At 70.7% G+C, this 49,463-nt stretch carries 41 protein-coding genes and 2 pseudogenes; 15 read left to right on the top strand and 28 right to left on the bottom strand.

The window, feature by feature from the left end:
• Positions 1 to 152: 152 nt before the first annotated feature.
• The 3 genes from ACZ6ZQ_RS30785 to ACZ6ZQ_RS30775 are packed head-to-tail and all read right to left on the bottom strand — an operon-like array spanning position 153 to position 3,011.
• A complete protein-coding gene (locus tag ACZ6ZQ_RS30785) occupies positions 153 to 1,331 on the bottom strand; it encodes a dipeptidase (RefSeq protein WP_469771795.1) in 1,179 nt (392 codons plus the stop codon).
• Between the two features lie 10 nt (positions 1,332 to 1,341).
• Complete coding sequence (purE, locus tag ACZ6ZQ_RS30780) at positions 1,342 to 1,866, bottom strand: 5-(carboxyamino)imidazole ribonucleotide mutase (RefSeq protein ID WP_469771794.1); 525 nt, start codon at positions 1,864 to 1,866, stop codon at positions 1,342 to 1,344.
• A gap of 5 nt (positions 1,867 to 1,871) precedes the next feature.
• The gene (locus ACZ6ZQ_RS30775) at positions 1,872 to 3,011 is read right to left on the bottom strand and encodes a 5-(carboxyamino)imidazole ribonucleotide synthase (protein ID WP_469771793.1); all 1,140 of its coding nucleotides are present in this window, start codon (positions 3,009 to 3,011) and stop codon (positions 1,872 to 1,874) included.
• 210 nt (positions 3,012 to 3,221) lie between these two features.
• Between ACZ6ZQ_RS30775 and ACZ6ZQ_RS30770 the strand changes: the two genes are divergently transcribed.
• Positions 3,222 to 3,737, top strand: coding sequence for a GtrA family protein (locus ACZ6ZQ_RS30770; RefSeq protein WP_469771792.1), 516 nt, complete (start codon positions 3,222 to 3,224; stop codon positions 3,735 to 3,737).
• A 151-nt stretch (positions 3,738 to 3,888) separates the two neighbouring features.
• Here the strand turns inward: ACZ6ZQ_RS30770 and ACZ6ZQ_RS30765 are convergent, their stop codons facing one another.
• Both ACZ6ZQ_RS30765 and ACZ6ZQ_RS30760 read right to left on the bottom strand, forming a co-directional pair.
• Positions 3,889 to 5,154: an ATP-binding protein gene (locus ACZ6ZQ_RS30765; RefSeq protein ID WP_469771791.1), complete on the bottom strand. Its 1,266-nt coding sequence runs from the start codon at positions 5,152 to 5,154 to the stop codon at positions 3,889 to 3,891.
• A 60-nt stretch (positions 5,155 to 5,214) separates the two neighbouring features.
• Positions 5,215 to 5,892, bottom strand: a complete 678-nt coding sequence (locus ACZ6ZQ_RS30760) for a response regulator transcription factor (RefSeq protein ID WP_453661258.1) — start codon at positions 5,890 to 5,892, stop codon at positions 5,215 to 5,217.
• 470 nt (positions 5,893 to 6,362) lie between these two features.
• On the opposite strand from ACZ6ZQ_RS30760, the gene ACZ6ZQ_RS30755 reads away from it, so the two are divergent.
• Positions 6,363 to 7,886 carry a peptide MFS transporter gene (locus tag ACZ6ZQ_RS30755; protein ID WP_469771790.1) on the top strand — a complete coding sequence of 508 codons (1,524 nt, stop codon included), beginning with the start codon at positions 6,363 to 6,365 and terminating at the stop codon, positions 7,884 to 7,886.
• A gap of 153 nt (positions 7,887 to 8,039) precedes the next feature.
• Here the strand turns inward: ACZ6ZQ_RS30755 and ACZ6ZQ_RS30750 are convergent, their stop codons facing one another.
• From ACZ6ZQ_RS30750 to ACZ6ZQ_RS30725, 6 genes are all read right to left on the bottom strand, one after another.
• Positions 8,040 to 9,401, bottom strand: a complete 1,362-nt coding sequence (locus tag ACZ6ZQ_RS30750; RefSeq protein WP_469771789.1) for a hypothetical protein — start codon at positions 9,399 to 9,401, stop codon at positions 8,040 to 8,042.
• Positions 9,402 to 9,415: 14 nt separating this feature from the next.
• Positions 9,416 to 10,477, bottom strand: a complete 1,062-nt coding sequence (locus ACZ6ZQ_RS30745; protein ID WP_469771788.1) for a hypothetical protein — start codon at positions 10,475 to 10,477, stop codon at positions 9,416 to 9,418.
• A 101-nt stretch (positions 10,478 to 10,578) separates the two neighbouring features.
• On the bottom strand, positions 10,579 to 11,415 hold the full coding sequence (locus ACZ6ZQ_RS30740; RefSeq protein WP_469771787.1) for a COG1470 family protein: 837 nt from the start codon (positions 11,413 to 11,415) through the stop codon (positions 10,579 to 10,581).
• An 18-nt stretch (positions 11,416 to 11,433) separates the two neighbouring features.
• Positions 11,434 to 12,108 (bottom strand): peptidase, encoded by a 675-nt coding sequence (locus tag ACZ6ZQ_RS30735; protein WP_469771827.1) that lies wholly within the window; start codon positions 12,106 to 12,108, stop codon positions 11,434 to 11,436.
• Between the two features lie 191 nt (positions 12,109 to 12,299).
• Entirely contained in the window at positions 12,300 to 12,803 is a 504-nt protein-coding gene (locus ACZ6ZQ_RS30730; protein ID WP_469771786.1) for an ATP-binding protein, read from the bottom strand.
• A 134-nt stretch (positions 12,804 to 12,937) separates the two neighbouring features.
• A complete protein-coding gene (locus ACZ6ZQ_RS30725; RefSeq protein ID WP_453667077.1) occupies positions 12,938 to 13,306 on the bottom strand; it encodes an STAS domain-containing protein in 369 nt (122 codons plus the stop codon).
• A 242-nt stretch (positions 13,307 to 13,548) separates the two neighbouring features.
• On the opposite strand from ACZ6ZQ_RS30725, the gene ACZ6ZQ_RS30720 reads away from it, so the two are divergent.
• From ACZ6ZQ_RS30720 to ACZ6ZQ_RS30710, 3 genes are all read left to right on the top strand, one after another.
• Complete coding sequence (locus tag ACZ6ZQ_RS30720) at positions 13,549 to 14,496, top strand: RNA polymerase sigma factor SigF (protein ID WP_469771785.1); 948 nt, start codon at positions 13,549 to 13,551, stop codon at positions 14,494 to 14,496.
• A gap of 116 nt (positions 14,497 to 14,612) precedes the next feature.
• On the top strand, positions 14,613 to 15,812 hold the full coding sequence (locus tag ACZ6ZQ_RS30715; protein ID WP_469771784.1) for a DegT/DnrJ/EryC1/StrS family aminotransferase: 1,200 nt from the start codon (positions 14,613 to 14,615) through the stop codon (positions 15,810 to 15,812).
• Complete coding sequence (locus tag ACZ6ZQ_RS30710; RefSeq protein ID WP_469771783.1) at positions 15,805 to 18,009, top strand: lipopolysaccharide biosynthesis protein; 2,205 nt, start codon at positions 15,805 to 15,807, stop codon at positions 18,007 to 18,009. The genes ACZ6ZQ_RS30715 and ACZ6ZQ_RS30710 overlap by 8 nt, the downstream gene beginning before the upstream one ends.
• A gap of 120 nt (positions 18,010 to 18,129) precedes the next feature.
• Here the strand turns inward: ACZ6ZQ_RS30710 and ACZ6ZQ_RS30705 are convergent, their stop codons facing one another.
• The 8 genes from ACZ6ZQ_RS30705 to ACZ6ZQ_RS30670 all read right to left on the bottom strand — a co-directional run bounded on the left by ACZ6ZQ_RS30705 (position 18,130) and on the right by ACZ6ZQ_RS30670 (position 26,866).
• The gene (locus ACZ6ZQ_RS30705; protein WP_469771782.1) at positions 18,130 to 19,239 is read right to left on the bottom strand and encodes a glycoside hydrolase family 26 protein; all 1,110 of its coding nucleotides are present in this window, start codon (positions 19,237 to 19,239) and stop codon (positions 18,130 to 18,132) included.
• The gene (locus tag ACZ6ZQ_RS30700) at positions 19,239 to 19,694 is read right to left on the bottom strand and encodes a hypothetical protein (protein ID WP_469771781.1); all 456 of its coding nucleotides are present in this window, start codon (positions 19,692 to 19,694) and stop codon (positions 19,239 to 19,241) included. Before ACZ6ZQ_RS30700 ends, ACZ6ZQ_RS30705 begins: the two co-directional genes overlap by 1 nt.
• Positions 19,691 to 21,598 carry a hypothetical protein gene (locus ACZ6ZQ_RS30695; RefSeq protein ID WP_469771780.1) on the bottom strand — a complete coding sequence of 636 codons (1,908 nt, stop codon included), beginning with the start codon at positions 21,596 to 21,598 and terminating at the stop codon, positions 19,691 to 19,693. Before ACZ6ZQ_RS30695 ends, ACZ6ZQ_RS30700 begins: the two co-directional genes overlap by 4 nt.
• A gap of 101 nt (positions 21,599 to 21,699) precedes the next feature.
• Positions 21,700 to 22,506 (bottom strand): polysaccharide deacetylase family protein, encoded by an 807-nt coding sequence (locus tag ACZ6ZQ_RS30690; protein ID WP_469771779.1) that lies wholly within the window; start codon positions 22,504 to 22,506, stop codon positions 21,700 to 21,702.
• A gap of 14 nt (positions 22,507 to 22,520) precedes the next feature.
• Positions 22,521 to 23,795, bottom strand: a complete 1,275-nt coding sequence (locus tag ACZ6ZQ_RS30685) for a glycosyltransferase family 2 protein (RefSeq protein WP_469771778.1) — start codon at positions 23,793 to 23,795, stop codon at positions 22,521 to 22,523.
• Between the two features lie 127 nt (positions 23,796 to 23,922).
• Positions 23,923 to 24,999 carry a GNAT family N-acetyltransferase gene (locus ACZ6ZQ_RS30680; RefSeq protein ID WP_469771777.1) on the bottom strand — a complete coding sequence of 359 codons (1,077 nt, stop codon included), beginning with the start codon at positions 24,997 to 24,999 and terminating at the stop codon, positions 23,923 to 23,925.
• 354 nt (positions 25,000 to 25,353) lie between these two features.
• Entirely contained in the window at positions 25,354 to 26,118 is a 765-nt protein-coding gene (locus tag ACZ6ZQ_RS30675; RefSeq protein ID WP_469771776.1) for a class I SAM-dependent methyltransferase, read from the bottom strand.
• Positions 26,119 to 26,173: 55 nt separating this feature from the next.
• Complete coding sequence (locus ACZ6ZQ_RS30670) at positions 26,174 to 26,866, bottom strand: aspartate/glutamate racemase family protein (RefSeq protein ID WP_469771775.1); 693 nt, start codon at positions 26,864 to 26,866, stop codon at positions 26,174 to 26,176.
• Positions 26,867 to 27,095: 229 nt separating this feature from the next.
• Here ACZ6ZQ_RS30670 and ACZ6ZQ_RS30665 point away from each other — a divergent pair, with 229 nt between their 5' ends.
• Entirely contained in the window at positions 27,096 to 30,455 is a 3,360-nt protein-coding gene (locus tag ACZ6ZQ_RS30665) for an Ig-like domain-containing protein (protein ID WP_469771774.1), read from the top strand.
• Positions 30,456 to 30,554: 99 nt separating this feature from the next.
• Here ACZ6ZQ_RS30665 and hutI read toward each other — a convergent pair whose 3' ends face one another.
• Positions 30,555 to 31,724 carry an imidazolonepropionase gene (hutI, locus tag ACZ6ZQ_RS30660; protein ID WP_469771773.1) on the bottom strand — a complete coding sequence of 390 codons (1,170 nt, stop codon included), beginning with the start codon at positions 31,722 to 31,724 and terminating at the stop codon, positions 30,555 to 30,557.
• 227 nt (positions 31,725 to 31,951) lie between these two features.
• On the bottom strand, positions 31,952 to 32,944 hold the full coding sequence (locus tag ACZ6ZQ_RS30655) for a hypothetical protein (RefSeq protein WP_469771772.1): 993 nt from the start codon (positions 32,942 to 32,944) through the stop codon (positions 31,952 to 31,954).
• A 403-nt stretch (positions 32,945 to 33,347) separates the two neighbouring features.
• On the opposite strand from ACZ6ZQ_RS30655, the gene ACZ6ZQ_RS30650 reads away from it, so the two are divergent.
• The 4 genes from ACZ6ZQ_RS30650 to ACZ6ZQ_RS30635 all read left to right on the top strand — a co-directional run bounded on the left by ACZ6ZQ_RS30650 (position 33,348) and on the right by ACZ6ZQ_RS30635 (position 38,787).
• On the top strand, positions 33,348 to 35,018 hold the full coding sequence (locus tag ACZ6ZQ_RS30650; RefSeq protein WP_469771771.1) for an arylsulfotransferase family protein: 1,671 nt from the start codon (positions 33,348 to 33,350) through the stop codon (positions 35,016 to 35,018).
• 22 nt (positions 35,019 to 35,040) lie between these two features.
• Entirely contained in the window at positions 35,041 to 35,892 is an 852-nt protein-coding gene (locus ACZ6ZQ_RS30645) for a DAPG hydrolase family protein (protein ID WP_469771770.1), read from the top strand.
• Positions 35,893 to 35,992: 100 nt separating this feature from the next.
• Positions 35,993 to 37,369 (top strand): FAD-binding oxidoreductase, encoded by a 1,377-nt coding sequence (locus ACZ6ZQ_RS30640; protein WP_469771769.1) that lies wholly within the window; start codon positions 35,993 to 35,995, stop codon positions 37,367 to 37,369.
• Positions 37,370 to 37,428: 59 nt separating this feature from the next.
• On the top strand, positions 37,429 to 38,787 hold the full coding sequence (locus tag ACZ6ZQ_RS30635) for a hypothetical protein (RefSeq protein ID WP_469771768.1): 1,359 nt from the start codon (positions 37,429 to 37,431) through the stop codon (positions 38,785 to 38,787).
• On the opposite strand, the gene ACZ6ZQ_RS30630 is transcribed toward ACZ6ZQ_RS30635, so the two are convergent.
• Together ACZ6ZQ_RS30630 and ACZ6ZQ_RS30625 are read right to left on the bottom strand one after the other, a co-directional pair.
• Complete coding sequence (locus ACZ6ZQ_RS30630) at positions 38,688 to 38,999, bottom strand: DUF397 domain-containing protein (protein ID WP_469771767.1); 312 nt, start codon at positions 38,997 to 38,999, stop codon at positions 38,688 to 38,690. The two genes, ACZ6ZQ_RS30635 and ACZ6ZQ_RS30630, sit on opposite strands and share 100 nt — an antisense overlap.
• Positions 38,996 to 39,862 carry a helix-turn-helix domain-containing protein gene (locus ACZ6ZQ_RS30625; RefSeq protein WP_469771766.1) on the bottom strand — a complete coding sequence of 289 codons (867 nt, stop codon included), beginning with the start codon at positions 39,860 to 39,862 and terminating at the stop codon, positions 38,996 to 38,998. The genes ACZ6ZQ_RS30630 and ACZ6ZQ_RS30625 overlap by 4 nt, the downstream gene beginning before the upstream one ends.
• Positions 39,863 to 40,025: 163 nt before the next feature.
• On the opposite strand from ACZ6ZQ_RS30625, the gene ACZ6ZQ_RS30620 reads away from it, so the two are divergent.
• Positions 40,026 to 40,559, top strand: a complete 534-nt coding sequence (locus ACZ6ZQ_RS30620) for an ATP-binding protein (RefSeq protein ID WP_469771765.1) — start codon at positions 40,026 to 40,028, stop codon at positions 40,557 to 40,559.
• Between the two features lie 53 nt (positions 40,560 to 40,612).
• Here the strand turns inward: ACZ6ZQ_RS30620 and ACZ6ZQ_RS30615 are convergent, their stop codons facing one another.
• Complete coding sequence (locus tag ACZ6ZQ_RS30615; RefSeq protein ID WP_469771764.1) at positions 40,613 to 40,951, bottom strand: DUF6247 family protein; 339 nt, start codon at positions 40,949 to 40,951, stop codon at positions 40,613 to 40,615.
• 471 nt (positions 40,952 to 41,422) lie between these two features.
• Between ACZ6ZQ_RS30615 and ACZ6ZQ_RS30610 the strand changes: the two are divergent.
• Both ACZ6ZQ_RS30610 and ACZ6ZQ_RS30605 read left to right on the top strand, forming a co-directional pair.
• Positions 41,423 to 42,337, top strand: a pseudogene (locus tag ACZ6ZQ_RS30610) (hypothetical protein).
• Positions 42,253 to 42,456, top strand: a pseudogene (locus ACZ6ZQ_RS30605) (hypothetical protein); the annotation flags it as partial. The pseudogenes ACZ6ZQ_RS30610 and ACZ6ZQ_RS30605, both read left to right, overlap by 85 nt.
• A 53-nt stretch (positions 42,457 to 42,509) precedes the next feature.
• Here ACZ6ZQ_RS30605 and ACZ6ZQ_RS30600 read toward each other — a convergent pair.
• The 4 genes from ACZ6ZQ_RS30600 to hutU all read right to left on the bottom strand — a co-directional run bounded on the left by ACZ6ZQ_RS30600 (position 42,510) and on the right by hutU (position 47,411).
• Positions 42,510 to 42,995 carry a hypothetical protein gene (locus ACZ6ZQ_RS30600; protein WP_469771763.1) on the bottom strand — a complete coding sequence of 162 codons (486 nt, stop codon included), beginning with the start codon at positions 42,993 to 42,995 and terminating at the stop codon, positions 42,510 to 42,512.
• 182 nt (positions 42,996 to 43,177) lie between these two features.
• Positions 43,178 to 44,530 carry a formimidoylglutamate deiminase gene (locus ACZ6ZQ_RS30595; protein ID WP_469771762.1) on the bottom strand — a complete coding sequence of 451 codons (1,353 nt, stop codon included), beginning with the start codon at positions 44,528 to 44,530 and terminating at the stop codon, positions 43,178 to 43,180.
• Entirely contained in the window at positions 44,521 to 45,732 is a 1,212-nt protein-coding gene (locus ACZ6ZQ_RS30590) for an allantoate amidohydrolase (protein ID WP_469771761.1), read from the bottom strand. The genes ACZ6ZQ_RS30595 and ACZ6ZQ_RS30590 overlap by 10 nt, the downstream gene beginning before the upstream one ends.
• On the bottom strand, positions 45,729 to 47,411 hold the full coding sequence (gene hutU / locus ACZ6ZQ_RS30585; RefSeq protein WP_469771760.1) for a urocanate hydratase: 1,683 nt from the start codon (positions 47,409 to 47,411) through the stop codon (positions 45,729 to 45,731). Before hutU ends, ACZ6ZQ_RS30590 begins: the two co-directional genes overlap by 4 nt.
• Positions 47,412 to 47,516: 105 nt before the next feature.
• Between hutU and ACZ6ZQ_RS30580 the strand changes: the two genes are divergently transcribed.
• Positions 47,517 to 48,827, top strand: coding sequence for a type III PLP-dependent enzyme domain-containing protein (locus ACZ6ZQ_RS30580; RefSeq protein WP_469771759.1), 1,311 nt, complete (start codon positions 47,517 to 47,519; stop codon positions 48,825 to 48,827).
• A 36-nt stretch (positions 48,828 to 48,863) separates the two neighbouring features.
• Positions 48,864 to 49,325 carry an SRPBCC family protein gene (locus ACZ6ZQ_RS30575; protein WP_469771758.1) on the top strand — a complete coding sequence of 154 codons (462 nt, stop codon included), beginning with the start codon at positions 48,864 to 48,866 and terminating at the stop codon, positions 49,323 to 49,325.
• Positions 49,326 to 49,463 lie beyond the last annotated feature (138 nt).

The raw sequence follows: 49,463 nt of genomic DNA, 5'->3' as shown, positions 1-49,463 counted from the left end.
GGACAGGCCGAGAAGGTGCCCGGCGTCCACACGCACCGGACAGGCCGAGAAGGTGCCCGGCACCCACACGCACCGGACAGGCCGAGAAGGTGCCCGGCACCCACACGCACCGGACAGGCCGAGAAGGTGCCCGGTGCCGCCGCGGTCGGGGGTCAGGCGGACTGGAGCGTCGCGTTCGACGGGGCGCGTGTCGACCGGAGGTCCGCGGCCACCGATTCCGCGTCGCGCAGCACCCGTACCGCGTTCTGCCACGTCAGCTTCGCCAGGTCGGCCGACGACCAGCCGCGGCGCAGCAGCTCCGCGATCAGGTTGGGGTAGCCCGCGACGTCCTCCAGGCCGTCGGGGACGAAGGCCGTGCCGTCGTAGTCGCCGCCGATGCCGATGTGGTCGATGCCGGCGGCCTCGCGCATGTGGTCGAGGTGGTCGGCGACCGTCGAGGCCGTGGCGACCGGGCGCGGATGCGCCGCCTCGAAGGCGCGGTGGATCTCCATCGCCCCTGGGGTGGTGTCCAGGTGGTGCAGCCCGTGCGCCCGCATGTTCTCGTCCGCCGACCGGGTCCAGGCCACCGCCTCCGGCAGGATGAACTTGGGGACGAACGTGGCCATCGCCACGCCCCCGTTCGCCGGAAGACGCTCCAGCACTTCGTCCGGAATGTTGCGCGGGTGGTCGCAGATCGCCCGCGCCGACGAGTGGGAGAAGATCACCGGCGCCACCGACGTGTCCAGCGCGTCCTGCATCGTCGTCGCGGCGACGTGCGAGAGGTCCACGAGCATGCCGGTGCGGTTCATCTCCCGGACGACCTCGTGGCCGAACGGCGACAGTCCGCCCACGCCGGGCTCGTCGGTCGCCGAGTCCGCCCAGTCGTTGTTGTCGTTGTGCGTCAGCGTCATGTAGCGGACGCCCAGCGCGTGCAGCGCGCGCAGCGTGGCGAGCGAGTTGTTGATGGAGTGGCCGCCCTCCGCTCCCATCAGGGAGGCGATACGGCCCTCCTTGCGCGCCGCCTCCATGTCGTCCGCGGTCCTGGCCCGCGCCAGGTCCGCCGGGTAGCGGGCGAGCAGCTGGCCGACGACGTCGATCTGCTCCAGCGTGGCGCTGACCGCCTCGTCGCCGGTCATGTCGCTGCGTACGTACACGGACCAGAACTGCGCCCCGACCCCGCCGGCCCGCAGCCGGGGGATGTCGGTGTGCAGGCTGCCGGTCAGGTCGCTCGCGATGTCGAGCCGGTCCAGGTCGTAGCGGACCCGCTCGCGCAGCGCCCACGGAAGGTCGTTGTGGCCGTCGGCCACCGGGAAGGACTCGAGAAGGGAACGGGCCTCGGCGAGGAAGTCCACAGCCGCCGCCCTACTTGCCGAAGCCGAAGGCCGGGGAGCCCTCGACCTTGGCGCGCAGCCGCCTGCCCTTCTCGGTCGCCTGGTCGTTGAGCTCCTGCTGGAACTCCCGCATCCGGGCCAGCAGGTCGGGGTCCTGGGTCGCGAGGATCCGGGCCGCCAGCAGACCCGCGTTGCGCGCGCCGCCCACCGACACCGTCGCCACCGGCACGCCCGCCGGCATCTGCACGATCGACAGCAGCGAGTCCATGCCGTCGAGGTACTTCAGCGGCACCGGAACGCCGATCACCGGCAGCGGGGTGACCGAGGCGAGCATGCCCGGCAGATGCGCCGCGCCGCCCGCGCCCGCGATGATCGCCTTCAGACCGCGCGCGGCGGCGTCCTCGCCGTACGCGATCATCTCGCGCGGCATGCGGTGCGCGGAGACGACGTCGACCTCGTACTCGATCTCGAACTCGTCGAGGGCCTGTGCCGCGGCCTCCATGACCGGCCAGTCGGAGTCGGACCCCATGACAATGCCTACGGCAGGACGGCTCATGCTGTTCACTCGACGATTGTTCCTCTCAGGTAGCCGGCGGCGTGACGGGCGCGCTCCAGCACGTCGTCGAGGTCGTCGCCGTATGTGTTGACATGCCCCACCTTGCGGCCGGGCTTCACGTCCTTGCCATACATATGAATCTTGAGCTGCGGATCCCGTGCCATGCAGTGCAGATAGGCCGAGTACATGTCGGGATAGTCGCCGCCCAGCACATTGCACATGACGGTCCACTTGGCGCGCGGGCGCGGATCGCCGAGCGGCAGATCGAGTACGGCCCGGACGTGGTTGGCGAACTGCGAGGTCACGGCCCCGTCCTGGGTCCAGTGGCCGGAGTTGTGCGGGCGCATCGCGAGTTCGTTGACGAGGATTCGCCCGTCGGTGGTCTCGAACAGCTCGACCGCCAGATGGCCGACGACATCGAGCTCCTTCGCGATGCGCAGGGCGAGCTGCTGGGCCTGGCCGGCCAGCTCCCCGTCCAGATCGGGCGCAGGGGCGATCACCGTGTCGCAGACTCCGTCGACCTGCCGGGACTCCACGACGGGGTAGGCGACGGCCTGGCCGTGCGGGGAGCGGACGATGTTCGCCGCCAGCTCACGGCGGAAGTCGACCTTCTCCTCGGCGAGCACGGGCACACCCGCCCTGAAGGGGGCCTCGGCATCGTCTTCCGTGCGGACGAACCAGACGCCCTTGCCGTCGTAGCCGCCCTGCACCGTCTTGAGGATCACGGGGAAGCCCCCCACCTCCTGGGCGAACGCCGTCACATCGGCGGGGTCCGCCACGATGCGATGCCGGGGGCAGGGCACCCCGATCTCCATGAGCTTCGCGCGCATCACGCCCTTGTTCTGGGCGTGCACCAAGGCGTCGGGCCCCGGCCGGACGGCGATTCCGGCCGCCTCCAGGGCCCGGAGGTGCTCGAACGGGACATGCTCATGATCAAAGGTGATCACATCACAGCCGCGCGCGAACTCACGCAGCGTGTCCAGGTCGCGGTAGTCGCCGATGACGACATCGCTCACCACCTGGGCCGCGGAATCCTGAGGGGTGTCACTGAGGAGCTTGAACTTGAGGCCGAGGGGGATGCCCGCCTCGTGGGTCATACGGGCGAGCTGACCGCCGCCGACCATGCCGACTACCGGGAACGTCACCCTCTCAGGGTATCCGGAGCTCCGTACGGCCCTGTCCGGTGTGCTTCTTCGTACGATGCCACAGCTCCGCGACACCTTCGCGGTTGTCCACAGGCAACTCAGAGGGGTGCTGGTTAGCATGGTCGGGTTGGTGTTTCCAACGCGATGTTCTCCGACGCGATGCTCTCCGCATCGTCGAATCGGCCGACCGGACGGGGCTGAACGATCACCATGAGCGAACGGGGCGCCCTGCGTGGGCGACTGAACCGGCTCGCGCGCGAGGTCGCCAAGTTCGGCGCTGTCGGCGCCATGGGGCTGCTCGTCAATATGGCAGTCTTCAATCTGGTGCGGCAGACCACCGACATTCCGGTGGTGCGGGCCAGCCTTCTGGCGACGTTCATAGCGATCCTCTTCAACTACGTGGGCTTCCGCTACTTCACGTACCGGGATCGCGACAAGAGCGGCCGCACCAAGGAGCTGACGCTGTTCCTGCTGTTCAGCGCGGCCGGAGCGGTGATCGAGAACGGTGTGCTGTACACGGCGACGTACGGCTTCGACTGGGACAGCCCGCTGCAGAGCAACTTCTTCAAGTGCTTCGGGATCGGCGTCGCGACGTTGTTCCGCTTCTGGTCGTACCGCACGTGGGTGTTCCGGGCACTGCCCGCCCGCGAGGCCGTGCAGACGGCGGAATCGTTCCTGGAGCAGCGCGCGGCGGAGCAGGAGCAGCCCCACCGGGTCCGTAGCTGACGCGCCCCGTGGCCGGGCACTGGTCCCGGGCGGCGGGCTTTCGCGTCAGCTGATCGCGCGTTCCGGCTCGCGCCGGCGGATCGCGCTTTACGGCTCGCGTCGGCGGATCGTGCGTTCCGGCTCGCGTCGGCGGATCGTGCGTTCCCCGTCGTCAGCGGATCGTTCGTTCGGGCTCCCTGAGCCGCCGCGCCTCCCGGCTCAGGAACAGGGCGAACACCGGAGGCTGCTGCTGCAGCAGCTCCAGCCGCCCGCCGTCCGCCTCCGCCAGATCACGGGCGACGGCCAGCCCGATCCCCGTCGAGTTGCGTCCGCTGATGGTCCGCTCGAAGATCCGGGCTCCGAGATCGGCCGGTACGCCGGGGCCCTCGTCGGTCACCTCGACGACGGCCTGGTTGCCGGTGACCCGGGTGCGCAGGGCGACGGTGCCGCCGCCGTGCATCAGCGAGTTCTCGATCAGCGCCGCCAGCACCTGGGCGACGGCGCCCGGTGTGCCCACGGCCCGCAGGCCCTGCTTGCCAGAGCAGACGATCGCCCGGCCCGCGCTGCGGTACGCGGGGCGCCACTCCTCGATCTGCTGCTTGACGACCTCGCCGAGGTCGAAGGCGACGGCCGAGCCGGTGCGCGGGTCGCGGGAATTCGTGAGCAGCCGCTGTACGACGTCGGTGAGCCGCTCCACCTGGGTCAGCGCGATGATCGCCTCCTCCTTGACCGTGTCCGGGTCGTCGGTCGCGGAGATCTCCTCGAGCCGCATGGAGAGCGCGGTCAGCGGCGTACGGAGCTGGTGGGAGGCGTCCGCGGCGAGCCGGCGCTCGGCGGTGAGCATGCGCGCGATCCGTTCGGCGCTGGAGTCGAGGACGTCGGCGACCCGGTCGAGTTCGGGGACGCCGTACCGCTTGTGCCGGGGGCGGGGGTCACCGGAGCCGAGCCGTTCCGCGGTCTCCGCGAGGTCGGTCAGCGGTGACGCGAGTTTGTTGGCCTGTCGCACGGCCAGAAGTACGGCGGCGACGACGGCGAGCAGTGCGACGGCGCCGATGATCATCAATGTGCGGCCGACTTCACGGGTGACGATGGAGCGGGACTCCTCGACGGTGACCGACTCTCCCTGCTCACCGGTGGCGGTGCCCCGGATCACGCTCCCGGAGGGCTGCTGCCCGATCTCGACCGGCGACCTTCCCGGAATACGGATCACCGCGTACCGGTCGGGCCCGATCTGTTCGGCGAGCACCCCGTCGTCGACCTTCTCGTGCTCCAGCACCTTGGCCTCGATGACGCTGACCAGCCGCAGCGCCTCCGAGTCCACGCTCTCCTGGGCGCTGCTGCTGATGGTGCGTGTCTCGACGATGACGAGGGAGACGCCGAAGACGGCGATGACGACGAGCACCACGGCCAGGGTGGAGTTGATGAGTCGGCGGCGCACGGTGCCCTCCGGGCGGGTTTTGCGGGGATGTGGGGGCGGGGCCCCCGCAGTCCTTGCTGCTCAGCTCTTCTCGAAGCGGAAGCCGACGCCCCGGACGGTCGCGATGTAGCGCGGGTTCGCCGCGTCGTCGCCCAGCTTCTTGCGGAGCCAGGAGATGTGCATGTCCAGTGTCTTGGTGGACGACCACCACGTGGTGTCCCACACCTCGCGCATCAGCTGGTCACGGGTGACGACCCGGCCGGCGTCCCGGACCAGGACGCGCAGCAGGTCGAACTCCTTCGCCGTGAGCTGCAGCTCCTCGTCGCCCATCCAGGCGCGGTGCGATTCGACGTCGATCCGCACGCCGTGGGTGGCGGGCGCCGCGGCCGGCTCCGTGGCGCCGCGCCGGAGCAGCGCCCGGACCCGGGCCAGCAGCTCGGCGAGCCGGAACGGCTTGGTCACGTAGTCGTCGGCGCCGGCGTCCAGGCCGACCACCGTGTCCACCTCGTCGGCCCGGGCCGTCAGCACCAGGATCGGCACGCTGTGCCCGTCGGCACGGAGCCGCCGCGCCACTTCGAGGCCGTCCATCCCGGGCAGCCCGAGGTCCAGCACCACCAGGTCGATGCCGCCCTGGAGCCCGGCGTCGAGCGCGGTCGGACCGTCCTCGCGGACCTCGACCTCGTACCCCTCCCGGCGCAGGGCGCGCGCCAGCGGCTCGGAGATGGATGCGTCGTCCTCGGCGAGCAGTACACGGGTCATGGGGTGATGGTAGTCCGCGGCGCGGACACGCCGAGGCGTGATCCACAAGGCCTGCCGGTCTGGGATGAGATCCTGTTCATCACCTTCGAAACTGGGCAGACGGTTCCACGTGGGCCTGTGATCCTCATCTCAAGCCCTTTCATATGCCCCACTGTCGTGTCGTATGGTGGCGAGACGCCTTTAGCACTACTCGGGGACCTTTGGCTGCTTTGTGCACCAAGGGTCTCTTTTCTGTGCGGAGCCGGCCATCAGCCGGTGCCGACAGTGAATGACCTGTGGGCCGGGCCTCTCGCGCGTCGCCGCGCGCGGGGCGTGGATCCCGGTGCGGACGTGTCCCTCGTCTTCGTTCACCAACGAATGACGGGCCCCTCGGGCGTGGGGCGGGACCTTCCCCGCCGGTGCCGGCCGCCCCCCACCGGGCGCGAGCACCCGCTCACCAAGCGGACGCGTCCCGAGCAGCAAGGATCGACATGGCGTCCAGCCTGACGAAGGACTCGGCGACCAGCCCCGCTGGCTCCGACAGGACCTTCTTCGGCCACCCCCGCGGCCTGGCCACCCTCTTCATGACCGAGATGTGGGAGCGCTTCTCCTACTACGGCATGCGTGCCCTTCTGGTTCTGTACCTGGTCTCCGGCGGCGCGGACGCCGCGACGGGCAGCCAGGGCGGCGGCCTTGCGATGACCGCGGTCACTGCCACGGCCATCTACTCCGTCTATGTGTCGATGGTCTACCTCATGGCCATGCCGGGCGGCTGGTTCGGCGACCGCGTCTGGGGCGCCCGCAAGACCGTCACCATCGCGGGCTTCGTCATCATGGCGGGCCACCTCTCGCTCGCCGTCCCCGGTCAGGCGATGTTCTTCGTCGGTCTCGCGCTCGTCGCGGCCGGCTCCGGTCTGCTGAAGGCCAACATCTCCACGATGGTGGGCCACCTCTACGACGGTCCCGACGACCCGCGCCGTGACGGTGGCTTCACGATCTTCTACATCGGCATCAACCTCGGTGCCTTCGCCGCGCCGCTGGTCATCGGCACCGTCGGTGAGAAGCAGAACTGGCACCTCGGCTTCCTGCTCGCCGCGGTCGGCATGGCGCTGGGTCTGGCCCAGTTCCTGATCGGCACCCGCAACCTGAGCCCGAAGAGCAGCGTCGTCCCCAACCCGCTCACCGCTCAGGAGCGCAAGGCCGTCCTCACCAAGGTCGTCCTCGGCACCGCGCTCGTCGCCGCCTTCTACGGCATCGTCGTCGCCGCCGGCATGTACACCCTGAACTGGGCGCTGGTCCCGATCACCCTCGCCGGTCTGCTCATCCCGGTCGCCGTGCTGGTCCGCATCAAGCGCGACAAGGATCTGGACAAGGTCGAGCAGTCCAAGGTCTCCGGCTACATCTGGTTCTTCGTCGCCGCGGCCGTCTTCTGGATGATCTACGACCAGGGTGGTTCGACCCTCTCGCTCTTCGCCGACAGCAAGACCGCCGACAGCCTGCTCGGCATGGCCTTCCCGGCCACCTGGTTCCAGTCGCTGAACCCGCTGTTCATCATGGCGCTGGCCCCGGTCTTCGCCTGGATGTGGCTGGCGCTGGCACGCCGCAACAAGGAGCCCAACACCATCGTGAAGTTCGCGATGGCCCTGGTGCTGGTCGGCGGCTCGTTCTTCGTCTTCATCGTGCCGATGGGCCTCGCGGGCGACGGCTCCAAGGTCAGCCCGATGTGGCTCGTCTCGATCTACATGATCCAGACGATCGCCGAGCTGTGCCTGTCCCCGGTGGGTCTGTCGGTGACCACGAAGATGGCTCCGCAGAAGTACTCGAGCCGGATGCTGGGTGTGTGGTTCCTGGCCGTCACCGCGGGCGACTGCACGACGGGGCTTCTCTCGCTCGCCGGTGTCGACCTGAACGGTACGGGCATCATCGGCCTGCAGGCCCTGCTCGCCGTTGTCGCGGGTGTGGCGATCTGGATGTACCGCAAGAAGGTCCAGGCGCTCATGGGCAACGTCCACTGACCTGGTCCGTACGCGCTCCGTGTACGAAGGGCCGCCGCACCGGTGTGGTGCGGCGGCCCTTCGCCGTTCTCGGAGAGACGTGACGAGCAGGTCGTGACCAGCGGATCGTGACCAGCGGATCGTGACCAGCGGATCGTGACCAGCAGGTCGCGATCAGCGGGTCGTGCCGCGCAGTCGCCGCCACGGTGTGAACGTGAACACCGCGCCGCCCAGCAGGATCACCGTGCCCGCGACGAGGGCGAGGGCGTGCAGGGCCCCGCCGTCCTCGGCGCCGGTTTCGGCGAGGCCGCCGCCCGAGGCGTCGCCGCCGCCCGCGGACCCGGAGGCCGATCCGCCGGAGCCACCGGAGCCGCCGCTCGCGCCGCCCGGCTGGGCGGAGGTGTCGAGCTCCAGGGAGACCCCGACATTCGCGGGCGGGGTGCAGGTCGTCGTCGTACCGAGGGCCTTGACCGTGAGGACGCCCGGGCTGAGCGTGGACTTTCCGCTGGCGCCCGGCTTGTACGTACCGGTCAGATCCGGGATCTCGATCGGGTCGCCGGCCTTGATGGGCTCCTTGTTCGTGGGGCCCTCGACATGGACGAAGCCCTTGTCGGCGCCGCCGAGCTTCACCTCCATGGACGGCTTGACGGAGTCGGCCGGGATATCGGCGGGGCTGTCCATGACGGACTTGGAGAACTTCACGGTGAGGTCGTAGTTCCCGCCGTTCTTCTTGGCGTTGATCTTCACCGGGGAGACGGCCTCCTTGTCGCCGATGGGCGTCTTGCAGGAGTAGGCGACCTGGACCTCCTTGCCCTCGAAGTCGGTCTGGCCGCCACCGCCGCCTGTCGTACCGCCGGAGCTGCTCGTGCCGCCGGCGGTCGATCCGCCGGAGTCGCTGCCACCGCTCGTGGAACCGCCGGAGCTGCTCGTGCCGCCGGCGGTCGAACCGCCGGAGTCACTGCCGCCGCTCGTGGAGCCACCCGTCGTCGTACCGCCCGAAGTCCCTCCGCCGTCCGTCACCTTGACGGTCGCGCCCGGCTGCACCGTCTCCTTCGGCGAGCACTTGGTGTCCGTCGAGATCGGCTTGGAGACATTGATGTTGTACGCGCCCGGGGTCAGCGTGATCTCGCCGGGAGCCGTCAGCTTCAGCTTGCCCTTCATGTCGGGCAGCACCATCGGGCTGTTCTTGGGGATCGGCGGGTTCTGCCGCGGTCCCTCCATCGCCAGATCGGCCGCCTGCGCCCCGGCGACCTTGAGGGTGCCCGTCGGTTTGACCGTGTCCTTCTCCAGGTCCAGGACGTCGGGGTTCTTGGACGCGGCCTGGACGGTCTTCCAGACCACCTCGATCTCGTCGCCGACCTTGGCCTCCGCGGGCGCGGTGATCTGCACCTTGGTGGTGCCCTGGACGGGCGGCAGACCGGAGATCGGCGGGGGGATGCACTCCGTCCTGTACGACACCTCGGCGGCGTGGGCCGGTCCCGCGGTCAGCAGGATCCCCGCGCCGCAGAGCATCAGCGCGACCCCTGCCGCGCTCATCCTCCGTTGCGTGCTCACGTGTGTCCCTTCGTCGTGGGTCGGTTCTCTGACGGTGCGGAGTCCGGGGTGAACCACGGCAGGGCCGTGGCGGTGGGTGGCACCGGTTCGGTGCGCGGTGCATTGCGGTGACGGCCGGGAGGGGAGGCGCCGCGCCGTGGTCGCATGCGGTCGACGACCGCCATCCCGATCCGGAACAGCGCGGCCGGGACGACCACGGCCAGCAGCACCCAGAAGAGCGTCACACCCCAGGGCCTGCCCACGCCCCACGGCTGCTCGACCAGCACCTTCGAGCCGTACCTCACCGAGACCTGGTAGTCGCCGTGCGCCCCCGCCGACAGCTGGACGGGCAGCTTGATCTGCGCTTTCTTCCCCGGCTGGATGGTGCCGCGCCACTGCCGCTCCTCCCACTGCGGGGCGAAGACGCCATGGGCGGTGCCGACCTCGAAGACGGGGTTCTGGACCGGGGCGGAGCCGAGATTGCCGACGGTGAAGACCAGCTCGCGGCTCGGCGGGGCGCCGAACCACACGAGCAGGCCGCTCGATCCCCGCAGATCGACGGCCGCGAGCACGGCGAGCTTCCCGCCTCCGGTGGATTGGGGAAGCGGGGCGGCGGGGTGACCCGCGACGGTGAACGGGGCGTCCACGAGGGCCTGTTCGCCGGTGACGGTCGCCACGTGCACGACGCACGGGCAGGGCTTCGGGGGCTCCGCGACCGGCATCTTCTTGCTGAACGCGCCCTTGGCGTCGGTGGTGACGGCGCGGCCGTCCGCGTTGGCGCAGGAGTTGGTGCCGCCGATCACGCCACGGTCGGGTGTGGCCTGTCCGCAGATGAGCATCATCAGCAGCGCGCCCGGTCGCCATCCGGCGCCGCTGACGGTGAGGTCGCCGCCTTTGCCCGCCTGCGGGGCGGAGAGGCTGACCGTGGGCTTGGTGTCCGTGGCGAGGGCGGGCGGGGCGATGGCCGCGAGGCTGAAGGCCGCGGCGAGGAGTGCGGCGAGGGCCACCGCGACGCGCACGCCGCAGGCTTCTTCCCTCCCCGCCCCTTCCCGCTGTGTCGATGTGCGGCTCCGCCGCATGGGGGCTCCGCCCCAGCCACCGCCGGGGCGCCGCCCCGGACCCCGCGCCTCAACCGCCGGCGGGGCTGATTCTGCGGGGCGGAGGGGAAACTTGCCGCCGTTCACCTTTGAGCTCCTGCCTTCGCCAATTGCCGTTGGGTAGCGGTCGGTTCGGCCATCGGCTGCCGACGGCGCGTGCGCCACAGCAGCGCTGCCCCGGCCGCCGCTCCGAGCGCAAGCGCCCCGCCCGTCACCCCGGCCCACGGCACGTAGACCGCGGAGGCCGTCGCCTCGGCCTGGGCGGCCCCCGGGGCCGTTGCACGGAGGGTGACGTCGACGGAGTCGAGGGCGGGCGGATCGGCCCAGAGTTCGGTCAGTTCGACGCGCTGTCCGGGGCGGAGTTCCACGGGCAGCGGGCGGGCAGGGCGCCGCAGCAGTTCGCCGGTGAGGCCCTCCGCGCGGACGGCCAGGCGCGGCGCGAGGACCGTGTTGCCGCGGTTGACCAGGGCGTAGTGGATGCGGCCTCCTTCCACCCGGACGTCCTCCACGGTGAGCGCGGCGAGGGTCGGGCCGCTGACCCGCACATGGACGCGTACGACCGCCTCGCGGCCGCCGGCCGACGCGACGACGCGGGCGGGGTGGTCGCCGGGCACCGCGGACGTCGGCACGGTGACGGCGAACGGCACATCGGCGCGGGTGCGGGGCGGAACGGTCACCGGGTCCCCGGCGAGGGCGATCCAGCTGGTCCCGGCCGCACGCAGCCGTACGGTCAGCGGCTCGGTACCGCGGTTGGTCACGGACAGCCGGTCCTCCAGCACCGTGCCCGGCGGGCCCTCCACGTAGACGTACGGTCTGCCGCCTGTCGCGGGCTCCGCCGTCCAGCCCGGCTCGGCGGCCGTCGCGGCGGGCGCGGCTGTGGAGAGCACGTACAGCAGTGCGGCGGCGGCAGCGGTGATCACGGCGCTCCCCCGGTTGTGTCAGCTCGTGGACCGCGCGTCGCTGCGGCGGGTCAGCCACAGGACGCCCGCCGCTCCCGTGAGCAGCACGGTGCCGCCGAGCGTGCCGAGCGCGAGGGCCGAGTCGAGCGGGCCGGTCCTGGGCAGTTCGCCCGAGCCCGAGGCCGTCTGCGAACCGCCCCCGCCGCCCGAGCCCTGGACGTCGAGTTCCAGCGACGGCTTCGGATTGTTCTTGGGGGTGCAGGTCGTGGTCGTACCGAGTGCCTTGATGGTGAGCACCCCGGCGGTGAAGGTGACCTTGCCGCTCTTCTTCGGGGTGTACGTACCCGTCAAGTCGTTGATTTTGATGGGGGTGTTGGCGGGAATCGCCGCCGCGTTCGGCGGTCCGGACACCGGGACCGTGCCGTCCTCCACGCCGCCCAGCTCGATGAGCGCGCTCGGGTTCATCGCGCCCTTGCCCAGCTCGACCGGGCTGGACGACACCCCTTTCTGGAAGGACATCGTGAGTTTGTAGCCGCTGCCGCTCTTGACGCCCTTGATGTCGATCGGCGACACGGCGCCCTTGGGCCCGATCGGCGTCTGGCACTGGTAGTTCACGTCCACGACTTCGGCATGGGCGGCGGGTGCGGCCATCAGCACCACCGAGCCCGCCACCGCCGCTGCCAGGGTGAGAGCTGTCCGCTTCTGGTACGACACCTCGAATCCCCTCATGCCGGAAGGTCGCCGAATGTTACTGACGACACATCAGATTGGGCGCTCAAGGTACGCCTGGGCCCTGATGGAGGGAAGACAAAGAGCACGGCGGATCACCGTGCTCCACAACAGCTTCAAAACCGCGGGGTCGCGCCGCCGCCGGACAGGACGCCAAGAGGCCGCCGGACAGGACGCTAAGAGGGCGCGGCCAGCTCCGCCCACACCGTCTTGCCGGGCATCCCCGGCGTCCGCACCACTCCCCAGTCCAGGCAGAGCCGCTGCACGATGAACATCCCGTGCCCGCCGGGCCGGCCGGCCCGGTGCGGGGTGCGCGGCGCCGGCTGGCCCGTGCCGCGGTCGGAGACCTCCAGGCGCAGCACCTTCGCGTCGCTGGAGACCCGCAGCCGCTCGGGGCCCTCCGCGTGCAGACAGGCGTTGGTGACCAGCTCGGAGACGACGAGCAGGACGTCCTCGGCGGCCGCCCTGCGGTCGGCGGAGGCGGCGGGCAGCCAGCCCCAGTCGTAGAGGGCCTGCCGGGTGAAGTCGCGGGCGAGCGGGACGATGCCGCTGGCGCTTTCCAGCGCGAGGGTGCGCATCCGGCCGTCGGGGACGACGGATCCACCGTCGGCGTCGTCGGCGCGGGCACCGGTCGGCTCGGGGCCGTGGTCGCCCGGCGGATGCTGCCGGGTGGTGCTCATCAGCGCTTCACCTCACCGATTCACCAGTTCGCAGTTGAGTCAATACAGAGAGTGCGGGGTTCCGTGCAGTCCGCGGGGGTCTCCTGCCCGGACGTGTCGCGGCAACACCCACGCGGCCGGACGGACGGCGGCGGTCAGTCGGTCAGTGCCGCTCCGAGCGAGTCATGAACGGTGAAGACCGCCTCCGCACCGGTGATCTCGAAGACCCGGGCCACGACGGGCAGCATCCCGGCCAAATGAACCCCTCCCCCGACAGCCTCGGCCTTGAGCCGGGCACCGAGCAGCACATTGAGGCCGGTGGAATCACAGAACTCAAGGTGTGAGCAGTCGACGACCAAGCGTGTACGCCCTTGATCCAGCGCGTCGTCGAGTGGCGCACGCAACAGATCGGCCGTGTGGTGATCGAGCTCACCCGCCGGCGTCACGACTTCACTCCGGCCCTCGGTTCGCACCTCGACCCGAAGTCGGCCCCGATTCGCGCTGCCGACCGTCCCACGGTCCATGCCCGTCCCTCTTCGCCGATGCCGTCTGACGTCCGTAGAACATTACGCCTTTCGTACGCCGGCTGGCACTCGAACTCCCCCATAAAACAGACATGTATGACATTTGACACTTGCAAGGTTCGGCAAAGACCGGGTAGGGCTAGTAGGGACACCAATCAACACGGCCGGCTTCGGAGGCGCCGCACACCGCAGCGACAGAAATTGGCATCGGCAGCCATATGCCGAGAACGATGGAGGAGACCATGTCACCCCGGCTCGACGAATCGCGAACCCCCTACGCGCCGTCGACACGTCTGCACGATCACCTCGAATCCCCCGAGCACAACGAGATCCACGAGCACCACGCGAACGACCACAAACAGCTCGAACACTCCGAGCAGCTCGGACAGCTCGGTCTCCCGGCGATCCCGCCGTTCGACGAAGTCGGACCGGTGGACGCCCGGGCGCTGTCGAAGACGCTCTTCGCCCGCCTCGAAGTCCTTGAGGAAGGCACTCACGAGTACGCGTACGTCCGCAACACGCTGGTCGAACTCAACCTCGCCCTGGTCAAGTTCGCCGCCTCCCGGTTCCGCTCCCGCAGCGAGCCGATGGAGGACATCATCCAGGTGGGCACGATCGGCCTCATCAAGGCCATCGACCGCTTCGAGCTCAGCAGGGGCGTCGAGTTCCCGACCTTCGCGATGCCGACCATCGTCGGCGAGATCAAGCGCTTCTTCCGCGACACGTCCTGGTCCGTGCGCGTGCCGCGGCGGTTGCAGGAGCTCCGCCTCGATCTCGCCAAGGCCGGCGACGAACTCGCCCAGCAGCTCGACCGCTCACCCACCGTCGGCGAGCTCGCCGAGCGGCTCGGCCTCAGCAACGACGAGGTCGTCGAGGGCATGGCGGCGAGCAACGCGTACACCGCGAGCTCGCTGGACGCCCAGCCGGAGGAGGACGAGACCGAGGGCGCCCTCGCGGACCGCATCGGGTACGAGGACCATGGCCTCGAAGGCATCGAGTACATCGAGTCGCTGAAGCCCCTCATCGCCTCGCTGCCGCCGCGCGACCGCCAGATCCTCTCCCTCCGTTTCGTCGCCGGCATGACCCAGTCGGAGATCGGCGACGAGCTCGGCATCTCGCAGATGCATGTGTCGCGCCTGCTCTCCCGCACCCTGAACAGGCTCAGGAAGGGACTCACGGTCGAGGAGTGACCGTCGTGACCGTCCCCGCCCGAAGGGTCCGTTCCGTCAAGGGACGGGCCCTTCCGCCTTATTGACGGTGCGGTCCGGTATGGGCCACATTGAGCCCGGGGCTCAGGGGGGACGATATGGCTGTTGGGGAGCCGCTGGGGACATGGGAAGCGCGGATGCGCGACCGCCTCGGCAGGGAATGTCTCTACGTACCGTCGTGCCGTCTCGGGCTGTACGTGGCACTGCGCCACTGGTGCCGGCCCGGTGGGCGGGTGCTGATGTCGCCCGTCAACGACGACGTCATCTTCTTCGTGGTGCTCGCCGCCGGACTCCGGCCCGTCCAGGCGCCGCTGGACCCGCGCGACGGCTCCATCGACGTCGCGGCCGTCCCCGACCCGGTGTGGGGCGGGCTGGCCGCGGTCATCACCACCAATCTGTACGGAAATCCCGACCCGGCGCCCGAACTGCGGGCCCGCTGCGACGCGTCGGGCATACCGCTGCTGGAGGACGCGGCGCACGCGATCGGGTCGCGGGTGGGCGGGCGCCCGGTCGGTTCGTACGGTGACGCGTCGGTCTTCAGCCTCTCCAAGCACACGGCGGCGAAGACCGGGGGCTTTCTGGCCCTCGCCGACCCGTCGTTGCGCGGCGCTCTGGAGGAGGCCCGCGACGACCTCCTCGTACCGTCCCGGCTGCTCTCCGAACTCGCCTACGCCGTACGGCCGTACGCGGAGGCGGGCGTGCGCGGACTGCGGCTCGTGCGGGCGGCACGGGCGGTGATGCGGCTGCTCGGCATGGAGGAGCGCGAGGAGATCCGGATGCCGTTGCGGGCGGGCGAACTGAAGCAGGCGGTGTCGGCGGCGCCCGCGCTCGCCCCCTTCCACTCCTGGGTACGGGTCGACATGCACGACTACCGCGTCACCGCGGGACGGCTGCGGCACAGACGCACGGCCCGGCTGCTGGACCGGCTCGACGAGCGTCTCGACGCACATCTCGTCGGCACGCGGCGGCTGTTGGCGACCCCGTGGGGCGCACCCGGACCCGGACCCGGCGGAGTACAACCGCTGTTCCGCGTCCCGCTGCTGGTCGCCGACCGCGACGCCGCGATCGCCGCGCTCGCCCGGCACCGCATCACCACGGGCTACCTCTACGATCCGCCGCTCGACGACTATGCCGGCGAGCTCTTCACGGACCTGTCCCCGTCCCCCGAACCGGCCCGCTGGTTCGCCCGCCACGCCCTCCCGGCGGATCCGCTGAAGGCGGAGCGCATCATCGCCGTACTGCGGGAGTCGGGCGTACGCCCGGCCGACGTCCCGCCCCGGGGCGGGACCGGTGGCTGATACGACCCGACTGCGCGGACCTGACGCGGCCGGGGAGGCCCCGGCCGCACCGGCCGCGGTCGCCGCCGAAGCGGCCGGCGGGGACTCGATGTTCCGCAACGCCTATGCGCTGATGCTGTCCACGGGGGTCTCGGCCGCGCTGGGGCTGGGGTTCTGGCTGGTGGCCGCGCGGTACTACACGGAGGAGGCCGTCGGACAGGGCTCGGCGGCGATCGCGGCGATGCGGCTGCTCGCGTCGGTCACCGCGACCACGATGATCGGCGCGGTGGTGCGGTACGTACCGCGGGCCGGGCGGGCCACCGGACCGCTGGTGTGGCGGGCGTACGCGGTGAGTTCGCTCGTGGTGTGCGTCGCCTGTGCCGCGTTCCTGGTCACGCTGGACCTCTGGGGGCCCTCGTACGCCCCGCTGCGCGGCTTCACCGCCGGGCTCGTGTTCACCGCATCGTGCGTCGCGTGGGCGCTGCTGACGCTGCAGGACGGGGTGCTGACCGGGCTGCGCAAGGCGGTGTGGGTGCCGGTGGGCAACGCCGTGTTCTCCATCGGCAAGCTGCTGCTGCTCGCCGCGTTCGCCACCGCCATGCCGGTGCTCGGCGTCTTCGTGTCGTGGGCGGCGGCGATCGGCCTGTCCGTGCTGCCCCTCGGCTGGCTGGTCTTCCGCCGGCTCATTCCCCGGCAGGCCGCTGCCGACCGCGACCGCGAGCCGCCGCGGATGCGGGACATCGGACGGTTCCTCGCCGGGGACTCCGTCGGGGCGCTGTTCTCCCTGGCGATGATCAATCTGTTGCCGGTGATGGTCGCCGTCCGCTTCGACGCCGCGCACAACGGCTTCTTCTACATCGCCTACACCGTCGGCGGCACGATGGAGTTCATGGCCATCAACATGGCCTCCTCCCTCACCGCACACGCCTCGCACAGCCCGGACAGCCTCGCCGACGGGGTGCGCGGGGCGCTGCGGCGGATGACGGTGCTGCTCGTTCCGGTCGTCGTCGTCCTCGTCGTCCTCGCCCCGCAGATCCTCGCCCCGTTCGGCCCGGACTACGCCGAGCACGGCACGACGGTGCTGCGGCTGCTGGCCGCCGCAGCGCTGCCCCGCGTCGTGGTCGAGCTGTACATCGGAGTGCTGCGCGTCCAGGGGCGTACGGGCGTGCTCGCCGTGCTCCAGGGCGCGATGTGCACGCTGGTGCTGGGCAGCGCGGCGGTGCTGCTCGGCCCGGCCGGGATCTCCGGTGCGGGTCTCGCCATGCTGCTCTCCATGTCGCTGACGGCCGTCGCCTCGGCACCGGGCGTACGGGCGGCGCTGATGGGGCGCGAACCGAGGCCGTCCCGGGCCGCCCGGCTGCTGCGACGGCGCCGGACCGGCGCCGAGAAGTACGGCACGACCTGGGCCCGCAAGGCGGCCGAGCGGCGGGCGGCGGACGCACGGCAAGACTCCGACTGGACGCGCGAGACCGTGTATCTGCGGGGTGTGCACGAGACGGCGACCCCCGCCTTCGGGATCCCCGTGTACGTCCCCCAGCAGGCGTCCGGACGCGAGGACGAGTCCTGGCTGACCACCTGGCTGTGGCTGCTGCTCGGCCTCGCCGCCGGACTGTTCTGGATCCCGCTGTCCCGGGCCGAGGACGTCACCGCCGGGCGGCTGTCCGGCACCGAGCTGCTTCGCGCCCTGCCCCCGGTCACGGTCACCGCCGGCGTGCTGCTGATCGTCTTGTGCAGCGCGGCGGTGTCGCTGCACCGGCTGCGCCCCGTACTGCTCGCCGCCGGGTTGCTGACCACCGTCGCCGCGCTGCACACCGCGCCGCTGCTGCTGGGGATCAGGCCGCACCCCGCCGCCGGGCCCGGACACACGGCGCTCGCGGACCTTCTCGCCGGCGCGGCGGGGCTGGACAGCACCGCCGGCATCCTCGCGGTCCTGCCGATCGTGCTGCAGCTGCTCTGCCTGGGCCTGGCCGCCACCGCGCTGCACGCCCTCGGCGCGCCCGGCCGGGTCACGGCGGGCGCGGTGTGGGTGCTGGCGGTGGCGGGCTGGGCGGCCCAGGCCGCGTTCGCCGCGGCCGCGCTGCCCGTGCTCACCGGCTTCTTCGCGGCGGCGGTCGCGGCGGTGGCCTACGCCCGGGCGAGTGAGCCGAAGGGGCGCGCGGCCCGCAGCCGGAGGCTGCTCAGCGAACACAGTGAAAGGGAGAACGCGCAGAGGTCCTGAGGGCTGTATTGAACATGCGGCTACCGCCGCGCGAAGGACCGAGCACGATCGACCGTCGACGCACGCTAGAGCGCCCCGGTGGGGGTCCCCCCGGCCGAAGGCCAGGGGGAGAACCGAGCCTCAAAAGGAGGGTACGCGCTGGTTGAAGTAGGCGTCCTGGCCTGCCCGGCGGTAACCCTCCAGGCCTGGACCGTCGTTGACCGTCAGATCGCAGCCCGCGCCCGGCACCGCACGGTTCCAGTGCACCATCGCCTTCACCTTCGGCAGGGTCCTGGCGACCTGAGGGATGGCGGTGTACCAGTCGCGCTGGCGGTCCGGGTCGGCCGGATCGGGAACGGTCGCGAACTCGGCCAGCATCAGCGGCTTCTTGTCGGAGATGTTCGCGATGAGCCAGTCGTAGGTGGGCCGCTGGCTGCGGTCGAAGTCCTTCCAGTCCGTGGTGTTGTGGCAGGTGAAGTAGTTGTACTGGTCCATGGCGAGCCAGTCGACGTAGTCGTCGCCGGGATACAGCTGCTTCATCAGATCGGCGCTGCCCAGGTATCCGGAGACCGTCCACACCCATACGACGTTGTGGGCGCCGAGCTTCTCGAAGCGGTCCCGGAGATGGCGGTAGGCGGCGACGTACTCCTCGGGGCTTCCCGCGCCCTCCTTGATCCGGGCGTCGACCTCCTGGTCGAAGGAGAGGAAGACCCGCTTCCCGTACGCCTTGATGCGACGGATCTGCGGGTCGATGATCTCGGAGTCGTACGTGCCGGACGCGATGTTCTTCCAGCCGAGCTGGGTCTCGGTGTAGTTCTCGTGGTGCGGTTCCTTCCACACCGTCGACTCCCAGGCGAGCATGAGCATCCGGTCCCTGCCCAGCTCCTGCTCGTCGGGGGTGAGCAGCTGTCCGTCGAGCTCGTTCCCCGACATGTCGTGGTACGTGTACACGAGGTCGAGCCTGCGCCCGATCTTCTTCTCGAACGCGCGTACCGGTGCGGTGAGCGATCCGGTCCTGTCGTACGGGATGTACGCACCCCACCAGGCGCCGCAGCGTGGGGCCAGCTTGGCGTCGGGAGCGCACGGACCGGTGATCGCCTCCCCCGAGACGGCGTTCCTGGGTAAGCCCTCGTCCGCCGTTCCGTCGTCGGCGGTGGCCCAGATCCCGAGTCCGGCGAGAACGGCGGCGACCGCGACGAGGACGATGGCGGCGTAGCCGCGGCGGTAGGGCTCTGAGTGGCGTCCACCCATCAGCCACCGCCGCCGGGTTCAGGGCCTGTCCGGGCACGTTCTGCGCCGGAGGAAGCACGCGTGCCCTGTGCGGCGCCGCGGGTGGCGGCGGGCAGCGGCAGTCCCGGCAGTGCGGAGACGACCGTGGCGAACGCGGCGAGCGGCACCAGGAACGCGATCGCCGAGAAGGCCTCGACGAGGAACAGCGAGGTGGCGGTGAGTACCCCGAGGGAGAGGCTGATGGGCGCGGCCAGTGCGAACGCCTCCAGGCGCGCGGCGGGCCGCAGTCCGCCCGGCTGTGGATAGAGCAGAGCGAGGCCCGGGCCGAAGGAGACGAAGAGGAGTACCGGTATCCAGCGCAGGGGTGAGCCGCCGGGCAGCAGGGTCGCCGCGAGCGCCACCCATCCGGAGGCCGCGACACCCACTCTGAGCTGTGTCCGGTTCATGGTCACGGTCATGTTCACGGGCATGTTCATGTGGTGACGCCTCGCGATCGGTACTCGAGTACAACGCCGTAAGGATGCTCCTCGACGACGGTGAAGAGCGGTGATGCGGACAGTTTGGTGCGCAGCGTGTCGAAGCCGCCGGACGGCAGCAGGCCCTCACCCGCCGTGTAGAGGTCCTGAGTGCGGGTGAGGATGACGTACGCCGTCGAGCCCGGTGGGATGCCCTCGGCCAGATATCCGGCCGGGTCGGCGAGCATCTTCTGGTTCTCGGGGAGCTCCTGCTCGGCGAAGAACCAGTGCTCCAGCTCGTCGTAGCGGTGCAGGGACTGCGGGAAGGACCCGGTGGCGGCGAGGATGAGCGTGCCGTCCGGGGCCCCGTCGATGGCCCGGGTGACCATCGCGGTCTCGGCGGGCGGGGTGTAGTTCATCCTCTCCTTGCCGTAGTACGACGGCAGGAACCCGGCCACCAGCGCGATCAGGGACATGGGCAGTGCTACGGCGGCGATCCGCCGGCGCACGGTTCTCGCCCGGGCCGACGCGCCCCGGACGGCGCCGGCGGCGGGCACCAGCGCGGCGGCGGCGAAGAAGGCCGCACCGGGCAGCCCGAACAGATAGACGCGGAAGAGCATTTCGCCGCCGTAGTCGTTGACGACGAACAGCGGAAGCGGCGCCACCGACACCAGCAGCAGTGGCAGTGCGCTGCGGGTGAGACGGCGGCGCGCGACCACGGCGACAGCGGCGAGCGCGGCGACCGCGAGCACCATCAGCACATTGGCGCGGCCCGCGAGTTCGGGCCCGGGTCCGGTGAGCTGACCGGCGTACCCGGCGCGGGAGTTCCGGGTCAGCTCACCGAGCGACTCGCGCAGGGTGCTGAGCGTCTCGACGAACAGCGGCCGCCCCATGGTCAGGTCCCAGATCAGCATCAGCAGTCCGGCGACACCCAGGAGCCCGAAGTTGCGGTAGCGGCGCGTGAGGGCGAGCGCGAACAGCGAGGCACACAGCATGACCGGCGTGAGCTGGTGCGAGGCGTTGATCGCGGCGATCAGCGGGGCGAGGATCAGCACGCAGACGGCGCGCTGGCGCAGCCCGGTGGGCGGCGGCACGGTGGTCGCCGCCGGGTCGAGGCAGGTGCGTTCGCGCAGCTTGCCGGCCGAGCCGGGCAGCACGAAATGGCGCAGCACCACGGCCAGTACGGTCAGATGAAGGATGTACGCGAAGCCCTGCGGTGCCAGATAGTCCTGGCCGACCCAGTTGGCGAGCTGGAAGATCCAGACGGCGGTCCACACCAGCCGCCAGTCCTCGGTGAAGGTCCGGTAGATCAGGATCAGCACCGGCATGAGCAGCAGACCGAGCACGATCGGCGCCCAGTTGAGGTACGCGGCGGCGCTCTCGACTCCGAACGTGCGGACGAGGGCGGCGTTGAGGCTGAAGAAGCCGGGCCACTGGTCGTACGCCGACATGTTGCCGGACAGTGCGGCGTTCGGCCGCAGTTCCCCGTTGGCGAGGAGCATGGTGATCACGGCGTCGTGCTTCGAGGCCCAGGGGTAGCGCACCGAGTCGTACAGCACGGCGGGCGGTGCCTTGAGGGCGAACAGCAGCCCCACGCAGTAGGCGGCCGGCCACCAGGGCGCGGTACCGGCGCGCCGCAGACTGATCAGGAAGCCACCGGTCAGGACCAGGAGCGAGGCGTAGAAGGCGGCCGGCAGGGCGTCGAGGAGTCCGTAGTCGCCCATGGTGCGGAACCCGATGCGCGGCAGGGCGTACGTCCACAGGCCGATGCCGACGAGCAGCGGCAGCCACGTGAGATCGGGCAGGGCGCGGCGCCTGCGCGGGAGCCGGGTGGCGGCGTCGGCCGGCGGTTCACGGTCCTCGGTCCGCTTCGCGGGCGGCAGCGCACTGCTCCCGGTGACCGGTGTGGGCACACGTTGCTGCACAGTGCGGCTCCCCCCACGGATGTGGTCGCGGCCGTCACGCCGCTGTCCCTTTCAGCGAAGTATATGAATCTGGTTCGGTTTTGGGTGACTCTCGTACATCTTCACCCGGCGAATTCCGGGCCCTTCACGGCCGCCCGCGCCCTTCGGTAGAACCGCCAGCCCATCGTCGGCAGCGAGTCCGGGTACGGTGCGACCCGCGCGCCCGTGCCCTCCATCCACGCCTCGATGTCGGCGACCGTATGGCTGCGGCGCAGGATGAGCCGGGCGATGCGGTACGCCTCGTCCGTCTCCGAGCTCAGTGCGTGGCGTACGGCGACGGCGGACTCGTAGCCGGCGGCGCGCGCGGCGCGGCGCACGGCGCCGCTGTTGTAGCCGTGCGGATAGGCGAGGTGCCGCACGTCGTGACCGAGGGTGTCCTCCAGGACGGCCTTGGAGTGCCGCAGTTCGTGGCGCAGCCGCCGCGCGCCGAGCGTGTCCAGCTGAGGGTGGGTCACCGTGTGCCCGCCGACCTCGATGCCGTACTGCTCCAGCTGGGGTGCCTGCGCGAGGGTCATCATCGGGGCGGGCGGCAGCAGACTGTGCAGGCCGGGAGTGATCGCGCCGGTGGTCAGGTACGCCGTGGCGGGCAGCTCGCGGGAGGCGAGCGCCTCGGCGGTGGGACCCGGCAGATCGGCGAAGCCGTCGTCGAAGGTGAGGACGACGGGCCGGGGCGGCAGGGGCCCGCCACGGCCGGCGAGATGGTCGGAGAGGGCGCTGATACGGATCGGGGTGCGGCCGCTGGCGACGATCGCGTCGAGCTGCAGGCCGAACTCCTCGGGGCTGACGGTGAATTCGGCGATCCAGTCGGGTGGATCGTCCATCACGGCGTGGTAGAGCAGCACGGGAATGCGCGGGGCTGTCCGGGGCATGGGCCCACCGCCTCTCATCGCTCCCCCCGGGTGCCCCAGGGGGACGGGAGTCCGCGTACCCGACGACGGGCCCTCGCATACCCGATCGGGCCGTACAGCATCCCGCGCCGCTCCAGCCGGGAGAGGCTCCGCGGCCAGGGGTGGCTGTGGGTGCCGTGCTGCCCGGGAACATCCGTGCGGTGGTCCGCGTCCCGGTGGGCGGTCATCGCCCGGGCGTGGGCGAGGCCGCGCGGCACCCGGGCGAGCAGGGCCGGGAGCAGCGCGGGGCGGCGTGCGACGAGCGCGGTGAGATACGCGGTCAGCCCGGCGCCGTATCCGTACGCCTGGTTCCGCAGGTCCTGCGGGGTCTCCCGGTGGTGGTGCCAGATCAGCGCGTCCGGTGTGTACCGCAGCCGGTGGCCGTCGGCCAGGATCCGTGCGAACGCGTACAGGTCGTCGCCGCCGCGTGCGGGGGTGCCGGTGCCGGTGGCCGGGTCGAACCCACCGACGGCTCTGAGGGCCCGGGTACGGAAGGCCATGTTGGCGCCGGACCCGAAGCGCCCTGCCGTGAACGGGAACAGCGGCTCGTCGGCGGGTGGGCGCGCCGGGTCGTAGGTGCGGGGTGCGAAGCCCTTGGCGAAGCCGCCGTGGCTTTCGAGAAGGATCTGCGCGGGCGTGGTCAGCCGCGCCGGAACGATCAGCCCGGTCACGCAGCCGATCCTGGGGTCGTCGGCGAACGGCGCGGCGAGCGCGGTGAGCCAGTGCGGGTCGGCGACGACATCGTCGTCGGTGAAGGCGATCACCGTCCCGTCGGCGGCGGCGACTCCGCGGTTGTGCGCGGCGGCCAGTCCCGGCACGGGTTCGCACACATAGCGGACCCGATCGCCGTACTTGTGCTCGACCAGGTCGCGGGTGGCGTCGGTGACCGGCGCGTTGTCGACGACGACGATCTCGAAGTCGGTGTGGTCCTGGGCGAGGAGCGAGTCGAGGGCGCGGGCGAGCCGGCCGGCGCGTTCACGGGTGCCGACGACGACGCTCGTACGGGGCAGATCACCGAGGAGCTCCGGCGCCGGGGCCCGTGTCCCGGCGAGGCGCTCCCGGGCGAGCGCGGCGAGCACCCCGGCCGGGTCGGCGCCTTCGGGGACGGTGCCGGTCAGGGTGGCGACCGGGCGGCCGCGGAGGCGTACGAGGACGAACACCTCGCCGGTGGTGACGGGCGGCCCACCGGGGCCGGGGCGCAGCGCGAGCACGCCCGCGCCGCCCGGTCTGTCGTCGAGCGTGTCGAGGTCGAGTTCGGCGACCTGGAACATGTGCGTCCCCCCAAGCGGTGTGGGCCGTTCAGCGACCCGGCCGATTTCCCGGTCGGTTACCGGGCCGATTGCCCGACCGGCCGAAACCCGGCCGATCGCCGGGTCGGCTACCGGGTCGGCTGCCAGGTCAGTTGCCCCGCAGCCGGCCGACCCGGTTGAGCGCCCTCTGCGCGTATCCGGCGAGGCGTGGCCGGTTCCGTACGTAGCTGTGGGCGCGGCGGGTGGGCTCTCGGCTCAGCCGGTAGAGCGCCGCCCGCGCCCCCGGCCGGGTCGAGGAGCCTTCGTGGACGCGGAGTTCACCGGTCTTGAGTGCGTCCTTGTACTCGGCGGCGCCGCGGCCGAGGTCGAGCATGCCGATGCCTTCGGTCGCGGCGGCCTCGGCCATCCGCAGATGCAGGATCAGCCCCGGCGAGTACTTCGCGAACTCGGTGTCGTACGACGGGAACCAGCACGACAGCACCGTGCGCGAACGCAGCCCGAAGTGCGCGGCGACGGGCCGGTCCGCGGCGTACAGCACGGAGAGGACTCCGGAGCAGCCGGGCGTACGGGTCTCGTGCAGGCGCCGCACGAGCGTGCTGATCCACTCCTGTGCGAAGCGGTCGCGGCGGCCCGTCCTGCGGTACTGCGCGGACTTCCACTCCATGAGCGTCCGCAGCGCGGCGGGATCGCGCTCGTCGAAGACGAACCGCGTCTCCCCCGTCTGCCGCCCGAGCTTGCGCTCCTTGGCGGTCGTGGTCCTGTGGAACTTGGGCGACTGGGCGCGCAGCCGCTCCTCGTAGGCCGCGTACCCCTCGCCGACGTCGATGACGGGCGAGCCGAACTCCTCGACGCTGTCGGGCACGAAGAGGCTCTGCCCCGCCTCCAGGTTGTCGAACTCCCAGGCGGACAGCGCGCAGGCGCGGAGCAGCTCGCGCGCCCCGAGCCGCAGTCCGGGCCGCAGCACCGCGCCCTGGCAGTCGGACACACCGAGCCCGATGGCCCGGCCGTGCCCGAAGGGCCCCTTCTCGTACGGGAAGAACCCGGCCGGGAGCCCGTCGTCCTCGATGACCGCGATCCTGGCCCCGGGCCGTACCCGCGCGACGGCCAGGGTGAACTCGGGCTCCATGAACGGATTGGCGGGGGCTCCGGACTTGGCGCGCAGTTCGCGCCAGGACTCGGTCTCCCCCTCGTCCAGCTCCCCGGGCTTCACGACACGAATGTGCACACCGCTCAACTCGACCCCCCGGTCTTCCCCCTTGAGCTTCCCCGGACAGGACGGTACCGGCCGAAATCCCCCCGGGATAGGGAGCGAAGGTCAAGCTGTGACCAAACGGTGAAGCCATGCGAAGCTCCGTGAAAGGTGGGGCGAATGGGACGCGTCCGAGGCGAACCTCACATCACCTCTAGTGCCGCGACCGGCAATGTTTGCCCGTCAAGGAGCGTCGTCCGGTGCGTGCCATCGCAAGGCGGCCGGAAGTCCTTGTAGCGGAGCTACCAGGGCTTTTGGCCAACGCAGCGAGGGTGCGTGCCGGGCGGCGCGACAGGGCAAAGCTTGCCGGGAGGGGCACTAGGGCAGGCCCTAGGGGAGGTGCAGCACGGCGAGGTCGTAGCGTTCGGCGACAGGGGCGGGATGCGTGAGCCGCTCGGCCTCGGCGTCGGCCTCCAGACAACGCAGTCCGTCGCGGAACTCCGCGGCGGTGAGGTGGGTGAACTTCGACTGGGGCCGGGACACCATCCGGGCGTGGTACTCACGCAGGCTTCCTGTGACCGGCTGGGCGAAGGACGTGACCTCGTGAACCGCGAAGCCGGCGGCGGCGAAGTCGGCGAGCACATCCGAACGGGACGGAAACCGCTGCGTGTCCACCTCACGGAGTCGTGGCCAGTAGTCGTAGACGAGCGCGTCCAGGCGCTCCCGGAACGTGGTCCGGATGACGGCCACACCGCCCGGTCGCAGAATCCGGGCCAGTTCGCGCGCCGCCCGGACCCTGTCGGGCAGATGGTGGATCACGCGTGACAGCAGGGCCAGGTCGAACCGGTCGGCGTGCATGGGCACGGCTTCGGCGGTGCCCACGACGTAGTGGACCGCGGGGTGGGCGTTGCAGCGCCGGGCCTCGGCGAGCATGGGCACGGAGGGGTCGACGCCGACCACGACCGACGCGTCGAGCCAGCGGGCCAGAGCGGAGCAGAACATGCCCGTTCCCGATCCGATCTCCACGACCGCGGGCGCCGGGCGGTCGGTGAAGGACCCGATCAGCTCGGCCCAGGCGCGAAGAGACGCCTCCGGCATCTCGTTGCCGCCCTCATAGACATCGACCAGCCGTTCATCGTCATGGACGCGTCTCATACGGCCGATCCTCTGCCCGGGCTTTCCTCCGGGCAAGCCGGCCGCCCGAGCCGGGTCAGGGCCGCAACGCGGCCCGTACCGCCGCCTCCGCGTGCAGCCGGGTCGTCGGAAAGACCGGAACGGGGCTGTCCTCCGGCCGGATCAGCAGCTCGATCTCGGTGCAGCCGAGGATGACACCCTCGGCGCCGCGCTCCACCAGCTCGCCGATGACACGCTGGTAGGCGCGCCGCGACTCCTCCCGCACGACCCCCAGGCACAGTTCCTCGTAGATCACCCGGTGCACCTCGGCCCGTCCGTCGGCCTCCGGCACGAGCACATCCAGGCCGTGCCCGGCGAGCCGGTCACGGTAGAAGTCCTGCTCCATGGTGAAGGCGGTGCCGAGCAGGCCCACCTTTGCGGCACCGGCAGCCTTCACGGCCTCTGCCGTGGCATCACCCAGGTGCAGCAGCGGTACGGGGACGGCGGCGGCGACCTGGTCGGCGACCTTGTGCATCGTGTTGGTGCAGATGAGCAGGAAGTCCGCACCGGCGGCCGCCAGTCCGCGGGCGGCCCCGGCGAGGATCTCCCCGGCCTTCTCCCACTCACCCGCGACCTGTAGCTGTTCGATCTCCGCAAAGTCGACCGAGTGCAATACGCACTTGGCGGAGTGCAGGCCCCCGGCCTGCTCGCGTACGAGCACGTTGAGGAGGCGGTAGTACTCGGCGCTGGACTCCCAGCTCATGCCGCCGATCAGGCCGATGGTCTTCATCCGTTCACGCTCTCATGCCCGCGCAACCCGTTTTTCCGGCTCCCGTTCCGCCGGGCGTCTGCTCCGGACGGGTGCTTCTGCCGGTGATCTTGGTGAATTCCGGGTGACCCGATCCCGAGGACGTCCTGGGGAGGGTCGCCTCGGTGCCATCGTCTGCGGGCGAACAGCACATTCGCGCCGGTCGCTGGACCGGAAGGAGAGGGATGAGCACAGCCAGAGAGGGGGGCGCATGCTGAACAACCGCAGGCAACGGCGTGCCCTCACCATTGTCAGCAGCATTCTCCTCGTACTGCAGGCGCTTGTCGTCGCCGGACCCGCCCCCGCGTGGGCAGGTCAGGACCAAGCACTCGAAACCGGCTTCGAGCCGCACAACGCCACGGCCAATCCCCGGAGGCCCTCGCAGGTCGCCGTCATGCGGGGATGCACGGTCCGCATCGACAACAACTTCGGCAAGGACGGCTTCCCGATCACGCGGACGTCGACCCTCCCGTGCTCCGGCGACCCGTCCCTCGCCTTCGACTCGCAGGGGCGCCTGTTCGTCACCCATCTCTCGTCCAGCTTCAACACCACCCCCAACCGCTTCGGAGTGGGGGTCGGCCGGATCAACGACCTGACGACGACGGGGAACCAGACCTTCACCCCCGTCCAGGTGAGCGCGAACAGCCCGAACAACCAGGACAAGCAGTGGCTGGTGGCCGACGCCAACCCCACCAGCCCCTACCGGGACAACCTGTACGTCGTCTGGTCGGACCTCGGCGTCCCGTGGCAGATCCAGTTCTCGCGCTCCGAGAACGGCGGAGTCACCTGGTCGACCCCGCAAGTCCTCTCCACGGCCGGAGACGGGGACTCCTGGCCCTCCCACGCGGCCGTCGGTCCGAACGGCGATCTCTACGTCGCCTATCACGCCAACATCTGCGTCGAGGGGACGGACGGAGCGCCCGGGGCGGGCACCGTAGAGCTCCTCCGCGACGGCTCCGGCGGGGCCGATTTCGCGGCCGGCACCGTCCCGCAGAGGACCATGCCCCCGCCGTTCGGGCTCGGACAGGCGAGTGTCTCCTGCAACGTGCAGGACAACTCGGGCGGTGAGATCCCAGGGACCGACTTCTGGCTCCAGGGATCGATGCAGCCCTGGGTGCTGCCGGACCCGGCCCGGCCCGGCGACGTCTACGTCGTCGCCAACGACGACCCCAACGACAACTTCGGCAACGGCGACGACGGTGACGTCCGCATCGCTCGCTCCACGGACAACGGCGTCTCCTTCGGCACGCCCACCAGGGTCGACCACGGGCCGGGCCAGACCCTCGCGGTGATGCCCACCGCGCACATCGACCAGGACGGGAACATCGTCGTCCACTGGTACGACACCCGCAGCGGCGACACAAACGGCGGCACCGGGCCGAACGGGAACGACAATTTCCTGCTCGAGCTCTACGGCACGGCGAGCCGGGACGGCGGAGTGACCTGGTCGCAGGACTTCAGGATCAGCGACGCCCCGTTCGACCCCGATCTGAACGCCCGGTGCCGCTTCGGGCCGACCTGCACCGACCGGCCGGCCGACCCCGAACAGACCCTGCGCATCGGCGAGTACAACGGCGTGTGGACAGTCGACGGGATCGGCTACGCGACCTGGACCGGCAACGCCACCCCGCCGGCGGGCGGCAACCCGGCCGCCGGGAACCAGACCACGTACTACGACACGTTCTCGGTGCTCGGAGCCTTTCCCGACACGTTCGAACCGAACGAGTCCATCGACACGGCCGTCGCCGCCGCGCTCGGCTCGGACGACCGGTTCAACCAGGGCCGGCTCAGCCTGCACAGCGCGACCGACGTCGACTTCTTCCGGGTCGTGCCCCGCCACACCGGGCACCTGACCGCGGGCATCGCCTTCAACGAGGTGATCTCCGGGCTCCAGGTCCGCGCGTACGACAAGTTCGGCAACAAGGTCTCCACCGGCGCGGTCGGGACGATCAGGCCAGGCAGCTCGACCAGCGGGCTCGCGATCCCGGTCGTCAAGGACGAGCCGTACTTCATCGTTGTCAGCGACAGCGGCATCACCGACCCGACCGAGCCGGGTGACGCATCGCCGACCGACCCGCCGCAGGCGACCTACGACCTGACCGTCGTCAACCGCGAGGCCCCCGAGCCCTTCGGCCTCGACCTCAAGCGCGAGTCCGACTCGGGCCGGTTCGACAATGACGACGTCACCAGGATCACCGGGCCGGAGCTCTTGCTCCGGGTCGACGACGCGGACCTGCGGGCCGCGAACATTCCGCTGTCGCCGGAGAACGGCACGTCCACCCTCGTGGACGACGCCCCCGGCTTCAAGGTGGCCGTGGAACGCGACGGCTTGCGCGTCGGCTTCGCACAGCCCGTGGGCCCGGTCACCAAGCCGGGGCTGTACGAAATCGACCTGGACCCCGTCCTGACGGAGGGGGAGAACCTGATCACCGCCGAGGTGATCATTGTCGACCCGTCCGACGACCCGGCCGTCCCCGGCACCGCCCACGTCGTCGGCTCGGGCCCGGAGAGCGCCCACCGGCTGGCGATCACACTCGACACGGCCGCCCCGGCCGCCCCGGCCGCCGCCCCCGACCTGCTGTCGTCCAGCGACACCGGCGGCAACAGCATCGACAACATCACGACCATCACCGAGCCCGCCTTCCAGGGCTCGCCGGTCGAGCCGAACGCACTGGTGCGGCTGACGGCCGACCCGCCGTCCGCCACCGGGCCCACCGTGGTCGGGAAGGACACCGTCACCTCGGCCGGTGAGTACGAGGTCGTCAGCGATCCGCTCGACGACGGAACGTACGACTTCGCCGTGCGGCTCGAAGACCTCGCGGGCAACGTGAGCGCCCCGTCACCGTCCCTCGCGGCGACCATCGCCAACCAGTCGCTCACGCTCACGGGCGCCACGGCCGACCTGGTCGTCGACGTCGACCAGAACACCGTGACCGGCTACCCGGGCATCCCCGGCGGCTTCGTCGGCATCCGCGGTATCCCCGTGGTGAACCTCGACGCGGCCGGCCACGAGGTCGCCATCCAGGGCGGCGCGGGCGACGAGTCGCTGACGTTCACCCCGACCAGCGCCGACAGCGGGCGGCTGACCCGGGCCGACTCCGCGCAGGTGATCAACTTCACCGGAGTCACGGGCGACGTGTCGGTCACCCCCGACGGCGGCGACGACGAGGTCACCATCGTCGGCACCACCGGGGCCGACTCGGTCTTCGGCACCGTGGACCTGCTGACCCTGCTCCGGGTCCAGGGCCTGCTGGGCCTGGAGATCACCACCGGGCAGGCCGAGCGGATCGGCGTCAGCGCGCGCGGCGGCCGGGACACGGTGGACATCACCGCCATGGACACGATCAGCGCCCTGCTGTCCGTCAACTCGGGTCCCCCGGCCACGGCCGCACCGCCGCAGGGCGACACCCTGATCGTCCGCGGCGGTTCGCCCAAGGACCAGCTGTCCAACGCCCCTGGCGGCCCGAACTCCGGCGAGGGCTCGGCCTTCGTCCGCTACCCACACACGACCGGAACCGAGACGCGCATCGACTACACCGAGACTGAGCGCGTGATCCTCGACCACTCGTAGAACGCGGAGGCGAACACACCGCGGCGCCCTTCCCCGGAAGCACCGGAGAAAGGGCGCCGTCGCGTTGTCAGAGGTGTTCTGCGGGGCTTTGCCGGGAACCTAGGCCACCGTGATCCCCCGCCGCCACACCTTCGTGACCAGCGGGACCCCCGGGCGGTACGCGAGGTGGACGTGCGACGGGGCGTCGAGGAGCGCGAGGTCGGCACGGGCACCCTGGGTGAGGCGGCCGATGTCGGTGCGGCGGAGGGCCGCCGCACCGCCGGCCGTGGCGGACCAGAGGGCCTCGTCCGGGGTCATCCCCATGTCGCGTACCGCCAGCGCGATGCAGAACAGTACGGAGGAGGTGAAGGACGAGCCCGGGTTGCAGTCCGTGGAGAGCGCGACGGTCACACCCGCGTCGAGGAGGCGGCGGGCGTCGGGCCACTGGGCGCGGGTGGAGAACTCGGCGCCGGGGAGCAGGGTCGCGACCGTGTTGCCGCTCGCGAGGGCGTCGACGTCCTCCTGCGTGAGGTGGGTGCAGTGGTCGGCGGATGCCGCGTCCAGTTCGACGGCGAGCTGGATACCGGGGCCATAGGTGAGCTGGTTGGCGTGGACGCGCGGCATGAGCCCCTTCGCCATGCCGGCGGTGAGGATCTCGCGCGCCTGGTCCCCGTCGAAGGCGCCCTTCTCGCAGAAGACGTCGACCCAGCGGGCATGGGGCGCGCAGGCATCGAGCATCTCGCCGGTGACGAGCGCGACGTAGGCCGCCGGGTCGTCGGCGTGGTCCGGCGACACGACGTGCGCGCCGAGGTAGGTGACCTCCTCGGTGTGCCGGGCGGCGATCCGGAGGGCCCGCTCCTCGTCGTGCGTGGTCAGCCCGTATCCGGACTTGGTCTCGAAGGTCGTGGTGCCCTGCCGGAGGGCCTCGTCCAGGTAGCGGACGAGGTTGGCTTCGAGCTCGGCATCCGTGGCGGCGCGGGTGGCGGCGACGGTGGTCCGGATGCCGCCCGCGGAGTAGGCGCGGCCGGACATGCGGGCGTTGAACTCCTGGGTGCGGTCACCGGCGAAGACCAGGTGCGAGTGGGAGTCGACGAACCCGGGGATCACGGCCCGGCCGTCCGCGTCGTACGACTCGTCGGCGGCGGGCGCGTCGGCGGCGGGGCCGGTCCAGGCGACGGTTTCGCCGTCGAGGACGACGGCGGCGTTCTCGATCAGGCCGAGGGGGCCCTCACCGACGGCGGAGTCGTTGGTGACGAGGGAGCCGATGTTCGTGATGACGGTGCTGGTCATGGTTCCTCTCCGTGGGGTTCCGTCCCCCTACGGCCAGGGGCAGACCTTGACGCCCTCATGCTGTCACAAGGGGATCCGGCGGCCGCCTGCCAGCCCCTCCGGCCCCAGAGAGGGCCGGGCGCATACCGGGAACGCGATCAGCAGGACTTCCGCGTCAGGCGCTGCGGTGGTCGCGTCCCCATCGCCGTCGGCTTGTCTGCTCCTTCCCGGGACGACGCGGCTCGGCGTCAGTACGTGAACGCGAGGCCGTGCGTGCGGGCCAGCTCACCCGAGACGTGGCCGGCGTGGATGACCACCGGGTTGCCGTAGGTGTTCTTGACCTTCAGGGACACGCGGAACTGGCTGCACCCACCGAGGTCGGCGGTGGTCAGGTACCGCGTGTTGGTGGCCGTCTGGTGGTGCTTGTCGTTGTTGATGTCCCACTTGGCCACCGGGCTCTTGAGCGGTGCCCCGCACAGGGCCCCGTCAGGGTTCTGCGGCTGCGCCTCCACCCAGGTCTCGACGGTCGTGCCGTTGTAGGCGGTCGAACCGCCCGGGCAGATGCTGGAACCGGCCGCGCACGTGGTCAGCGCGGCGTCCTGCACGACGGCGACCCGGTCGGCCCCCGTCGGCGTGATCGTGTATCCGAGGGTCGTGGCGGTGGTGCCCGCGCTCACCACCCGCTCACTCTGCGAGGGCAGAGTCCAGCGTGCGGCGTACGGGTAGGGGGCGCGGGCGAGTTCCGCACCCGCGGCGATGCGCATCGTCGCCGTCTTGCCCTCGTCGATGATGCTGGAGTAGCTGGTGACCGACAGCTTGCACGTGTAGGAGCCCTGTGTGGGCGCGACGAACTGCCATCGCACGGACGGCGACAGGGACGTCTCGTCCTGCGGCACGAGGTTGGCCGCCCAGTACGTCCCTGCCTCCGTACCGGTGGGCAGAGCCGTGCCATCGGCGTAGGCGCAGCGGATGGCGAGCGTGTTGCCGATGTTGTCGTGCGCGGCCAGCTGCGTGAGGCTGGAGATCGTGACGTTGCGGGACCACAGGTACGAACGCTCCCCGGCCTCCGCCGTGAACGAGATCTCGGTCCCGGGGATGTCCCGGTACGGATCGGCCCTGCGGGTCACCTCGTAGTCGAACGCCGTCGTCGACGCCGCCGACGCCGGAGTGGCGGTGCCGAGCAGACCGCCGAGCGCGAGCACGGACACGAAAGCCGCGCCGAGCCGATTCCTGAGACGCATATGAGCTCCCCCTACGGACACGTCGATCATCAGCGGCGTAGAACGTACCAGGGCGAACGGGGGCCGCACGGTCCCGCCCCTCGCGGAGCGGACAACGAGGGGCCGCCACCCAGAACGGCGCGGCCCACCGGAGAACTCCGCGCCACATGGAATCCCCGATGGGCTCTTCGTCTCCTGGCTCGGCCGCCCCGAGCCGGGCACGGACGCCGCCGGGTGTCGCAGAGGTCTTGTCTGCTCCTTCTCGGGGTAACGCGGCCGACTCGTCCGAATGGCCCCACCCCACCGGCATTCAGCAGGCGCAAGCAGGCGGTGATGCCTACCGTCGCCAGAGGGCAACAGCTGATGTGATTCGGGCAGAGGCGCAAGGGCCGCAAGGGCCGCAAGGGCCGCAAGGAGACGTGACATGGCGGAGCATCAACTGCGGGCTCGCAGTGCGAGAAGACGGCTGGGCCGCACCGCCGGGGCCTGGGTGCTCGCAGCGGGGTTCGCCTTCGTGAGCTGCCCGCCCCCCGTCGCGGCGAATCCGCGACCGGACCGGCCGCAGCTGTGCGCGACGGAGCCCGCTCCCCCGACCGGCAGTGCGACCACCCCGCCGCCGATCACTTCGGGCCCCGACGTATGGAGCTTCGTCTCCGAGCCGGGCCTTCACCCCCAGCGGGTGACGGTGACTGCGCACGAGCCCGGGACGGCTCGCGGCAAGATCTTCGTCGGCCCTTATGCCATCGGCACCGCGGTGGTCGGCCAGACGGGGGCACTGATCTCCGGCAACTCCGGCGATCCGGTCTGGTTCCGCCCCCTGCCCTCCCCCGATCTCCAGAACGCGGACTTCAAGGTTCAGACCTATCACCATCCCAGGACCGGAAAGACGCAGCCGGTGCTGACCTGGTGGCAGGGATCCATCGCCATTCCGCCCACCTATACGAACCTGCCGGGCGGCGCTCCCGAACCGGGCGGGTGCTACTACGTCTACGACAGTCACTACCGCCTGATCACCACGGTCTCCGCACATCACGGCTTCAATGCGGACGAGCACGAATTCCTCCTGACCCGCAGGGGGACCGCACTGTTCATCGGGACCAAGGCGGTCCCCATGGACCTCACCCCCTACGGGGGCCCGAAGAACGGGGCCATCCTGGACAGCGAGATCCAGGAGGTCGACCTCGAAACGGGGAAGCTCGTCTTCTCATGGGACCTGCTGGACCACCTGGACCCCGCCGATTCCGAAGTGCCGGCCTCCGACGCGGCGACGTCGGGCGGGGTGTGGGACGCCTACCACCTGAACTCGATCGACGAGGGCCCCAAAGGGGAGCTGCTGATCTCGGTCCGGAACTTCTGGGCGATCTTCGACATCTCCAGGAAGACCGGGAAGATCCGCTGGCAGCTCGGCGGCAAGAAGAGCGACTTCGCCTTCGGCCCCAACGCGGACTTCTACTGGCAGCACGACGCGCGGTTCGGGCCGGACGACAAGATCAGCCTGTTCGACGACGGCTGCTGCAACCAGCCCGACGGCACACCCGAACAGGAGTCCCACGGCCTGGTGCTGGACCTGGACTTCGACGACCACCGCGCGACCGCCGCACGGACCTACTACCACCGGCCACCGCTGTTCTCGGCGTCCCAGGGGAACACCCAGGCCCTGGCCAACGGCAACAAGTTCATCGGATGGGGCCAGAGCTCGTACTACTCGGAATACGCCAACGCGGGCAACACGGAGGGCAACGGCTCGCAGAACCTGCTCTACGACGCGGAGTTGCCGGGCTCGAACATTTCGTACCGGTCCTTCCGGAACAAGTGGGTCGGCAAGCCCCACTACCCGCCGAGCGCAGCGGCGAAGACCGGCAACGGGAACAACGTCGTCTACGCCTCCTGGAACGGTTCGACGCAGACCAGAGCGTGGCGGGTGCTCGCAGGACCGGACCCCGATTCCCTGTCGGTGGTCGTGCGACACGCCGAACGGACCGGTTTCGAGACGGCGATCCCGACGGACGATGCGGGACCGTACTTCCAGGTCAAGGCGTTGAACGAAAAGGGTCACGTGCTCAAGTCCTCCGACGTCGTGACCCTGTCCCGCTGAAGGCTGCCCCATGACCGAGCCCATGACGGAACCACGTCCCGATCCCGGCCGCCGGACCCACCTGGGAATGCGGCCGGGCGAACTCGACGGCAAATGGTTCGCGAAGTACTGGAACCCGGTGATGGCTCCGCTGCCGGAGCACATCAAGGAAGCGATCGATCTCGGTCCGCAGGCGCCCCCGTTGTGTCTGAGCCTGGACGACGCGGGAACACTGAGCGAGCCCGGCTATCAGGAGCTTGAGAACGGATACAGCCTCTTCGACGACGGCTCCATGCACATCGCCACACTGACTCATATGCCGGGGGTTTCCCCGGACATGGTGGACTGGTGGTTCTGGTGGCACGCCACGGAGACCGAGCGGTACAAGCTGTGGTATCCGCGTGCTCACCTGTACGCGGAATGGTCCGATGGAGCAGGGGACCAGAGCGCTCCCTACCGTGAGAGGTACGTCGGCGGCACATCGTTCGTCGATGAGTACGTCGGGAATGTGCTCGGCGAGCTCGCAATCAGTTTTGTCCGTCCCAGCAGTCTGGGATTCAGCGAGGACAAGCTCGACCCGGAGAAGGCAACCGCGATCTGCGGCAGGGTCGGCTTCTCTCATGTCCCGCTCGACTGGGGCTATCTGCTCCATCATGTGCGCCGGGTGAACGGTGGCGCCGAGATGCGCTCGCGCTTCTGGATGGGCGGGAAGTACGTAGCCCCCCGTGGAGAAGCCTCCCTGACCGGTGAACTCGAAACGGTCGCGGAAGGGGTGAGGCATCTCGGAGACGACCAGGCCCGCGCCATGGTCGTGCACTGCTCGCAGGAGATGAACCACCTCGCCGCGTTTCTCCCGGACATTTTCGACGAGTTCAAACGCAGTGAACAGGTGTGAGCAGGTGTGAACAGGCCGGACGTCCTGCCCGGAGATTCGGGCGACGGGCGGCCGCCTCGGCATATGCGCGGTGCGTGAACACCCGGCGAAGGGAGCGGACATGGCGAACCATATCGAGGGCAGGGTGCTGCGGCGCGGTGACTACCGCTACGAGAGCCTGCGCCGCCAGGCCTGCTGGCACTCGGGGGTCCCGGACCGCTACCCCGAGGTGATCGTGCTGGCGAACGACGAGGACGACGTCGTCGGAGCGGTGAAGCTGGCCAGGGAGGAAGACCTGCGGCTGGCGGTGCGTTCCGGTGGCCACAGCTGGTCCGGTTCGCACCTGCGCGACGGCACGGTACTGATCGACCTGTCGAACCTGCGCCATGTGGCCGTCGACAGGGAGGCAATGACCGGCACCGCCCAGCCCGGTATCAGAGGGTCTGAGCTCAACTCGATGCTGGCGGAGAAGGACCTGTTCTTTCCCACGGGTCACTGCACGGGCGTCTCCATCGGCGGTTACCTGCTTCAGGGCGGATTCGCCTGGGCCGGACGGGACTACGGTCCGGCCTGCATGTCGGTGACCGGCATCGACGCGGTCACCGCCGACGGCGAGCGGATCCACGCCGACGAGACCCGGAACGCCGACCTGCTCTGGGCCGCACGAGGCGCCGGCCCCGGTTTCTTCGCCGTCGTCACCCGCTTCTACGTCAAGCTCTACCCGCGCAGGCGGGTCACGATGAACAGCGGCTACTTCTGGCCCGCCTCGGCCGCGCGGGACGTCTACGGCTTCGTGCACGAGATCGGCCGCCGGACGCCCACAGAGATCAATCTCATGTGCAACCGCGACCCGATGACCAACGACGAGCCGCTCATTTCCCTCAACGCCACCGCCTTCACCGACACCGAGGAGGAGGCCAGGGAGCAGCTGTCGGTCTTCGAGTCCTGCCCGGCACGCGCTCAGGTGCTCACCACGCGGCTCAACGAGGTGACCGACACCGGCACCCTGAGCCGGCTCGGCACCGATCCGCACTACGACGAGACCAAGCGCTATCTGGCCGACAACATGTGGACCCACGCCTCCTTCGACGACCTCTGGCCCAACTTCCAGGCCATGCTGGAGTCCTGGCCTCCGGCGCCCTCGCACATGGTGCTCTACAACTGGGGAGGGTACGAGGGACAGCCCGAACGCCCGCCGATGGCCTACTCGGTGGAGGACGAGCTGTACTACGGGCTGTACGCGGCCTGGACCGATCCGGCCGACAACCGGAAGTACACGGACTGGGTGACCGACCACATGCGAGCCTGGGAGCCGTACGCCAGCGGCATCCAACTGGCCGACGAGAACCTGGTCAACCGCCCCTACCGCTTCATGAGCGACGAGAACCTCCGACGCCTCGACGATCTCCGCGCCACCTGGGATCCCGATGGGCTCTTCGTCTCCTGGCTCGGCCGCCCCGAACCGGGCACGGGTGCCGCGGGGATGTCGTCGCAGTAAGCCCCCGGTGACCGCCGCCGCCCCGCAGCACGCGGACGTGCGGATGTAGGGTCGGGCGCATGCCAGGACCGCGATCGGCAGTACGTCTGCGTCAGGCCCTGCGATGGTCGCGCCGGATCCTCGCCTGTGCCGTCAGCCTCTGCGCGCTGGTGGGAGTCGTGCGCCTGATCGCTCCCGCCACCGCCGCTACGGCGAGCGATGAACCCCCAGGCGTCCAACGACAGTTGACCTTCCTACGGGCGGCCCTGGACGAGGGCGCCGCCGACGAGGCGCAGGGGATGTTCCCGGAGGGCTACTTCTTCCTGCATGCGCTGTACGGCCTGACCTGGGTCGAGATCGGCATGCGCGCACCGGCCGGGGAACGGTCCGAGGCGCTGCGGGAGGCGCGGTGGGCGCTGGAGCGGCTGGACTCGCCGTCCGGCCGCGCCCCGTTCAGCGCGGACCTCGTCCCGTCGTACGGCGTCTTCTACCGCGGCTGGTCCAACTGGCTGCGCGGCGGGGTGCTCAGCCTGCAACCGGCCGCGCACCGCGACCCGGCCGAGGTACGCCGGTTCGCGGACGACTCGGCCGCGCTCGGTGCGGCGTTCGACGCGTCGGCCTCGAAGACGCCGTATCTGGCCGCGTATCCGGGCCAGGCGTGGCCGGTGGACTCCACGGTGGCGATGGCGTCGCTGCGGCTGCACGACAGGCTGCTGCCGCCCCGGTTCGCCGGAACGGCCGACCGCTGGCTCCGGGGCGTACGCGAACGGCTCGACCCCCGTACGGGACTGCTCCCGCATCGCGTCGACCCGGACAGCGGCGCCCCGGCCGAGGTGGCCAGGGCCACCTCGCAGAGCATGATCCAGCGCTTCCTCGTCGACATCGACCCCACCTTCGCCCGTGAGCAGTACCTGGGCTTCCGCGAGCGGTACGTCGACTCGCCCCTCGGCCTCGGACCCGCCGTACGGGAATACCCGGACGGCATGGACGGCCCGGCCGACGTCGACTCCGGCCCGCTGCCGCTTGGCATCAGCCTGTCGGCCTCCGTGGTCACCGCGGGCGCGGCCCAGGTGCACGGCGACGCCGCGCTGGCGGAAGGGCTGACGAACTTCAGCGAGCTGCTGGGCGTGCCGGTCGACACCCCGTGGACGAAGCGGTACGCCTTCGGGCTGATACCGATCGGCGACGCGTTCCTGGCGTGGTCGAAGACCGCGCGCCCGTGGGTTGCGGACGCGCCGACCCCGCCACCGGCGAGCCTCTCGTGGTGGTGGCGGCTGCCGCTGCTGTCGGTGCTGGTCGTACTGGGCGCGGCGCCGTGGGTGCGGGCGCTGGTGCGGCGCTATCGGGCGTGGCGCGCTTCGGGGGCTTCGGGGGCTTCGGGGGCTTCGGAGGCGTACGGCAGGAAGCCGGACCAGGCGGTGGGACCGAAGGTGAGCTGAGGGCCGTGGGGGTTCTTGGAATCGCGGACGTGGATGGTGGGGCAGGAGGGGCTGGAGGCGACCTCGACACAGTCGTCACCTTCGCTGCTGTCACTGAAGCTGCTCTTGATCCAGGCGACCTCGACGCAGTCCCCCTCGCTACCGCTGTCGCTGTAGCTGCTCTTGAACCACTCCAGGCGGAAACTGTCCCCGGCAGAGGGCTTGAGGGTCATGTCTCTCCCAGCACTTGCTCGATGAAGGCCAGCGACTCCCGCGGCGTGAGAGCCTGAGCCCGGATTGATCCATACCGCAGCTCAAGGATACGAAGCTGCCTCGGATCGGATACCGGGCGACCGTTGAACACGCCCTCGGAGCGCCCTACCGCCGACCCGTCCGCGAACTTCAGCAACTTGATCGCACCGTCGATTCCGGCATGCTCCTCGCGGTCGGTCGGCATCACCTGGATCTCGACGTACCGCAACTGACCCACCTCCAAGAGGCGTTCGAGCTGTTGGCGGAGCACCATTCTGCCCCCGATCGGGCGGCGAAGCGTCACCTCTTCCTGGACAAAGGTCAGCTCGGGGGCTGGCAACCGCTCGAAGATCGACTGCCGGGCCATCCGCGCCTCCACCATCCGCTCCACCTCGTGCGGCGAGTACGCAGGCCGTCGCATCTCGAACAGCGCCCGCGCGTACTCCCTCGTCTGAAGTAAGCCGTGGGTGCTCTGGCTGTCGTACGCCCCGATTTCGACCGCCTTCGCCTCCAGCTTCGCCAGCTCCCGCACCTTCTTCGGGTACCGCGCCTCCGCCAGCATCTTCTTCATCGCGGTGATCTTCCCGCCCGCGCCCAGCACCTGGTCCACCGTCTCCAGATACTCCGGCCGGGGAATCCGCGCCCCGCGCTCCACCTTGCGGATCAGGTCCTCGCTGTAGCCGATTCGCTGCCCGAACTCCGCGACCCGCAGCCCCGCGCTCTCCCGCCAGAGCCGGAGCTGGCCGCCCGCCATCTCCACCACCGGCGCGATCTCGTCGTCCGGATCGACGTCCCAGCCGGGCTCGTCCACCCCGCCGGTCGCATCCGTCGTCACACCGTCCATCCCGCACCCCACCCGCCCTTGACGCGCTGACCGTGTCCAACGCCCGCCGTACCCACCCGTCACGCAATACAGCCGGGACAAGACCGGACAACACCGAGACAGTCACGGTACGTATGGGCTGCATCACTGTTCAGCGTAAGCACACCTGGCCACGCTGAGTGACATGAACCAGCGGATCAGTCAACCTCTCGCCACCTCGGCGCAGTTCAGCATCAGGCTCTCCTCCACCCGCCGCGGCGCCCGCCTCGCCCGCCTCCTCGCCGCCGAGCAGCTGCGCTCCTGGGGCGTGACCGGCGTGACCTCGGACGCGGCCGTCCACGTCATCGCCGAACTGGCCGCCAACGCCGCGCTGCACGGCCGTGTCTCCGGCCGCGATTTCCGCCTGAGGCTGGCGGCGACGCCCGGCACTCTCCGTATCGAGGTGACGGACACACGCGGTGACCGCCTGCCCGTCCTTCAACCATCCGCACCCGACCGTGAGTCGGGCCGCGGCCTGCTCCTCGTGGAGACGCTCGCCGACCGCTGGGGTATCCGTTCCGGCCCGGTGCCGTGCAAGACGGTGTGGGCGGAGATCGACCTTCACGTCGCCTCCGGCCGCTCGTTCCATGACGACGAGGTCGAACACTCAAGCTCGGCATCCTCCGACGGGGCTCGCGGAGCCGTCCAGCCCTACAGGCTCTCAGCGCCACTCGGCTGATCGCAGCACGGCGATTCGCTGTGCGACGTGCAGGTACTCCTGGGTTCAGTCACTCACGCGGCGGCAAGGATGCGGCCGATCTCGGCGGCGGCGGCACGTCGGGCGGCGCGGTCGTCAGAGGTGGCGACGATGTGTTCACACTCGCGGAGTCGACCGGCGCGGGCGGGCCAGCGTGTAACGGCGACCCAGGCCCACCAATGCTCAGTGAAATGACGTCCAGGGAGAAGGCTGTATTCATCACGGGCCCGGTCCATGGCGGCGGCCCAGTCGGCATCGAAGCGCGGGAGGGCATCAGGGTCGAGTCGCGCGACGGCACCACGCAGAGCTGCTGGGGTCTTCGCGGGCATGCGGATGAGCGGTTCGCCGGTCGGCTCAGCGGGCTGCGCGGTCATGTCGGGCTCCTGGGAGGGGAAGTGGCTCGGTCAGGCGGCGTCGGCCACGGAGCGGGATGCGGTTGCTGCTCGCCGATACGCTGAGCGACCGCTGCAGTGTTCGCTCCGGGCCCGTGCCCTGCAAGACCATATGGCCGAGATCGACGTCGTAGGGCCCGAGTGAACCCGCAATCGGGCTTCGCCGCACCGAAGCCCGGAAACCCGTGTACCGGCGGCTCGGACGCCGAAGGCACAGGCGCCAAAGACCAAAGAACCAGAGGGAAATGACCCGCCTCACCCCACCGCGGTGACCTCAACCCACCGGGTCACTCGCGTGGGTGATCCTGACCCGGAGCGCTGGATTCCGGCGAGATTTTCAGGGCAGGGTCGGCAACGACAACTCCCGCATATGCCACGGCACATGCAACGGCCCCCGGCCGGGACGGGCATCCCGAACGAGGGCCTCACCACCCAGGAAGCGAGACCTTCCCGATGGCTGTCACGCAGCTTAACGCGCCCCCGCGCGCCCAGAAGCCGGTTCGCCCATCGCGCCGCGGTGTGCGGCAGGTGACCGATCCCCACGAGTCCGGCTTCACGATCGTGGGCAACCACCTCGCCCAGCATCGCGGGCTGTCCTGCCTGGCGATCGGGCTCGCCGTCCACATCCAGTCCCTGCGGGACGGCTCTCCCGTGGACATCCGCTCGCTGACGGGGAGGTTCCCGGAGGGCCGCGACCGCTTCGCCGCAGCGCTCCATGAGCTGGAGAAGCACGGCTACCTCGAACGGAGGCGGGAACGACTCGACGACGGCACGTAAACCACGGTCACGTACGCGTTCAACAACCCGGCCGCCACCGCCTCCCGCCGCGCCCGTGAGGCAGCGTCCGAGGCCGCCCACGTCATCAGCCCGGAACCGGCCCCGAAGGCGCCCGCCGCACCGCCCGCACCGGCTCGGACTCAGCCCTCGCCATCGTCGGCGCCCGCGTCCGCGCGCCCGCTCCAGCCCCCGCTTCCCGCGCCTACGGCGCACACCCCGGCGCTGCACCGCACGGCCGCCGACCTGCTCGCCGGCCTGCGCACGCATGAGCCGCGCCTGACGCTGGCCGAGCGGGACGTCAAGCGGCTCGCACCCGCCGTCGCAGCCTGGCTCGAACGGGGCACGCACCCCGACGCCGTACGCCGCGCCCTGACCACCGGCCTGCCACCCGAGCCCCTGCACCACCCGGCCGGCTTCCTGGCTCACCGCCTCACCGCGCTCCTGCCCCCGCCGCTGCCGACGAGCCCGGCATCACCCCGCCCCGATCCGCTCCAGACCTGCGAGACCTGCGACCGTGCCTTCCGTGCCCCGGAGCCGGGCCAGTGTCGCGACTGCCGCCCCGCGGCCACAGACGAGGAACGCGCGCCATGACTGTTGCCGCGGACGACGCATGGCGGGACCCCTCTCGCTACCGGGCGATGCGGGATTCCGTTCAGTCCATGGACGACTCGCTGCCTGGCAAGTTCGAGATCACCAAGGAAGGCATCGTCACGTACCGCCACCGCCCCTCGACGCGGGCGGCAGCAGTGCGTGGAGCGCCGGTTCAGGCGCAGGGGACCACGATCTCGTAGCTGCGCTGCCCCGAGTCGATGGACTTGCTGTCCGTCCAGTACGCCCCGTTCTGGACGAACTTCATGCTGACGGAATACGTGCCGCACTCGGACATGCCGGCGGTGGTAAGGGAGTTCGCCGAGCCTGAACGGGACTGCTGCTTGACCACGGACGTGTCGTAGTCGAACACAAACCCGTTCGCATTGCTCACCGTGCCGTTCGCGCGCCAGTTGGCCGGGTAGTTGCTGCTGGCGTTGTACCAGGCGCCGCCCCAGTAGTAGGTGTTCCTGTCGGTCTCGGCACGGACCTGGGCGTTGTGCGTGGCATCGACGACAAGACACACGCGGACATCGGCGTACGTCCACTTCTCGGCGCCGTAATGCCCCTCCCACGGCGTGCAGTACGTGCCCGCGGCCGGTGCCGTCCCGGCGGCGGACGCCGGGGTGACCTGAGTGAGGGCGGCGGCAAGTGCGGCCATGGTCAGTCCTGTTGCACGCCGGGTGAGACGCCGAATCCGGAGGGTTGACATGGGGGAAGTCCTCTCAAACTGGGCAGATTTGCCTGTGCGGACTCCCCAACGATCTTGGCGGCGTGGAGGTAATGCCCCTTGGGAGTGGCGACTTGGCGGGGACGGTCGAAGCCGCCAAGTCGCACACCCGCTCAGCCCCGCAGCGCCCCGATCGCCTCCGCCAGCGCGGACGGCACGTCCGGCACCAGGGCGTGGGCGCCGTCGCGGACCACATGCCGCCCGGCCACCACCGTGTGCCGTACGTCCGCCGCTGTCGCCGCGAACACCGCCGTCTCCGCCCCCAGCCTCGGCGCCGGCCCCGCCGTCCGGACCGAGTCCAGCGCGACGGTGGTGAAGTCGGCGAGCGCGCCCGCCTCCAGGCGGCCCGCGTCGTCCCAGCCCAGCGCGGCGTGGCCGTCCGCCGACGCGGCGCGCAGCAGGGCCGCCGCCGTCCAGTGGCCGCGGGTCCGCGAGCGCAGGCGTTCGTTGAGCTCCATCGCGCGTGCCTCCTCCAGGAGGTCGATCACCGCGTGGCTGTCGCTGCCCAGTGAGAGCGGGGAGCCCGCGCCCTGGAGCGCGACCGCCGGCCCGATGCCGTCGGCCAGGTCCCGCTCGGTCGTCGGGCACATGCACGTGCCGGTCCCGCTCCCGCCGATCAGGGCGATGTCCTCGTCCGTCAGGTGGGTGTTGTGGACGCCCGTGGTACGCGGGCCGAGCACGCCGTGGTCCGCCAGCAGCCGCGTGGGGGTGCAGCCGTGCGCCGCGAGGCAGGCGTCGTTCTCCGCCGTCTGCTCGGAGAGATGGACATGGAGGGGGGCGTTCCGGGAGGACGCCCACGAGGCCACCGCCGCCAGCTGCGCCGCCGGTACGGCCCGTACGGAGTGGATCGCCGCGCCGATGCGGACCCCGTCCCGCTCCTTGAGCAGTGACACGCGCTCGGCCCAGGCTTCCGCCGTGCCGTCCGAGAAGCGGAGCTGGTGCGGGTTCGGGGGCTCTCCGCTGTGCTTGTTCTTGATGGCGGACGACAGGTACGCCGTGTCGAGCAGCGTGATCCGGATCCCCGCGTCCGCCGCCGCCGCGATCAGCGCCTCACCCATCGCGTTCGGGTCGGCGTAGCGGCCACCCCCGGGCGCGTGGTGCACGTAGTGGAACTCGCCCACCGCCGTGATCCCGGCCAGCGCCATCTCCGCGTACACGGCGCGCGCCAGCGCGTGGTACGAGTCCGGCGTCAGCCGCGACGCGACCTGGTACATGAACTCGCGCCAGGTCCAGAAGGTCCCCGAGCCGACCTGGACGAGCCCGCGCAGGGCCCGGTGGAAAGCGTGCGAGTGGGCGTTCGCGAGGCCGGGGAGCGTGAGGCCGCGCAGCACTTCGGCACCCGGCTCCGGGGTCTCCACCCCGGTCCGGACCGCCGCGATCCGGCCGTCGCGCACGTCGAGCGCCACGCCCGGCTCGACATGCGTGCCGAGCCAGGCGTGTTCCAGCCAGTACGTCGTTACCTGCACGCGAGACCCTCCAGTACGTCGGCGAGCGCGAGAACCCCGGCGACGCAGTCGTCCTCGCCCGCGTACTCGGCCGGGGAGTGCGAGACGCCTGTCGGGTTCCGTACGAACAGCATGGCGGTCGGGATGGACCCGGACAGGATTCCCGCGTCGTGTCCCGCGCCCGTGCCGAGCAGCGGGGCCCGCCCGCCGAGCAGGGCGCCGATCTCGTCCCGCAGGGCGTGGCCGAACTCGACGACGGGCGTGAACGACTCCCGTACGACCGTCAGGTCGACGCCGTCGCGCTGGGCGCGGTCCTTCGCGGCCTGCTCGATCGCGGCGACGACCGTGTCGAGGGCGGCCTGGTCGGCGGCGCGCGAGTCGAGCCAGCCGCGGACGAGGGACGGGATGGCGTTGACGCCGTTCGGTTCGACGGAGATCTTGCCGAACGTGGCGACGGCGCCGGCGAGTTCCGCCTCGCGGCGGGCGGCGAGGACGGTCTCCGCGTACGTCAGCATCGGGTCGCGGCGGTCGACGAGGCGGGTGGTGCCGGCGTGGTTGGCCTCGCCGCGGAAGTCGAACCGCCAGCGGCCGTGCGGCCAGATGGCACTCGCGATGCCGACGGCGTTCCCCGTCAGGTCCAGGGCCCGGCCCTGCTCGACGTGCAGCTCGACGAACGCGCCGATACGGCCGAGTCGCTCGGGGTCCGGGCCTATGGCGTCCGGGTCGTACCCGGCGGCCTCCATGGCCTGCGGGAGGCTGACGCCCTCGGCGTCGCGGAGCTCGTATGCCTTCTCCTTGGTCAGCTGTCCGGCGGTGAGCCGGGAGCCGACGCAGGCGAGACCGAAGCGGGCGCCCTCCTCGTCACCGAAGTTGGTGATCGCGAGTGGGCGCGTGAACTGCACGCCCCGGGAGCGGAGTTCGTCGAGCGCGGCGAACGCGGACACGACCCCGAGAGGGCCGTCGAAGGCCCCGCCGTCGGGCACCGAGTCGAGGTGCGAGCCGGTGACGACCGCGTCGCCGGCCTCCGGGTCGCCGAGCCAGGCCCACTGGTTGCCGTTGCGGTCGACCTCGTAGTTCAGCCGGCGGGCCTCGGCCTGCATCCGGAACCAGAGCCGGCAGTCGGCGTCGGCGCCGGTCCAGGCGTAGCGGCGGTAGCCGCCGGAGGCGTCGCTGCGGCCGACGGGCCGCAGCGACCGCCACATGGCGTGGAAGGACTCGCTCACGCAGAGCCGTCCTCACGCATCGGGACGCGGACGCCCTTGGCCTCGGAGACCGACTCCGCGATGTCGTACCCGGCGTCGACATGCCGGATGACACCCATCCCGGGGTCGTTCGTCAGCACCCGCCGGATCTTCTCGCCCGCCAGCTTCGTGCCGTCCGCCACCGTCACCTGGCCCGCGTGGATCGAGCGGCCCATCCCCACGCCGCCGCCGTGGTGGATCGACACCCACGACGCTCCGGACGCCACGTTGACCATCGCGTTCAGCAGTGGCCAGTCGGCGATCGCGTCGGAGCCGTCGAGCATCGCCTCGGTCTCGCGGTACGGGGAGGCCACCGAACCGCAGTCGAGATGGTCGCGGCCGATGGCGAGCGGAGCCTGCAGCTCGCCACTGGCGACCATGTCGTTGAAGCGCTCACCCGCACGGTCCCGCTCGCCGTAGCCCAGCCAGCAGATACGGGCGGGAAGGCCCTGGAAGTGGACGCGCTCGCCGGCCATCTTGATCCAGCGGGCCAGGGACTCGTTCTCCGGGAAGAGGTCCAGGATCGCGCGGTCGGTCTTCGCGATGTCCGACGCGTCACCCGAGAGCGCCGCCCAGCGGAACGGGCCCTTGCCCTCGCAGAACAGCGGACGGATGTACGCGGGGACGAAGCCGGGGAACGCGAACGCCCGGTCGTAGCCGGCCAGCTGGGCCTCGCCGCGGATCGAGTTCCCGTAGTCGAAGACCTCGGCACCGGCGTCCATGAAGCCGACCATGGCCTCGACGTGCTTCGCCATCGACTCGCGGGCCCGGGTGGTGAACCCGGCCGGGTCCTTCGCCGCGTACGACGCCATGTCGTCGAAGTCGACGCCGAGCGGGAGGTACGACAGCGGGTCGTGGGCGGAGGTCTGGTCCGTCACGATGTCGATCGGGGCGCCCTCGGCGAGCATCCGCGGGAGCAGTTCGGCGGCGTTGCCGAGCAGGCCGATGGAGAGCGGCTTGCGCTGGTCACGGGCCTCGGTGGCGAGCTGGAGGGCGTGCTCCAGGCTGTCGGCCCGCACGTCCAGGTACCGGTGCTCGATACGGCGCTCGATCGCGCGCGGGTCGCAGTCGATACAGATCGCGACGCCGTCGTTCATGGTGACGGCGAGCGGCTGGGCGCCGCCCATTCCGCCCAGACCGGCGGTCAGCGTGATCGTCCCGGCCAGTGTCCCGTCGACCCCTTTACCCATTGAATGCAGCTTGGCCGCGACCGCCGCGAAGGTCTCGTAGGTGCCCTGCAGGATTCCCTGCGTACCGATGTAGATCCAGGAACCGGCGGTCATCTGGCCGTACATCGTGAGACCGAGGGCCTCCAGGCGGCGGAACTCCTCCCAGTTCGCCCAGTCGCCGACCAGGTTCGAGTTGGCGATGAGCACGCGTGGCGCCCACTCGTGGGTCTGCATGACGCCGACCGGGCGGCCGGACTGGACGAGCATCGTCTCGTCCTGCTTCAGCGTCCGCAGCGTGCGCACCATCGCGTCGAAGGAGCGCCAGTCGCGGGCCGCCTTGCCGGTGCCGCCGTAGACGACGAGCTTGTCGGGATGCTCGGCGACCTCCGGGTCGAGGTTGTTCTGGAGCATGCGCAGCGCGGCTTCCTGCTGCCATCCAAGGGCGCTCAGTTCCGTGCCACGCGGTGCCCGTACGGGGCGGGGTCCAGACATGCCGATGCCTCCTCGCGAAGTTGAATCATCTATTCACATCCTGGCGCCCTGAATAATTTCAGTCAACAGGGCGACGGTGCGAAGACGGGTGATTGACTGGCGTCCATGGCTTCAGACCGTCGCGATCAGGCCGTACGCGCGGCCGTAGAGCAAGGTCTCCTCACGGAGGCCGAGCCCGTCACCGCCCTCCTCGACATCGCCGGCATCCGCGCCTCCGCCGCCGCCCTCAAGGCCGCCTTCCAGGAGATCACCACCGCCCCTGTCCTGCATGCCTTCGCCGTGAAGGCCGCCCCGCTGGTGCCCGTGCTGCGGCTGCTGGACTCGGAGGGCATCGGCGCGGAGGTCGCCAGCCCCGGCGAGCTGGCCCTGGTCCGCGCCGCCGGGATGCGGCCCGACCGGATCGTCCTCGACTCCCCCGCCAAGACCCCCGCCGAGCTGCGCGAGGCCCTCGACCTCGGGATCGCCGTCAACGCCGACAACCCGCAGGAGCTCGACCGGATCGACACCCTCGTCAGGTCCGGTCCCACCCGGTCACCGCTCGGCCTGCGGGTCAACGCCCAGATCGGCGCGGGCGCCATCGGAGCGCTGTCGACCGCCACGGCGACGTCGAAGTTCGGGGTGGCGCTGCGCGACGAGGGCGCCCGCGCCTGGGTCGTACGCGCGTATGCCGACCGCCCCTGGCTGACCCGGCTGCACACCCACTCCGGCTCGCAGGGGCTGACCCTTCAGCTGATGACACGGGGCGTACGGGCCGCGTACGACCTCGCCGAGGAGATCAACGCGGCCGCCGGGCGCCGGCAGATCGACACGATCGACATCGGCGGCGGGCTGCCGGTCAACTTCGCGTCCGACGAGGAGACCCCCACCTTCGCCGCGTACGCCCGGCTGCTGCGTGACGAGGTGCCCGGGCTGTTCGACGGGCGGTACGGACTGGTCACCGAGTTCGGCCGCGCGCTGCTCGCCAAGCACGGCACGGTCCTCACCCGCGTCGAGTACGCCAAGAGCGCGGGCGCCCGGCCCATCGCCGTGACCCACGCGGGCGTCCAGATCGCCACCCGTACCGTCTACGACCCCGAGTCGTGGCCGCTGCGGATCGCCGCGTACGACGCGAAGGGCTTGCCCAGGACCGGTCCCGCCGTCGTCCAGGACATCGCCGGGCCGGCCTGCTTCGCGGGCGATCTGCTCGCCGCCGGCCGGGCGCTGCCGCGGCTGGAGCAGGGCGATGTGGTGGCGGTCCTGGACACCGGCGCGTACTACTTCAGCAACCACTACGCGTACAACAGCCTCGCCCGGCCCGGCATCCACGGATTCCACGCCGGCCCGGACGGGGTGCGCTTCGTGACCGTGCGGGCAGCGCAGACCGTGGACGAGATCGTCGCCGAGTCCGGGGGCGCCCTGGCGGACGCGCTGCTGTAGCGGGCGGCCGTCGTACCCCGGTGGTTCCATGGATCCATGGCCAGCAGAAGTGTCGTCGTCGAGCGCCGGATCGCCGCGTCCTCTTGGCGGGTCTGGGAGGCCCTGACGGACCTCAAGGGCGCGGAGCACGTGCTCAGCGGTGTGCAGAAGGTCGAGGTGCTCACGGAGGGCGGGTTCGGTGTCGGCACGCGGTGGCGTGAGACCCGGCGGATGCTGGGCAAGGAGGCCACCGAGGAGATGTACGTGACGGTGAGCGAGCCGCCGGAGCGCTATGTGGCGGAGGCCGACAGCCATGGCGCCCACTATGTGTCCGCGTTCGCGCTGCGGGCCGACGGCCCGGAGACGACGACCGTCCGGATGACGTTCTCGGCCGTGCCGCCGGGAGGCGTGGCGGGGCTTCTCGCCAAGGTGTTCGGCCGCCTGGGTGAGCGGGCCGTGGCCAAGGCGATCGAGCGGGATCTCGCCGACGTCGCCGCGGCGGTGGAGGGCCGCGGCTAGGCCCTGGCCAGGGATCGGGCCCGGCACGATCCCCGGACAGGCCCTAGGGCGTGTTGCGAAAGTAGCGCCGTCCGCCCGGAGGGCGGGGCCCGCGGCGTCTGGTGCGTGCGATCGCAAGGCGGAGGACCATCCTCGTAC

It is taken from the genome of Streptomyces sp. NPDC053673, from assembly GCF_055585225.1.
The sequence above is the reverse complement of the archived record's forward strand: the minus strand, read 5'-3'. Positions and strand labels throughout refer to the sequence as shown.

Bases quoted from the DNA above. Each gene is read 5' to 3' on its own strand.
- purE (WP_469771794.1), bottom strand. From the start codon at position 1,866: ATGAGCCGTCCTGCCGTAGGCATTGTCATGGGGTCCGACTCCGACTGG.
- ACZ6ZQ_RS30770 (WP_469771792.1), top strand. From the start codon at position 3,222: ATGAGCGAACGGGGCGCCCTGCGTGGGCGACTGAACCGGCTCGCGCGC.
- ACZ6ZQ_RS30760 (WP_453661258.1), bottom strand. From the start codon at position 5,892: ATGACCCGTGTACTGCTCGCCGAGGACGACGCATCCATCTCCGAGCCG.
- ACZ6ZQ_RS30755 (WP_469771790.1), top strand. From the start codon at position 6,363: ATGGCGTCCAGCCTGACGAAGGACTCGGCGACCAGCCCCGCTGGCTCC.
- ACZ6ZQ_RS30750 (WP_469771789.1), bottom strand. From the start codon at position 9,401: ATGAGCGCGGCAGGGGTCGCGCTGATGCTCTGCGGCGCGGGGATCCTG.
- ACZ6ZQ_RS30745 (WP_469771788.1), bottom strand. From the start codon at position 10,477: ATGCGGCGGAGCCGCACATCGACACAGCGGGAAGGGGCGGGGAGGGAA.
- ACZ6ZQ_RS30730 (WP_469771786.1), bottom strand. From the start codon at position 12,803: ATGAGCACCACCCGGCAGCATCCGCCGGGCGACCACGGCCCCGAGCCG.
- ACZ6ZQ_RS30725 (WP_453667077.1), bottom strand. From the start codon at position 13,306: ATGGACCGTGGGACGGTCGGCAGCGCGAATCGGGGCCGACTTCGGGTC.
- ACZ6ZQ_RS30720 (WP_469771785.1), top strand. From the start codon at position 13,549: ATGTCACCCCGGCTCGACGAATCGCGAACCCCCTACGCGCCGTCGACA.
- ACZ6ZQ_RS30715 (WP_469771784.1), top strand. From the start codon at position 14,613: ATGGCTGTTGGGGAGCCGCTGGGGACATGGGAAGCGCGGATGCGCGAC.
- ACZ6ZQ_RS30705 (WP_469771782.1), bottom strand. From the start codon at position 19,239: ATGGGTGGACGCCACTCAGAGCCCTACCGCCGCGGCTACGCCGCCATC.
- ACZ6ZQ_RS30700 (WP_469771781.1), bottom strand. From the start codon at position 19,694: ATGAACATGCCCGTGAACATGACCGTGACCATGAACCGGACACAGCTC.
- ACZ6ZQ_RS30690 (WP_469771779.1), bottom strand. From the start codon at position 22,506: ATGCCCCGGACAGCCCCGCGCATTCCCGTGCTGCTCTACCACGCCGTG.
- ACZ6ZQ_RS30685 (WP_469771778.1), bottom strand. From the start codon at position 23,795: ATGTTCCAGGTCGCCGAACTCGACCTCGACACGCTCGACGACAGACCG.
- ACZ6ZQ_RS30675 (WP_469771776.1), bottom strand. From the start codon at position 26,118: ATGAGACGCGTCCATGACGATGAACGGCTGGTCGATGTCTATGAGGGC.
- ACZ6ZQ_RS30670 (WP_469771775.1), bottom strand. From the start codon at position 26,866: ATGAAGACCATCGGCCTGATCGGCGGCATGAGCTGGGAGTCCAGCGCC.
- ACZ6ZQ_RS30665 (WP_469771774.1), top strand. From the start codon at position 27,096: ATGCTGAACAACCGCAGGCAACGGCGTGCCCTCACCATTGTCAGCAGC.
- hutI (WP_469771773.1), bottom strand. From the start codon at position 31,724: ATGACCAGCACCGTCATCACGAACATCGGCTCCCTCGTCACCAACGAC.
- ACZ6ZQ_RS30655 (WP_469771772.1), bottom strand. From the start codon at position 32,944: ATGCGTCTCAGGAATCGGCTCGGCGCGGCTTTCGTGTCCGTGCTCGCG.
- ACZ6ZQ_RS30650 (WP_469771771.1), top strand. From the start codon at position 33,348: ATGGCGGAGCATCAACTGCGGGCTCGCAGTGCGAGAAGACGGCTGGGC.
- ACZ6ZQ_RS30645 (WP_469771770.1), top strand. From the start codon at position 35,041: ATGACGGAACCACGTCCCGATCCCGGCCGCCGGACCCACCTGGGAATG.
- ACZ6ZQ_RS30640 (WP_469771769.1), top strand. From the start codon at position 35,993: ATGGCGAACCATATCGAGGGCAGGGTGCTGCGGCGCGGTGACTACCGC.
- ACZ6ZQ_RS30635 (WP_469771768.1), top strand. From the start codon at position 37,429: ATGCCAGGACCGCGATCGGCAGTACGTCTGCGTCAGGCCCTGCGATGG.
- ACZ6ZQ_RS30630 (WP_469771767.1), bottom strand. From the start codon at position 38,999: ATGACCCTCAAGCCCTCTGCCGGGGACAGTTTCCGCCTGGAGTGGTTC.
- ACZ6ZQ_RS30625 (WP_469771766.1), bottom strand. From the start codon at position 39,862: ATGGACGGTGTGACGACGGATGCGACCGGCGGGGTGGACGAGCCCGGC.
- ACZ6ZQ_RS30620 (WP_469771765.1), top strand. From the start codon at position 40,026: ATGAACCAGCGGATCAGTCAACCTCTCGCCACCTCGGCGCAGTTCAGC.
- ACZ6ZQ_RS30615 (WP_469771764.1), bottom strand. From the start codon at position 40,951: ATGACCGCGCAGCCCGCTGAGCCGACCGGCGAACCGCTCATCCGCATG.
- ACZ6ZQ_RS30600 (WP_469771763.1), bottom strand. From the start codon at position 42,995: ATGGCCGCACTTGCCGCCGCCCTCACTCAGGTCACCCCGGCGTCCGCC.
- hutU (WP_469771760.1), bottom strand. From the start codon at position 47,411: ATGTCTGGACCCCGCCCCGTACGGGCACCGCGTGGCACGGAACTGAGC.
- ACZ6ZQ_RS30580 (WP_469771759.1), top strand. From the start codon at position 47,517: ATGGCTTCAGACCGTCGCGATCAGGCCGTACGCGCGGCCGTAGAGCAA.
- ACZ6ZQ_RS30575 (WP_469771758.1), top strand. From the start codon at position 48,864: ATGGCCAGCAGAAGTGTCGTCGTCGAGCGCCGGATCGCCGCGTCCTCT.